The sequence below is a fragment of the Tardiphaga sp. genome (genome assembly GCF_041424195.1).
Classification (GTDB): Bacteria; Pseudomonadota; Alphaproteobacteria; order Rhizobiales; family Xanthobacteraceae; genus Tardiphaga.
In genome coordinates this window covers 1-57,671 of record NZ_JBGMOE010000123.1, presented here as the reverse complement: position 1 = coordinate 57,671, position 57,671 = coordinate 1, and the positions used below count along the sequence as shown (strand labels likewise).

General features: G+C 62.7%; 46 protein-coding genes and 1 tRNA gene (1 of these 47 running past the window's edge). 35 read left to right on the top strand and 12 right to left on the bottom strand.

Features of this window, described 5'->3' with window-relative positions:
- Positions 1-35: the beginning of a DNA-processing protein DprA gene (gene dprA, locus ACEK02_RS17110; RefSeq protein ID WP_371422779.1), read on the bottom strand. Its footprint begins 1,084 nt before the window's first position; 35 of the gene's 1,119 nt are visible here — the first part of the coding sequence; it begins with the start codon at positions 33-35; the stop codon falls past the left edge of the window.
- Between the two features lie 126 nt (positions 36-161).
- On the opposite strand from dprA, the gene ACEK02_RS17105 reads away from it, so the two are divergent.
- Positions 162-608, top strand: a complete 447-nt coding sequence (locus ACEK02_RS17105) for a hypothetical protein (RefSeq protein ID WP_371422778.1) — start codon at positions 162-164, stop codon at positions 606-608.
- Positions 609-614: 6 nt separating this feature from the next.
- Here the strand turns inward: ACEK02_RS17105 and plsY are convergent, their stop codons facing one another.
- The 3 genes from plsY to ACEK02_RS17090 are packed head-to-tail and all read right to left on the bottom strand — an operon-like array spanning position 615 to position 3,521.
- Positions 615-1,202: a glycerol-3-phosphate 1-O-acyltransferase PlsY gene (plsY, locus tag ACEK02_RS17100; RefSeq protein ID WP_371422777.1), complete on the bottom strand. Its 588-nt coding sequence runs from the start codon at positions 1,200-1,202 to the stop codon at positions 615-617.
- A gap of 59 nt (positions 1,203-1,261) precedes the next feature.
- Positions 1,262-2,563 carry a dihydroorotase gene (locus ACEK02_RS17095; protein WP_371422776.1) on the bottom strand — a complete coding sequence of 434 codons (1,302 nt, stop codon included), beginning with the start codon at positions 2,561-2,563 and terminating at the stop codon, positions 1,262-1,264.
- Positions 2,564-2,567: 4 nt separating this feature from the next.
- Positions 2,568-3,521 (bottom strand): aspartate carbamoyltransferase catalytic subunit, encoded by a 954-nt coding sequence (locus ACEK02_RS17090; protein ID WP_371422775.1) that lies wholly within the window; start codon positions 3,519-3,521, stop codon positions 2,568-2,570.
- A 146-nt stretch (positions 3,522-3,667) separates the two neighbouring features.
- Here ACEK02_RS17090 and ACEK02_RS17085 point away from each other — a divergent pair, with 146 nt between their 5' ends.
- The 3 genes from ACEK02_RS17085 to ACEK02_RS17075 all read left to right on the top strand — a co-directional run bounded on the left by ACEK02_RS17085 (position 3,668) and on the right by ACEK02_RS17075 (position 7,056).
- Positions 3,668-4,432, top strand: coding sequence for a M15 family metallopeptidase (locus tag ACEK02_RS17085; RefSeq protein ID WP_371422774.1), 765 nt, complete (start codon positions 3,668-3,670; stop codon positions 4,430-4,432).
- 186 nt (positions 4,433-4,618) lie between these two features.
- Positions 4,619-6,265 carry an isovaleryl-CoA dehydrogenase gene (locus ACEK02_RS17080; protein ID WP_371422773.1) on the top strand — a complete coding sequence of 549 codons (1,647 nt, stop codon included), beginning with the start codon at positions 4,619-4,621 and terminating at the stop codon, positions 6,263-6,265.
- Positions 6,262-7,056 (top strand): lysostaphin resistance A-like protein, encoded by a 795-nt coding sequence (locus tag ACEK02_RS17075; protein WP_371422772.1) that lies wholly within the window; start codon positions 6,262-6,264, stop codon positions 7,054-7,056. Before ACEK02_RS17080 ends, ACEK02_RS17075 begins: the two co-directional genes overlap by 4 nt.
- A 61-nt stretch (positions 7,057-7,117) precedes the next feature.
- Here ACEK02_RS17075 and ACEK02_RS17070 read toward each other — a convergent pair whose 3' ends face one another.
- The 3 genes from ACEK02_RS17070 to ACEK02_RS17060 are packed head-to-tail and all read right to left on the bottom strand — an operon-like array spanning position 7,118 to position 9,143.
- Positions 7,118-8,044 carry an AEC family transporter gene (locus ACEK02_RS17070; protein ID WP_371422771.1) on the bottom strand — a complete coding sequence of 309 codons (927 nt, stop codon included), beginning with the start codon at positions 8,042-8,044 and terminating at the stop codon, positions 7,118-7,120.
- Positions 8,045-8,046: 2 nt separating this feature from the next.
- A complete protein-coding gene (gene ruvX, locus ACEK02_RS17065; RefSeq protein ID WP_371422770.1) occupies positions 8,047-8,538 on the bottom strand; it encodes a Holliday junction resolvase RuvX in 492 nt (163 codons plus the stop codon).
- A 47-nt stretch (positions 8,539-8,585) separates the two neighbouring features.
- Positions 8,586-9,143, bottom strand: a complete 558-nt coding sequence (locus ACEK02_RS17060) for a GNAT family N-acetyltransferase (protein ID WP_371422769.1) — start codon at positions 9,141-9,143, stop codon at positions 8,586-8,588.
- 81 nt (positions 9,144-9,224) lie between these two features.
- Here ACEK02_RS17060 and ACEK02_RS17055 point away from each other — a divergent pair, with 81 nt between their 5' ends.
- The 7 genes from ACEK02_RS17055 (at position 9,225) to ACEK02_RS17025 (ending at position 15,692) form a co-directional block, all read left to right on the top strand.
- On the top strand, positions 9,225-9,449 hold the full coding sequence (locus ACEK02_RS17055) for a hypothetical protein (protein ID WP_371422768.1): 225 nt from the start codon (positions 9,225-9,227) through the stop codon (positions 9,447-9,449).
- Between the two features lie 147 nt (positions 9,450-9,596).
- The gene (locus ACEK02_RS17050; protein WP_371422767.1) at positions 9,597-10,673 is read left to right on the top strand and encodes an NAD(P)H-dependent flavin oxidoreductase; all 1,077 of its coding nucleotides are present in this window, start codon (positions 9,597-9,599) and stop codon (positions 10,671-10,673) included.
- Between the two features lie 90 nt (positions 10,674-10,763).
- Complete coding sequence (gene gatC / locus ACEK02_RS17045) at positions 10,764-11,051, top strand: Asp-tRNA(Asn)/Glu-tRNA(Gln) amidotransferase subunit GatC (protein ID WP_093761362.1); 288 nt, start codon at positions 10,764-10,766, stop codon at positions 11,049-11,051.
- Positions 11,052-11,071: 20 nt separating this feature from the next.
- Positions 11,072-11,305, top strand: a complete 234-nt coding sequence (locus ACEK02_RS17040; RefSeq protein ID WP_371422766.1) for a hypothetical protein — start codon at positions 11,072-11,074, stop codon at positions 11,303-11,305.
- Positions 11,306-12,784: an Asp-tRNA(Asn)/Glu-tRNA(Gln) amidotransferase subunit GatA gene (gene gatA, locus ACEK02_RS17035; RefSeq protein WP_371422765.1), complete on the top strand. Its 1,479-nt coding sequence runs from the start codon at positions 11,306-11,308 to the stop codon at positions 12,782-12,784. It abuts the gene before it with no gap.
- An 87-nt stretch (positions 12,785-12,871) separates the two neighbouring features.
- On the top strand, positions 12,872-13,969 hold the full coding sequence (locus ACEK02_RS17030) for a sensor histidine kinase (RefSeq protein ID WP_371422764.1): 1,098 nt from the start codon (positions 12,872-12,874) through the stop codon (positions 13,967-13,969).
- A gap of 340 nt (positions 13,970-14,309) precedes the next feature.
- Entirely contained in the window at positions 14,310-15,692 is a 1,383-nt protein-coding gene (locus ACEK02_RS17025) for a patatin-like phospholipase family protein (protein WP_371422763.1), read from the top strand.
- Between the two features lie 58 nt (positions 15,693-15,750).
- Here the strand turns inward: ACEK02_RS17025 and ACEK02_RS17020 are convergent, their stop codons facing one another.
- Entirely contained in the window at positions 15,751-16,635 is an 885-nt protein-coding gene (locus tag ACEK02_RS17020; protein WP_371422762.1) for an aliphatic sulfonate ABC transporter substrate-binding protein, read from the bottom strand.
- Positions 16,636-16,762: 127 nt separating this feature from the next.
- Between ACEK02_RS17020 and ACEK02_RS17015 the strand changes: the two genes are divergently transcribed.
- The 11 genes from ACEK02_RS17015 (at position 16,763) to ACEK02_RS16965 (ending at position 40,489) form a co-directional block, all read left to right on the top strand.
- Positions 16,763-17,827 carry an ABC transporter substrate-binding protein gene (locus ACEK02_RS17015; RefSeq protein ID WP_371422761.1) on the top strand — a complete coding sequence of 355 codons (1,065 nt, stop codon included), beginning with the start codon at positions 16,763-16,765 and terminating at the stop codon, positions 17,825-17,827.
- 14 nt (positions 17,828-17,841) lie between these two features.
- Complete coding sequence (locus ACEK02_RS17010) at positions 17,842-18,966, top strand: LLM class flavin-dependent oxidoreductase (protein ID WP_371422760.1); 1,125 nt, start codon at positions 17,842-17,844, stop codon at positions 18,964-18,966.
- A 2-nt stretch (positions 18,967-18,968) separates the two neighbouring features.
- Positions 18,969-19,940, top strand: coding sequence for an aliphatic sulfonate ABC transporter substrate-binding protein (locus tag ACEK02_RS17005; RefSeq protein ID WP_371422759.1), 972 nt, complete (start codon positions 18,969-18,971; stop codon positions 19,938-19,940).
- Between the two features lie 103 nt (positions 19,941-20,043).
- A complete protein-coding gene (gene gatB, locus ACEK02_RS17000) occupies positions 20,044-21,528 on the top strand; it encodes an Asp-tRNA(Asn)/Glu-tRNA(Gln) amidotransferase subunit GatB (RefSeq protein ID WP_371422758.1) in 1,485 nt (494 codons plus the stop codon).
- A 1,395-nt stretch (positions 21,529-22,923) separates the two neighbouring features.
- Positions 22,924-23,193: a hypothetical protein gene (locus tag ACEK02_RS16995; protein WP_371422757.1), complete on the top strand. Its 270-nt coding sequence runs from the start codon at positions 22,924-22,926 to the stop codon at positions 23,191-23,193.
- Positions 23,194-23,490: 297 nt separating this feature from the next.
- On the top strand, positions 23,491-24,135 hold the full coding sequence (locus ACEK02_RS16990; protein ID WP_371422756.1) for an STN domain-containing protein: 645 nt from the start codon (positions 23,491-23,493) through the stop codon (positions 24,133-24,135).
- The gene (locus ACEK02_RS16985) at positions 24,105-24,677 is read left to right on the top strand and encodes an RNA polymerase sigma factor (protein ID WP_371422755.1); all 573 of its coding nucleotides are present in this window, start codon (positions 24,105-24,107) and stop codon (positions 24,675-24,677) included. The genes ACEK02_RS16990 and ACEK02_RS16985 overlap by 31 nt, the downstream gene beginning before the upstream one ends.
- A 29-nt stretch (positions 24,678-24,706) precedes the next feature.
- A complete protein-coding gene (locus ACEK02_RS16980; RefSeq protein WP_371422754.1) occupies positions 24,707-25,675 on the top strand; it encodes a FecR domain-containing protein in 969 nt (322 codons plus the stop codon).
- 237 nt (positions 25,676-25,912) lie between these two features.
- On the top strand, positions 25,913-38,215 hold the full coding sequence (locus tag ACEK02_RS16975) for a filamentous haemagglutinin family protein (RefSeq protein ID WP_371422753.1): 12,303 nt from the start codon (positions 25,913-25,915) through the stop codon (positions 38,213-38,215).
- 900 nt (positions 38,216-39,115) lie between these two features.
- Positions 39,116-39,847 (top strand): iron-containing redox enzyme family protein, encoded by a 732-nt coding sequence (locus tag ACEK02_RS16970; RefSeq protein WP_371422752.1) that lies wholly within the window; start codon positions 39,116-39,118, stop codon positions 39,845-39,847.
- Positions 39,848-40,072: 225 nt separating this feature from the next.
- Positions 40,073-40,489: a hypothetical protein gene (locus tag ACEK02_RS16965; protein WP_371422795.1), complete on the top strand. Its 417-nt coding sequence runs from the start codon at positions 40,073-40,075 to the stop codon at positions 40,487-40,489.
- Between the two features lie 366 nt (positions 40,490-40,855).
- Here the strand turns inward: ACEK02_RS16965 and ACEK02_RS16960 are convergent.
- Positions 40,856-40,946, bottom strand: a tRNA-Ser gene (locus ACEK02_RS16960).
- Between the two features lie 674 nt (positions 40,947-41,620).
- Between ACEK02_RS16960 and ACEK02_RS16955 the strand changes: the two genes are divergently transcribed.
- Positions 41,621-43,147, top strand: coding sequence for a porin (locus ACEK02_RS16955; RefSeq protein ID WP_371422751.1), 1,527 nt, complete (start codon positions 41,621-41,623; stop codon positions 43,145-43,147).
- 148 nt (positions 43,148-43,295) lie between these two features.
- On the opposite strand, the gene ACEK02_RS16950 is transcribed toward ACEK02_RS16955, so the two are convergent.
- On the bottom strand, positions 43,296-45,452 hold the full coding sequence (locus tag ACEK02_RS16950) for a lytic transglycosylase domain-containing protein (RefSeq protein WP_371422794.1): 2,157 nt from the start codon (positions 45,450-45,452) through the stop codon (positions 43,296-43,298).
- Between the two features lie 358 nt (positions 45,453-45,810).
- Between ACEK02_RS16950 and dapA the strand changes: the two genes are divergently transcribed.
- From dapA to ACEK02_RS16930, 4 genes are all read left to right on the top strand, one after another.
- The gene (gene dapA / locus ACEK02_RS16945) at positions 45,811-46,704 is read left to right on the top strand and encodes a 4-hydroxy-tetrahydrodipicolinate synthase (protein ID WP_371422750.1); all 894 of its coding nucleotides are present in this window, start codon (positions 45,811-45,813) and stop codon (positions 46,702-46,704) included.
- A gap of 99 nt (positions 46,705-46,803) precedes the next feature.
- A complete protein-coding gene (gene mscL / locus ACEK02_RS16940) occupies positions 46,804-47,220 on the top strand; it encodes a large conductance mechanosensitive channel protein MscL (protein ID WP_371422749.1) in 417 nt (138 codons plus the stop codon).
- Between the two features lie 66 nt (positions 47,221-47,286).
- A complete protein-coding gene (smpB, locus tag ACEK02_RS16935) occupies positions 47,287-47,760 on the top strand; it encodes an SsrA-binding protein SmpB (protein ID WP_068732465.1) in 474 nt (157 codons plus the stop codon).
- Positions 47,761-47,798: 38 nt separating this feature from the next.
- Positions 47,799-48,374, top strand: a complete 576-nt coding sequence (locus ACEK02_RS16930; RefSeq protein ID WP_371422748.1) for a peroxiredoxin — start codon at positions 47,799-47,801, stop codon at positions 48,372-48,374.
- Here ACEK02_RS16930 and ACEK02_RS16925 read toward each other — a convergent pair.
- On the bottom strand, positions 48,371-49,081 hold the full coding sequence (locus ACEK02_RS16925) for a uracil-DNA glycosylase (RefSeq protein ID WP_371422747.1): 711 nt from the start codon (positions 49,079-49,081) through the stop codon (positions 48,371-48,373). The genes ACEK02_RS16930 and ACEK02_RS16925 overlap by 4 nt on opposite strands.
- Positions 49,062-49,688 carry an NYN domain-containing protein gene (locus ACEK02_RS16920; protein ID WP_371422746.1) on the bottom strand — a complete coding sequence of 209 codons (627 nt, stop codon included), beginning with the start codon at positions 49,686-49,688 and terminating at the stop codon, positions 49,062-49,064. The genes ACEK02_RS16925 and ACEK02_RS16920 overlap by 20 nt, the downstream gene beginning before the upstream one ends.
- Before the next feature lie 368 nt (positions 49,689-50,056).
- Here ACEK02_RS16920 and rpoZ point away from each other — a divergent pair, with 368 nt between their 5' ends.
- The 8 genes from rpoZ to ACEK02_RS16880 all read left to right on the top strand — a co-directional run bounded on the left by rpoZ (position 50,057) and on the right by ACEK02_RS16880 (position 57,390).
- Positions 50,057-50,449: a DNA-directed RNA polymerase subunit omega gene (gene rpoZ, locus ACEK02_RS16915; RefSeq protein ID WP_068732476.1), complete on the top strand. Its 393-nt coding sequence runs from the start codon at positions 50,057-50,059 to the stop codon at positions 50,447-50,449.
- Between the two features lie 153 nt (positions 50,450-50,602).
- Complete coding sequence (locus tag ACEK02_RS16910; RefSeq protein WP_371422745.1) at positions 50,603-52,924, top strand: bifunctional (p)ppGpp synthetase/guanosine-3',5'-bis(diphosphate) 3'-pyrophosphohydrolase; 2,322 nt, start codon at positions 50,603-50,605, stop codon at positions 52,922-52,924.
- A gap of 31 nt (positions 52,925-52,955) precedes the next feature.
- On the top strand, positions 52,956-53,720 hold the full coding sequence (locus tag ACEK02_RS16905; protein ID WP_371422744.1) for a pyridoxine 5'-phosphate synthase: 765 nt from the start codon (positions 52,956-52,958) through the stop codon (positions 53,718-53,720).
- Positions 53,717-54,136 (top strand): holo-ACP synthase, encoded by a 420-nt coding sequence (gene acpS, locus ACEK02_RS16900; protein ID WP_371422743.1) that lies wholly within the window; start codon positions 53,717-53,719, stop codon positions 54,134-54,136. Before ACEK02_RS16905 ends, acpS begins: the two co-directional genes overlap by 4 nt.
- A gap of 308 nt (positions 54,137-54,444) precedes the next feature.
- Positions 54,445-55,203, top strand: a complete 759-nt coding sequence (gene lepB, locus ACEK02_RS16895) for a signal peptidase I (protein WP_371422742.1) — start codon at positions 54,445-54,447, stop codon at positions 55,201-55,203.
- Complete coding sequence (rnc, locus tag ACEK02_RS16890; RefSeq protein WP_371422793.1) at positions 55,200-56,021, top strand: ribonuclease III; 822 nt, start codon at positions 55,200-55,202, stop codon at positions 56,019-56,021. The genes lepB and rnc overlap by 4 nt, the downstream gene beginning before the upstream one ends.
- On the top strand, positions 56,011-56,964 hold the full coding sequence (gene era / locus ACEK02_RS16885) for a GTPase Era (protein ID WP_371422741.1): 954 nt from the start codon (positions 56,011-56,013) through the stop codon (positions 56,962-56,964). Before rnc ends, era begins: the two co-directional genes overlap by 11 nt.
- A 33-nt stretch (positions 56,965-56,997) precedes the next feature.
- Entirely contained in the window at positions 56,998-57,390 is a 393-nt protein-coding gene (locus ACEK02_RS16880; RefSeq protein ID WP_371422740.1) for a hypothetical protein, read from the top strand.
- Positions 57,391-57,671: the final 281 nt, after the last annotated feature.

Below are 57,671 nucleotides of genomic sequence, written 5' to 3'. Positions count from 1 at the left end.
CTGAGGTGTGTATTGCCCTGTGAGATGTTGTCCAAAGCCATGCCCCCCGGAGGAAAGCATCCATCAACTTAAGGATGTATTCAATTGACATTCTCGCCTGAGGTGCGAGAGTAGGGGCGAGCCCGAATGGCTTGTGTTCAGTGATGGCAATGCTTTGGGACGTGAACAACTTTCAGCGGATCGGGGCGTCCAGCAACGCCGCCGTCGGGCGTGAGTTCGAAGAGGCGGCACAGATTTTCTTTCACTCCGAAGGCGTGCAGCTGGCGCGCAATTTCGTCGTCCCCGTCGGCCATCGGCTGCAGAAGAACAAGCGCTTCGATCTCGGCAGTGACAGTCCGCGCATACTGGTGGAGTGCAAGTCCTATACCTGGACCGTGTCGGGCGGTACGCCGAGGGCCAAGATCAGGGGCATGAACGAAGCCATGCTGCTCTTCAGCGCCGCGCCGCGGGACTATCGGAAAATATTGTTCGTGCTCAAACACCTTCACCCGCATTCGAAGGTGAGTCTGATCTCGCACTACATCAAGAACAACGGCTACCTGATCAGCCGCGGTGTCGAGATCTGGGAGTTCGATCTCGACGCGAAGCAGGGCGCGCGGGTGTTCTGATGGCGACTACTTCTGCCCGATCTTGCCTTCGGTGCCGTTCAGCAGCCGCTTGATGTTCTCACGATGCATGAACCACAGCAGCAGCGTCAGCACGGTGGCCAGCACGGCGAGCTGCGGGGCCTTGGCCCACCACAGGAAGATTGGCGTGATGGCACTGGCGGTCAGGGCCGAGAATGACGAGTAGCGCGAGGAGAAGGCGCAGGCGAGCCAGGCGAGGCAGAACACCACGGCGGCCGGCCAGTACAGGCCGAACATGATGCCGATATAGACGGCGACGCCCTTGCCGCCCTTGAAGCCGAGCCAGACCGGGAAGAGATGGCCCAGGAAAGCGAAGAGGCCCGCGATCATGGCCGGGACGGGACCGCCGACGCTGCCTGCGATGATGACCGCGACCGTGCCCTTGAGGGCGTCAAGCAGCAGCGTGGCCGCAGCAAGGCCCTTGCGGCCGGTGCGCAGCACGTTGGTGGCTCCAATATTGCCGGAGCCGATGGTGCGGATGTCCTGCGTGCCGGCGAGCCTGGTCAGCACCAACCCGAACGGGACCGAGCCAAGGAAATAGCCGAGCGCGGCAGCAAATAGGTAGAGAACAATCATCGGACCTCTGCTCTGAGACGCGCTCCGCGCTTTCGGTGCTTTAAGACACGCTTATCGCGTCAGACGTGCTCGTAAACGGTACGCCCGCCGACGATGGTGCGCGCGACCCGGCCTGTGAAACGGGCCTCGTCGAACGGTGTATTCTTGCATTGCGACTTCAGGTCTGCGGGATCCAGCACCCATGGCACGTCGGCGTCAATAACAATGATATCCGCGACGGCGCCCGGACGCAGCGTGCCGCAGGGCAGGCCGAGCAGTTCGGCCGGGCGTGTCGACATCGCACGGATCAACTGGGTGAAAGTGAGCTCGCCATTGTGGATCAGCCGCAATCCCGCCGACAGCATCGTTTCGAGGCCGATGGCGCCCGGCGCGGCTTCGGCAAATGGCAGGCGCTTGGTTTCGACATCCTGCGGGTTGTGATCGGACATGATGACGTCGATCAGCCCGGAGGCAACGGCCGCCACCAGCGCCCGGCGGTCTTCCTCGACACGCAGCGGCGGCGACAGCTTGAGATATGACCGATAGGGCCCGATGTCGTTCTCGTTCAGCGTCAGGTGATTGATCGAGGCTGAGGCGCTCACACGAAGCCCGGCATCGCGCGCCCGCTTGAGGACCTCGATGGATTCGGCGCAAGTCAATGATGCGGCGTGATAGCGACCGCCCGTGAGAGCCACCAGACGCATGTCGCGTTCCAGCATCATGGCTTCGGCCGCCGTGGGAATGCCCATCAGGCCGAGCCGCGAGGCGCGCTCGCCTTCATTCATCACGCCTTCGCCGACGAGATCGGGGTCTTCCGTGTGATGCACGATCAGAACGTCGAAGTCGCGGGCGTAAGTGAGGGCGCGGCGCATCAGCTGCGCATTGGTGATGCTCTTGTCGGCATCGGTGAAGGCGACGGCGCCCGCGGCTTTCAACAGGCCAAGCTCTGTCATCTCCTTGCCCTGGAGACCCTTGGTGAGTGCGGCCATCGGGTGGATGTTGACGATCGCGGTGTCGCGGGCACGGCGCAGCACGAAATCGACGGTGGCGGAATTGTCGATGGTCGGCGAGGTATCCGGCTGGCAGATGATGGTTGTGATGCCGCCGGCTGCGGCGGCGCGGCTTGCGGATGCGAAGGTCTCGCGATGGCTGGCGCCGGGTTCGCCGACGAAAGCGCGCATGTCGACGAGGCCGGGGGCCACGACCTTGCCGGCGCAATTGATGATGTCGGTGCCTTCGGGCACCCCGGCCGCGCCGATGCCACGGCGGGCATCGCGGATTACGCCGTCGGCGATCAAGACGTCACCGACGCCGTCGAGATCGGTGGATGGATCGATCAGGTGCGCATTGGCAAGCAGGATGGGGCGGCGGTCTGTCAGCATGGCGTCACGCGTTCGGGAGGTTGCGCGCGAGCGCTTCGAGCACGGCCATGCGGACCGCAACACCCATCTCGACCTGTTCACGGATCAGGGATTGCGCGCCGTCCGCGACAATGGAGTCGATCTCGACACCGCGATTCATCGGGCCGGGATGCATCACCAGCGCGTCGGGCTTGGCGTAAGCGAGCTTCTTCTGGTCGAGGCCGAAATACTGGAAGTATTCGGCTGACGACGGCACGAAGGAGCCGTTCATGCGCTCGCGCTGCAGCCGCAGCATCATCACGATGTCGGCGCCGTTGAGGCCCTCGCGCATGTCGCGCGCGACCTCGACGCCCATGCGCTCGATGCCCGGCGGCAGCAGCGTGGAGGGTCCAACCACGCGCACCCGTGCGCCCATGGTGTTGAGCAGCAGGATGTTGGACCGCGCGACACGCGAATGTAGCACGTCGCCGCAGATGGCGATGGTGAGGCCTTCGAGCCGGCCCTTGTTTCTGCGAATGGTCAGCGCGTCGAGGAGGGCCTGTGTCGGATGTTCATGGGCGCCGTCGCCGGCATTGATGACGGAGCCGTCGACCTTGCGCGCCAGCAGTTCGACCGCGCCGGAGGCGTGATGGCGCATCACGAGAATGTCCGGATGCATCGCGTTCAGCGTCATCGCGGTGTCGATCAGCGTCTCGCCCTTTTTGATCGAGGACGATGACACCGACATGTTCATGACGTCGGCACCGAGCCGCTTGCCGGCCAGTTCGAACGACGACTGGGTGCGCGTCGAATTCTCGAAAAACAGATTGATCTGGGTGCGACCGCGCAGCGAGGAGCGCTTCTTGTCGACCTGGCGGTTCAGCTCGACATATTCCTCGGACAGGTCGAGGAGGCCGGTGATGTCCGCGGCGGAAAGGCCCTCGATGCCCAGCAAATGCCGGTGTCCGAGGACGAAAGAGGATTTCGTGGCTTGGGTCATTAAAACGAAAGCTATAGGCAGAGTTGAAAAGCGGGGCAAGCGCGATTCGCCCGCTTTTCGGTTATCCCCCGGTCAGTCCGGTGGCAGGGTAAAGATGACCGGTACAAATCGCCGTAAAGTCGTCCGTTTGGATCGCGAGCCCGCTGATGAGACATTTTCCAGATCGGCTGTTGGCGGTGATCTCGGCGGGGCTCTTGCTGGCATCGGGCGCCCTGCCTGCGCGGGCGCAAAACCTGCCTGACGATTTCGTGTTCCTGCGGGATATCGATCCCTCGATCCGGCAGGACATCCGCTATGCCGGCGTCAACAATTTCGTCGGCCGCAAACTGAACGGCTATGACAGCGCGGAATGTGTGGTGAAACGCCCGGTCGGCCTCGCTCTGCAGAAGGTGCAGCGCGAACTGATGGCGCAGAACCTGTCGCTGAAAATGCTGGATTGCTATCGCCCGGCGCGGGCGTCGCGTGACATGGTGGCATGGGCACGCGATGGCAACGAGACGCCGGCGCAGAAGCGCTATAATCCCTCCTTCAGCAAGGCGGATCTGTTCAGGCTCGGCTATATCGCCGAGCGCTCCGGCCATTCCACCGGCGCGGCGCTCGATCTGACGCTGGTCGACCTGCGTGCGCCTGCGTCGCCGGCATTCGATCCCAACAGGGCCTATGCAAGCTGCATTGCGCCGGAAGCGCAGCGCGCGCCCGAGGGCGGCGTCGACATGGGCACGGGTTACGATTGTTCCGATGCCAAGGCGCATACCGGATCGCGTGCGATTTCACCCGCGCAGCGGCGCTGGCGCGATCTCCTGATGGCGGCGATGGGAAGGCAGCGCTTCGTGAATTACGCCAAGGAATGGTGGCACTTCTCGCTGCCGGGTATCGGCACCAAGGCGTATGATTTTCCGATCCGGAGATAAAAGCCCGCAGCCGTAGGATGGGTAGAGCGAAGCGAAACCCATCATTCCGTCCTTGCGGAAAAATCGCCCGATGGGTGGCCCTCCGGCGCTTACGCACCTGCGCTCTACCCATCCTGCGGTGCCTCGTATTGAGGCAAAATCCGGCGTAAAATGATTCGCAATATCGCCTTCAGCCGGAACTGATTCATGACCGACGCCACCTCTGCCATTCATGCGGTGCTCAACCAGTCGCCACCATTCGAGGACGTCAATCTGTTCGAGCTGGACCGGCCGCTCGTGGAAGCGATTGCGATGAATGAGGGCTCGTTCGCCTATGTGGACCATGCCAAATTCGGTCAGCTCTGGGGATCCGCCGAGATGGCGCAGCGCGCGCGGCTGGCCAACGAGAATACGCCGAAGCTGCGGACGTTCGATGCGCGCGGCAACCGGCGTGATGAGGTCGAGTTTCATCCGGCCTATCACGAGCTGATGGCGCAGAGCATTGCAGCGGGAATTCACAATTCGACATGGACGCGTGACGGCAAGTCCGCGCGCGGCGCGTCCGAAGTGGCGCGCGCCGCAAAATTCTTCATGGCCGCGCAGGTCGAGACCGGACATCTGTGCCCGATCACCATGACACGCGCCGCCGTCGGCGCGCTGGCGATGCAGCCGGATGTGCTGGCGCAGGTGATGCCTGTGATTGCCAGCCGCGATTACGATCCGAGCTTTGCGCCATGGTCGGCCAAGCGCGGCATGACGCTGGGCATGGGCATGACCGAGCGGCAGGGCGGCACGGATGTGCGGACCAACATGACGCGCGCGGTGCGCGACGGCGATGCGTATCGGATCAGCGGCCACAAATGGTTCATGTCGGCACCAATGTGCGACGCGTTTCTGGTACTCGCGCAAGCCGATGATGGCCTCAGTTGTTTCTTCATGCCGCGGTTCCGGCCCGACGGCTCGCTCAACGCGCTGAACTTCCAGCGCCTGAAGGACAAGCTCGGCAATCGCTCCAACGCCTCGTCGGAAGTGGAGTTCAACGATGCCTATGCGCTCCGCGTCGGCGACGAGGGCAAGGGCATCCGCACCATCATCCAGATGGTGCAATTGACGCGGCAGGATTGCGCCACGGCGTCCGCCGGATTGATGCGCTCGGGTCTCGCTCATGCGCTGCATCACGCCAGGCATCGCAGCGTGTTCCAGAAACATCTTGCCGATCAGCCGATGATGCAAAGCGTGCTCGCAGACATGGCGCTGCATGTGGAAGCATCCACGGCGCTGGTGATGCGGCTGTGCCGCGCGTTCGATGTGGCACCGGAGGATTCGTCCGAGGCGGCCTATATGCGTTTCCTGACGCCGGTGGTGAAGTACTGGGTCTGCAAATCGGCGCCGGGCTTCCTTTACGAGGCCATGGAATGCATGGGCGGCAATGGCTATGTCGAGGAGGGCATTCTGGCACGGCATTATCGCGAGGCGCCGGTCAATGCGATCTGGGAAGGCTCCGGCAATGTGATGTGCCTCGATGTGCTTCGGGCGCTGTCGCGCGAAGGGGACGCTTCGACCGCGGTGCTGCAGGATCTGATGCTGGAGACGCGCGGACTGCCCGGCGCGGCTGACACTGCGGCCTTCATCATCCGTACCTTGCTGCGGCCCGACAGCGAACGGGTTGCGCGGCAGGCGGTGGAATCGCTGGCGTTGCTGGCGGCCTGCGCCGCGCTGAACATGGTGCATCCGCCCCATGCCGAACTGTTTGCGCGGACACGCCTCGATGGTGCGCGTGGTGCGATCTACGGGACCGCTGAATTGACCGAAGCTCAGGGCCGGGGACTGCTCGAACGGGCGTTGCCGCAGTGAGTGCGCTGGAGACATCGATCGCTCCCGTTGTCCCCTCGGATCTGCCGCCCGCGACGAAGCCGCCGCGGGTCTGGAAATTCTGGGGTACGAGCCTCTGGGGCCTGTTCGCCTTTGCAGCGATGTTCGTCGGTCAGCTGACCGTCGTCGCCTATTACCTCTTGATCAAGGATGCGCCGCTCGATGCGACGCTGCTGATCAGGGCCATGAGCAGCGGTACGACCATCGCCGCGTCCGTTCTCATGGGGCTTCCGGCCGTGTGTCTGGCGCTGTGGCTGGCGACGCGCATAGCGCGGCAATCCTTTGCTGACTATCTGGGACTGCGCGGCACCTCCTGGAAAAACTACGTCATCGGCACAGTGGCGCTGATCGCGCTGGTCGGCGCCTGGGAGCTGGTCGCAAAAGGCATGGGGCGCGATTCTGCGCCGACTTTCATGCTGGAAGTGCTGAAGTCGGCCCGTGCCGACGGCGCGCTGTGGCTGCTCGTCATCGCATTCTGCGTCGGCGCGCCGATGACCGAAGAGTTCTTTGCGCGTGGCTTCCTCTATCGCGGCTGGTCGGAATCGTTCTTGCGGCCATTTGGCGCCATCGTGGCGTCATCGCTGGTCTGGACGGCGATGCACCTGCAATATGACTGGTTCTTCTTCGTCGAGATTTTCACCATCGGCCTGCTGTTCGGCTATATGCGCTATCGCAGCCACTCGACATGGCTGACGATCTATCTGCATGGCCTCAACAATCTGGCGGCGACTGTTCAGACGCTGCTCATCGCGAACGGTGTGATATCGCCCTAGAACATGATCCCGAAAAGTGGGCACCGGTTTTCGGGCAAGATCATGCTCAAAAAAGAAAAACCTATTCCGCCAGCGCAATGAAGACGGGCATGGTCAGGACCGCCAGCATGGTCTGGATGGTGAGGATCTGCGCCAGCAGAGGTGCATCGCCGCCCATCTGCCGCGCCAGAATGTAGCCGTTCGAGGCCGACGGCACCGCGGCGCAGCAGGTGACCACCGCGAGGTTTGTGCCGGACAGGCCGAAGGCGATGCCGAGGCCCATGGCAATCAGCGGCATCACGGCGAGCTTCAGAACGACCGTGAGTGCTGCAGCCATGCCAGGTCTGTGCAGGCCTTCGAGCTGAAGACCGGCGCCGACGATCAACAGACCCATCGCCAGCGAACAGCGCCCAAGCGCATCGAGGAATTCGTGGGCGGGCTTGGGAACCGGCAATCCGGCCAGGTTGATCGCGAGGCCGATCACGCAGGCCCAGATCAGCGGGTTCTTGGCGATGGTCAGCAGCAGCGCTGGCCACGACAGGCGCTGCGGCGAGGCGTAATGCGCCAGCACCCAGACCGCCAGAATATTCAGCAGCGGGATCATCGCGACCATGCCGACGGAGGCCAGCGTGATACCGCGGTCTCCCCACAGATTGCCGGCAACCGATAGCGCCACGAAGGTCTGCCAGCGCGTCGCGCCCTGAAACAGCGAGGTAAAGGCGGGGCCGTCGAGCCCGATGGCCCGCGCCAGCAGCGGGCGTAGCGCCAGACACAGTGCAGACATCAGGATGACGGAGAGCAACAAGGCACCGCCGACACCTGCGATCGGCACCGAGGACAGATTGGCGCGCGCCAGCGTGTCGATGAGCAAAGCGGGGAACAGGACGTAGTAGACCAGCTGTTCCAGCCCGATCCACTCGATGTTCTGTTTCAACAGCAGGCGCCGCAACGCGTAGCCGAGCACGATGAGTAGGAAGACCGGAACGAGGGCACCGAATACCGTGAGCATTGTCAGCGAATATCCGGCGTGCGCAGCAATGCGGCGAGGCGGTCGAGCGCGCCCTGAAGAATGAAGATCGCGGCATGCTCATCGATGACCTTGGCGCGTTTGGCGCGGCTGACATCGTTGGCGATCAGTTCGCGCTCGACCGCCGATGTGGACAGACGTTCGTCCCAGAAGGCGATCGGCAGTTCGGTCAGTTTCGAGAAGTTGCGGGCGAAGGCGCGTGTCGATTGTGCGCGCGGGCCTTCGCTGCCGTCCATATTGATGGGCAGGCCCAGCACGAAGCCGCAGATATTTCGCTCAGCGGCAAGCTTGAGCAGGCGCGCGGCATCGGCCTTGAAGGCAGTTCGCTCGACGGTCTCAATGCCGGTGGCGAGACGGCGATCGGGATCGGACACCGCGACACCAATGGTCTTGGTGCCGAGATCGAGACCGATCAGCGCGCCACGGGCGGGCAGATGTGCGGCGGCTTCAACAAGGGGAAGGATGACTGCGGGCATGGTCCCGCATAACACGCGGAGCCATTAGATCAAACGCTGCGCCGCAACTATTGGGGCGGACGGCGGCTGCGCCATTCCTCAGCGGTCATTTCCCAGATTTCCGAGGGCCATCGGCCCGAGACGTAATCGCGATCCTCGGTGGCGATCACGCGCATGCCGGCGGCTTCGGAAATGCGGCGCGACGCGTTGTTGGCAATGGCCTTGATGACGCGCAGGACGGGGCGCTCCAGCGTATCGAACCAGAAATCGGTCACGGCAATGCTGGCCTCGGTCATCAGCCCTTGACCGTGCCAGACGGGATCGAGCCAGAAGCCGCGGTTGTCGTCGCTGCTGTCCCTGACATTGATCATGCCGATCAGTTGTTCCGGCGCCGTTTTCGGGCGGATCGACCAGTGCCATTCGGTACCGCGCGCCATGCCTGGCAGCACGACGTCGCGCAGGAAGGTGAAAGCCCCGTCGGTCGGGTAGGGCCACGGCACACGGCTGGCCAGAAAGCGCACCACCTCGATCTGCGGGAAAAGTCGCTGCACGGCATCGGCATCGGCTAGTTCGAGCCGGCGCAGGATCAAGCGCGGCGTCGTCAGATCGGGGATGGTAGCGGTCATGCGTCGCGTTTCACCTCGGGAGCAATCTGCGACAATGTGATATCGCCTTCGCCTCCTTGCCCGCAAGTTACGAGCCCGATTATGGATCACCTCAGCCTGTTCGGATTGTTTGCAGTCAGCGCCATGCTGGTTTGTTACGCGCTGGAAGCGCGCAGCCATTGGTTCACGCTGGCCTTTTCCGGCGCCTGCGGGCTCGGATCGCTCTACGGCTTCCTGCAGGGCGCCTGGCCGTTCGGGCTGGTGGAGGCGATCTGGGCCGGCGTGGCGCTGCGCAAGTGGATGCTCATCCCCCGCGCAACCGCATAGCTCGCACGGGTGCGGCCGTGGTAGCCTCGGCATGGCCCGGCAATGATGCGCGTGCCACTTCCTCAAATTGTCTCAAGATCGTCGCTGCTTTGCCGCTGGATTCAGCGGCTTTGCCGTACGATTGTCGCAAGAAACCGGAGATCCCCCATGTGGCCCGACCGCCGACTGATCGACCTTTTCGGCACCGAGTTTCCCATCGTGCAGGCGCCAATGGCCGGCGTGCAGGATGCCGACATCATGATCGGCGCCGCCGAGGGCGGCGCGCTGGCCTCGTTGCCGTGCGCAATGATCTCGCCGGAAAAAGCCCGCGAGCAGATCAACATCGTGCGGCAGCGCGTCTCCGCGCCGGTCAACATGAATTACTTCTGCCACACGGCGGTGGACGCCGATCCTGCACGCGAGGCCAACTGGCGCAAGCGGCTGTCGTCCTATTACACCGAATTCGGGCTCGATCCGAATGCAGACATTAATGCAGCCAATCGTGCGCCGTTCGATGAGGCGATGTGCGCGCTGGTGGAAGAGCTCAAGCCGGAAGTGGTCAGTTTTCATTTCGGGCTGCCGGATGCGGCGCTCCTGAAGCGCGTCAAGGCGGCCGGCTGTCGGGTCATCGCCTCGGCGACCATCGTCAAGGAAGCGCTGTGGCTCGAGGAGCGCGGCGTCGATGCGGTCATCGCGCAGGGCGCGGAAGCCGGCGGTCATCGCGGCATGTTCCTGACCGAGGATATCGCCACGCAGCCCGGCCTGTTTGCGCTGCTGCCGCAGGTGGTGGATGCGGTGAAGGTGCCGGTGATTGCGGCGGGCGGCATCGCCGATGGGCGGGGCATCGCGGCAGCCTTTGCGCTCGGCGCCGCGGGTGTGCAGATCGGCACCGCCTATCTGCGGACGCCGGAATCGAAGGTGAGCGGGCCGGGTCGTGCGGCTCTCGCCGGGGCGTCGGATGCCTCCACCGTCATCACCAATGTCATGACCGGCCGCCCGGCCCGGGGCGTCATCAACCGGGCGATGCGCGAGGTCGGGCCGGTATCGCCCGATGCGCCGGCTTTCCCGCATGCGGCGACCGCGCTGGGGCCGCTGAAAGCCGCCGCCGAGAAGCTCGGCCGGACCGATTTTACCAATCTCTGGGCCGGACAGTCGGTCGGAATGGGCAGCGAACGGCCTGCGGCAGAGCTGACGCGGTCGCTGGCGGCGGCCGCATTGGCCCGGATGGCCGAATTGCGGGGTTAGAACGCTGAAAAGGCGGAGGTGTCCGCCGGTTGCGGCGCGAAACCTCCGTCTGCTATACGGCGGACTGAATTTTGCCCTGAGGCTTCTTATATGTCCGTCGATGCTGCCACCGTTCGCCGTATCGCGCATCTCGCGCGGATCGCGGTCACTGATGCCGAGGTTCCCCATCTGCAGGGCGAGCTGAACGCGATGCTGGCCTTTGTCGAGCAGTTGCAGGAAGTGAATGTCGACGGCGTCGAGCCGATGACCTCGGTGATGCCGATGGAGATGAAGAAGCGCGCCGACGTGGTCAATGACGGCGAGATCGTCGACGCGGTGACGGCCAATGCACCTGAGTCCGAGGATCACTTCTTCCTGGTGCCGAAAGTCGTCGAATAGATTCGAGACGGGATCACGCCATGTGCCTGCTTTGCGACGATGAAAAGTCCTATCAACTCTATATGGATTACCTCGACGAGATGGAACGTCAGGGGAAGGTCAAGGACGTCGACGCGGCCATGGATACCATTCTCGACAAGGTTCAGGCTGCACAGGAAGCCGAGGACAAACTCCGTCGCGCCTCCTTCAAGAACGACGCGCCTGAAAACGACAAGACGCTCTCTCCCTTCTTTTGCAGCCCGGTCAATAAATAGATGACAGATCTGACGTCGCTGACACTCGCCGAGGCGCGTGACGGCCTTGCGACCAAATCCTTCACGTCAGTTGAACTGACCGACGCGCATCTTGCGGCGATGGAAGCCGCGCGCGTGTTGAACGCCTATGTGCTGGAGACGCCGGAGCAGGCGCGCGCCATGGCGCAGGCCGCGGACGCGAAACTCGCCAAGGGTGAGGGTGGCTGGCTCGGTGGCGTGCCGCTGGGCATCAAGGATCTGTTCGCGACCAAGGATGTGCGCACCACTGCGTGCTCGAAGATCCTTGGTAATTTCGTGCCGCCTTATGAGTCCACCGTGACCGCGCAGCTGTGGCGCGATGGCGCCGTCATGCTTGGCAAGCTTAATAACGACGAATTCGCGATGGGATCGGCGAACGAGACCTCGTTCTTCGGTCCGGTGATCAATCCGTGGCGGCGCGACGGCTCCGACGTCAATCTCGTGCCGGGCGGCTCGTCGGGCGGTTCGGCAGCGGCGGTCGCTGCAGGTCTCTGTCTTGGCGCCACCGCGACCGACACCGGCGGCTCGATCCGCCAGCCCGCGGCATTCGCGGGCATCGTCGGCATGAAGCCGACCTATGGCCGCTGCTCGCGCTGGGGCACCGTCGCTTTCGCGTCCTCGCTCGATCAGGCCGGTCCGATCGCGCGCACCGTGCGCGATACCGCGATCCTGATGCGCTCGATGGCCGGCTACGATCCGAAAGATTCCACCTCGGTTGATCGTGAGGTTCCGGATTACGAGGCGGCGATCGGCAAGTCCGTGAAGGGCATGAAGATCGGCATCCCCAAGGAATATCGCATCGAGGGCATGCCGGCCGAGATCGAGAAGCTTTGGTCGGAGGGCGCTGCACAGCTCAAGGCGGCGGGCGCCGAGCTCGTCGATGTGTCGCTACCGCACACCAAATACGCGCTGCCGGCCTATTACATCGTGGCGCCTGCCGAGGCTTCGTCGAATCTCGCGCGTTACGACGGCGTACGTTACGGCCTGCGCGTGCCGGGCCGCAGCATTAACGACATGTATGAGAATACCCGCGCTGAAGGTTTTGGCGCGGAAGTGCGGCGCCGCGTGATGATCGGAACTTACGTTCTCTCCGCCGGCTATTACGATGCCTATTATCTGCGCGCGCAGAAGGTGCGGACGCTCATCAAGCGCGACTTCGAGGAGTGTTTTGCCAAGGGCATCCACGCAATCCTGACGCCGGCGACGCCGTCGGCGGCATTCGGCATCGGCGAGAAGGGCGGCGCCGATCCGATCGAGATGTATCTCAACGACATCTTCACGGTGACGGTGAACATGGCGGGTTTGCCGGGCATCGCGGTTCCCGCCGGCAAGGACGCGCAGGGATTGCCGCTCGGACTGCAACTGATCGGGCGTCCGTTCGACGAGGAGACGCTGTTCTCGCTCGGCGAAACCATCGAGCAGGCCTCGGGGCGTTTCACGCCGCCCAAATGGTGGGCCTGACATGATCGTCCGCGTGAAGTGTTGCGCGTTTGACATTGCGTTTTGCGGTGCGCTTGGTCATGGTTTGTCCATGAGCATGGACCGTGCATGAGCACCGACGACGGGCTTCCGCCTTCCCAACAGGTCGACCAGATTCTGGGTTCCCCGAAGCTTGCAAAGGCGATCGAGAATGATCGCTACAAGCATCTTCTGGATCATGTTCCCGTTGCGCTCGCCATATCGCGCGGATTGGGCAGCGATCAGCAGGTCGTCTATATCAACAAGGCCTTTGAGCAACTGATGGCAATGGCGCCGGCCGATGTCGAAGGCCAGAGCTGGACCTGCCTCGACGGCTTTCTCAACGAAGACAATCAGAGCCAGACGCTGGGCGAAGCGATCCGCGACGGCGAGGATTTTCTCGGCGTTTTCCGGCCATCGGTGCCGATCGATCGGCTGGTGATCGTGCAGGCCTATGCCTCTGTGATCGAGAGCGATGACGGCGTCGAGAATTTCCGGATCGCCGCGCTGGTCGATGTCGGCGGCCGCGAACGCGCGCAGATCGAGCTGTTCGAAAACCAGATTCGCGACCGCGACATGCTGATGCGCGAGCTGCAGCACCGGGTGAAGAACAATCTGCAGCTCATCACCGCGCTGGTGCGGCTCGAAGCCCGCTCGGCAGTAGAAGGCGAGGCGGTTGCGCTCGGTCGGCTCGCCAGCCGCATCGATGCGCTGACGGTTTTGTATCGGACGCTGTCGGCCGAGAACGCCGCGGCCGATATCGATCTCGGACAGTATCTCGCCGATATTGCCCATGCGGTGATGGCTGCCAACGGGACAGCGGATATTACGCTCGACGTGCAGGTCGGCTATTGCCCGATGTCGATCAATATCGCGATGCCTGCGGGACTGTTGGTCAACGAGATGCTGACCAATGCGCTGAAATACGCCTTTGTCGGCCGCGCCGGCGGTCATATCAAAGTGATCTGCAAGCTGGAAGGCGGCCGGGTAACTGTGGTCGTCGCCGATGACGGCGTCGGCCTTGGCGAAGGCCAGGAATGGCCATCGCCGCGCAAGCTGGGCGCGCTGATCCTGCAGACGCTCAAAGAGAACGCGCCGAACGTGAAGTTCAATGCCGAGAGCATTCGCGGGCAGGGCAGCTGGTTCACGCTGGTATTCGACGCCGCGGCGGGCAGTCAGCCGAATTAGGCTGAGGCCTCGCTGTTCGACTGGCCTGCAACAAGTCTCGCGAGAAGATTGCATGTCCACGCGATTCTCGCCGGCATCCTATGTGCGGCTCTCTCGATAGCTCCGTGTGATATCCGCCGCCCAGGCGGATTAAGCTACCGTGTGACGCAGGTGGCTTGCCTTGTATTAACCATGATGCGGGCGCGGATGCTTCTATCTGCGCCGCCCTGCATAAATGCGTAATGATTTGGGCTATGGTTTGTTTTGAGCTTTCGGAATGGGCGGTGTTGCGGGGATTGGCTCCATCCTTCGGTCAAATCCGAGGACAGGAGTCGACTGAAAGCGTGCGAACGGTAGATTTATGACTTGGGTGCGCTCTCTCGGTGTTGTCGTTACGATCTGCACCCTGCTGATTGGTTGTGCGTCGGTCCATAATATTCCGATCAATATGCCGGCGACCGACAGCGGACTGGCAAAGCTCAATGCCGGTTTTGATAATTCCACGGCGACGGACGATGTTCTCGTCGGTCTCGCATTTTCCGGAGGCGGCACGCGGGCGGCGGCATTTTCTTTTGGCGTGCTCTCGGAAATGGAGCGGATCCCGGTTCGCGGCGCTGCGAGCTCGATGCTCGATCACGTTGATTTCGTGTCCGGCGTGTCCGGCGGCTCGGTGCTGGCGGCCTATTACGGATTGAAAAAGCGTGCGGCGTTATCGGATTTTCGCGAGCGCTTCCTGATCCGCAACGCGGAGGAGGGGCTTCAAACCAGCCTGTCGCTTGGCACTATCGGCCGCGCCTTCTCTGGTGGCGTCAATGACTCCGTTGGCTTCACCAAATGGCTCGATGCCAATCTGTTCGAGGGAGCGACGTTCAGTCAGCTCCGCGCAGGCCGGCCGCGGGTCTGGATCAATGCCTCGGATATCTACAACCGGGTCCCGTTCATCTTTGATGCGACGGCGTTCAGCGCGATCTGCAGCGACCTCACCACCTATCCGCTCTCCAACGCCGTAGCCGCTTCGGCCGCTGTGCCGATTGCGTTTGCGCCGGCGGTGGTTCAGGCATTCCCCGGCACTTGCAACGATCCGTTGCCGCCCTGGATCAAGCGTGTCGCCGCCGATCGCACGGCTTCGCCGATGTTGAGTTCCTATGCGAAGGCGATCATCCGCTACCGCGACGGCGCGGTACCATACATCAAGCTGCTCGATGGCGGGCTGGTCGATAATTATGGCGTTTCCGGCCTCACCATCGCGCGCGAGTCATCGGAGACGCCGTATGGGCCGATTTCGCCGCAGCAGGCGGTGAAACTGCGGCGCGCGCTGTTTCTGGTGGTCGATGCCAAAGCCGGCATCACCGGCGACTGGGTACAGACGGTGGAAGGACCAAGTGGCGTCGATCTGATCAAGGCTGCGGTCGATACCACCATGGATGCCAGCGTCGGCGCCAGCTACACCGCTTTCGATCGCACCATGACGGAGTGGCAGAATTCGCTGGTGCGCTGGCGCTGCGGTCTGTCGGCGGCGGAGCGGGCGCGCTATGGCGCTCGCCCTGGCTGGAACTGCCGCGACCTCAAAATCTCCATCGGACGGTTGGGGTTCGATCAGCTCGAACCCGCTCGCGCTGCCGTTCTTGAGGCGGTCCCGACGCGTTTCTCGCTACCGCAAGCGCAGGTCGATGAGGTCATCACTGCGGGCCGCGACGCGCTTCGCGCCAATCCGACCTTCCGGTCCTTCGCCGCGGGCCTGTGACGCGGCGCCATCAGCGGGAAGCGCTGCCTATGCTTCCCGCTCGTCTCGAACTTCGCTGTTACGCGGCGTGATGGAGATTGAGCGGATTGCGATAAACTGCGTCGCGGATTTCGACCTTGCGCGACAGTAATCCGAACCGGAAGAACAGGTCGGCGGACTTCTGCTGATCGGTGACGAATTTGTCGTCGATCTGCCGAATGCCCCACGGCCGTTGCGCAATGTGCGCCTCCCATTCAGCGGCACTCAGTGGACCACCGGCGACACGGGCAAGGATCGCCGCAGCCTCAGCCGGATTTTGCGCGATCCACAGATCGGTGTCCTGCAAGGCTCCGGCGACTGCCGCGATCACGTCAGGATTTGCCTCGGCGAAATCGCGGCGTGCGAAGAACACCGACGGATTGCTGACGAGATCTCCGGTGTTCGCGATCGCCCGGATGTCCTCCGCGCCGTCGCGCAAGCCGCCACCCGAAACCCAGGCATCGATGTCACCCGCCAGCAATGCCTTGCGCGACTCCGGCTCGGTGAGATCCAGAGGAACAATATCTTTCCACGTCAGGCCGGCCTGGTCGAGTGCGGTTGCCAGCAGCGCCTGCAACCATGAGCCAACGCCAAGCGAAACCGTCTTGCCGGCAAGATCGGCCACCGTTTTCACGGGGCTGTCCTTGCGTACGTAGATGCCGCCCACCGCGCGTGCTTCGGACGCCGCGATATAGACGAGGGGGATACCCTTGGCTTGCGCTGCGATAGGGGGCGTCAGGCCTGTGCCGCCGATCTGTATCAGATTTGCGCCGACATATTCGACGGTGCGCGCACCGGCTGCGATCTTCACCCATTCGACGCTGCCGGCAATTTTTGCGAGCCGTTCTTCTAGCAACCTGTTCTGGCTGAGCACGAGAAGAGTGGGATTGTTGGCGTGAACGCCAACGCGAAGAACAAACGTCATTGGGATTCTCCTGACAGCAGCACGTTCATTTCAAACTACACTTCGTCGCGTTTTTTCGGTCGTTCGCGCATCAGTGATGGTCTATCGAAGTTTTTCGATGAGCTTCATTTTCATACAGGAGAGAGCGATGGCTGTAACGACGCTACGTCAGCCGACACGCGAGTTTGAAAAATCATCCTCTGTCGGCGAGCTCTGGTACACACGTTGTCCTGTGCCGACGGCATCCGGCATCGCACTTGATCTCGGGCTGCTGCGCGATGAATTCGCAAAATCCGGAATCGAGCTCAAGTCGATCCGGGATTCGGAAGACCCGCGAGTCAACATCTCGCATTTCGATCACTCGCTTCCAGGATTGTTTCGCGAAGGCGGCAACATTCCTGCGATCTGGGCGCGGTCGGAAGGGCGTGACACGGTCACTGTGGCGCTGACATGGATCGACGAATATCAGGCGATCGTGGTGCGCGGGGATTCAAGCATTCATTCTCTCGCGGACCTTGTCGGCAGAAAGATCGGACTGCCGCGGCAGCACGGCCAGCGTGTCGATTTCGCGCGCGCCATGTCGTTGCGCGGCATCGAGACCGGATTGCGGGTCGCCGGGCTGTCGCTTGAGCAGGTCGAGCTCGTCGATGTGACCAGCGAGCAGCCGGTTTTTGTCACAGGCGCCGGTGTCGCCAACGGCCGTTTTCACGAACTCGAAAGTGCGGCGCTGCTGCGTGGGGATGTCGATGCCATCTATGTGAAGGGTGCGCCGGGGCTAGGCAGTGCGAAGACCCACGGACTACGGAGCCTGATCAATCTCGGGGCACTCGAAGACCCGTTGCTCCGCGTCAACAACGGCAATCCGCGGCCGGTGACGGTGGATCGGCGGACCGCCTTGGAGCGTCCGGACCTCGTGGCCCGCTATCTTGCGGTACTGCTGCAGGCGTCGCACTGGGCCGAGGGGCATGCCTCCGAGGTGTTCGAGATCATCGGCAAGGAGGTCGGGCGGCCGGCTGAGGAGGCGCGGGCGGCCTATGGCAGCGATGTAGCGCATCGCTTCGGTCTCGATCTGTCGGATATCAGGCGGCGCGGGCTGGCCGATCAAAAGGACTTCCTGCTGCGCCATGGCTTCATCACACAGGATTTCGACGTCGGCGGCTGGATCAATCCGGAACCGCTCGCGCTTGCGCATGAACTCTTGAAGCAGGGCTGACCGGGAGAAGGCGGATGTCCATGGAAATCTACTGGTACCTGATCCCGCAGGACGGGCCTTATCCCTGGAGCGAGAAAGGGCGGCGGGTCGTCGATTACGATTACCTCGCCCAAATCGCGCGGGCGGTGGATCATCTCGGCTACACCGGTGCGCTGCTGGCGACGGGCGGCGGAGAGCATGATGCGTGGGTGCTGGGCTCTTCATTGATCCCCGTGACCAAGCGCATGAAATTCATCATTGCTGTTCATCCCGGCATCGTGGCGCCGCTGATGCTGGCGCAGAAAGCCGCGACCTTCGATCAGTTTTCGGACGGCCGGCTGATCCTCAACATGGTCACCGGCGAAAATCGTCAGATGCCGCCTTACGGCATCGAGCTCGACCATGACGAACGCTATGCGCTGACCGACGAGTATTGGGGTGTCTGGCGGCGCCTGATGTCCGGCGAGATTGTCGATTACCACGGCAAGTACATGAACCTGCGCGGCGCGCAGCTCAAACTGCCGGCGGTTCAGAAGCCTTACCCGCCGCTGTTCTTCGGCGGTTCATCGGAACCCGCACTGTCCGTCGCAGCGCGCCACGCCGACACCTATCTGACATGGGGCGAACCGCCGCCACTGGCCGCGGCGAAAATCAAAACGGTTCGCGAACGTGCCGAGGCACTAGGCCGGAAAGTGAAGTTCGGCATTCGCCTTAATCTGATCGTCCGCGAGACGAAACAGGAAGCCTGGGACGCCGCACAGTGGCTACTCGACCGCATGGACGACAGTGTCGTCGCGGGCGCGCAGGAGCGCAATCTAGCATCGGATTCGGTCGGGCAGCGGCGGATGCGCGAGATCGTCGGCGGCCGGAAACCAAAGCACGCGCGCGATCTGGAAATCTATCCGGACCTGTGGGCCGGCTTCGGTCTGGTGCGGAACGGACCCGGGACCGCCATCGTCGGAGATCCCGAAACCGTCGCGGCCCGCATTCTCGAATATCGCGATATCGGTTTCGACACTTTCATCGTGTCCGGCCAGCCTCTGCTCGAGGAAACCTATCGGGTTGCGGACCTGCTGTTGCCGCTCCTCCCGTTCGATCGCGGCAACCGGGGTGAAACCGCGCATGCGATCGGCCCTTACTTCAACGCTGCACGAGGCTGATGATGTCACTGTCCACTGCAATCCGCGCCGCCGCCGTCTCGCTTCTTGTCGGAGTGGGCGCGGTATCGACGAGCTGTGCGGCCGAACCCGGTGCGGCGCCCCTGACGCTTCGGATTGGCTATCTGCGCGGACCTGAGCCGCTGTCGATCAGCCGGTTGCGCGGCACGCTTGAAAAACGTCTTGCCGAGAAGAACGTGAAGGTCGCCTGGGTCGGGCCGTTCATCGCCTATGCACCAGCCGCCGAGGCCCTGAATGCCAATGCGATCGACGTGACGATCGGCAGTTCGAGTGCAGCGATATCCTCCATTGTCGGCACGGCGCCCATCTCGCTCTTCGCCTATCAATGGGACACGGGCGATTCATCCGGAATCCTCGTCAAGAACGGATCCGACATCAAGACCGTCGCGGACCTCGCGGGCAAGACCGTCGCCGTCAACCGTGGCGGAACGGGCGACTATCAGCTGACCAAGGCGCTGGAGAAAGCCGGCATATCGTCGTCGTCGGTCAAGCGCGCCTATCTCACCCCGGTCGACTCGTCCGCCGCCTTCATCAACGGCCATGTCGATGCGTGGTCGGCCTGGAGCACCTTTTTTCCGACGGCGCTGATTGAGCAGGACGCCCGTGTCATTGCGCAGGCCAAGGATTTCGGATCGCAGAATGCCGTCGTCTATGCGGTTCGGACGCCGTTCGCCGAGGCTCATCCTGATCTGCTGAAAGATATCGTCGACGAACTCCAGGCTTCGGCGCGATGGGCGCAGCAGAACCGCGATGAGGCCGCTCAGCTCTGGGTTCGGGAGCTCAAACTGACCCCGGCAGTCGCCACCCGCGTCGCCGGTTATGAAATCAGCGAGCCCGTTCCGGTCGGGGAAAGGGAACTTGGTGCGCTGGAAAGCCTCAACGAGTGGCTGGTGAACAGCAAATTGCTGCCGAAGCCGGCTGCGATCAGGGATCACATCGTTCCGGTCAGTCGCTAGCTTCGGCGACCGGTGCACGGGGCACCGCTGGCGCGCCGCGCGAGGGGCTGGAAAGCGCAGCAGGGGGTTTTCCCGCGCCCGTCATCGCGGTAGAAACCGCCCCATGAACGCACCTGTCAAACCTTCGAAGCTCATCAAGGGCGCCACCGGCGACTGGGAAATGGTCATCGGTCTGGAGATCCACGCCCAGGTCAATTCCCGCGCCAAGCTGTTCTCCGGCTCCTCCACGGAGTTCGGTGGATCGCCGAACAGCCACGTGTCGCTGGTCGACGCGGCCATGCCGGGCATGCTGCCGGTCATCAACGAGGAATGTGTCAAGCAGGCGATCCGCACCGGCCTCGGGCTGAAGGCACAGATCAACCGGCGCTCCACCTTCGATCGGAAGAACTATTTCTATCCGGACCTGCCGCAGGGATACCAGATCAGCCAGTACAAGTCGCCGATCGTCGGCGAGGGTGAGGTGACCGTCGAATTGTCCAACGGTGAAACCATCGCCGTTGGTATAGAGCGGCTGCATCTCGAGCAGGACGCCGGCAAGCTGGTGCACGACCAGAGCCCGACGCAGTCCTTTGTCGATCTCAACCGCTCCGGCGTCGCGCTGATGGAAATCGTCTCCAAGCCCGACATGCGCTCGAGCGAACAGGCGCAGGCCTATGTGTCGAAGCTGCGCACCATCCTGCGCTATCTCGGCACCTGCGATGGCGACATGGAGAAGGGCAACCTGCGCGCCGACTGCAACGTCTCGGTCCGCAAGCCCGGCGATCCCTATGGCACCCGCTGCGAGATCAAGAACGTCAATTCGATCCGCTTCATCGGCCAGGCCATCGACTATGAAGCCCGGCGCCAGATTGGAATCCTCGAAGACGGCGGTTCGATTGATCAGGAGACGCGGCTTTACGACCCCAACAAGGGCGAGACCCGGTCGATGCGCTCGAAGGAAGAGGCGCATGACTACCGCTATTTCCCCGATCCCGACCTGCTGCCGCTGGAATTCAGCGAGGACTATGTCGCAGCGCTGAAAGCCGAGCTGCCGGAACTGCCGGATGAGAAGAAGGCGCGTTTCATCAGCGCGTTCGGCCTGTCGGCCTATGACGCCAGCGTGCTGGTCAGCGAGCGGGAGAGCGCGGAATTCTTCGAAACGACGCTCGATGGGCTCAAGGACAAGGCGCGCGACGGCAAGCTGGCCGCCAATTGGGTGATCAACGAGCTGTTCGGCCGTCTCAACAAGGAAGGGCAGGACATCGCGTCGTCGCCGGTATCGGCGGCGCAGATGGCCGCCATCGTCGATCTGATCGGGGAGGGAGTGATCTCCGGCAAGATCGCCAAGGACCTGTTCGAGATCGTCTGGCTTGAGGGCGGTGACCCGCGCGCACTGGTCGAAGAGCGCGGCATGAAGCAGGTGACGGACACCGGCGCCATCGAGAAGGTGGTCGACGACATCATCGCAGCCAATCCCGACAAGGTCGCGCAGGCGCAGGCCAAGCCGGCACTGATGGGCTGGTTCGTCGGCCAGGTGATGAAGTCGTCGGGCGGCAAGGCCAATCCGCAGGTCGTCAACGACCTCCTCAAGAGCAAGCTCGGCATCTGACGATTGCCTTTCGATGACGACCGCGGCGCCGCCTCGAGCGGCGCCGTTTTCGTTTTGGCGGAGCTCGTTGACGCGTTGTAATGAGCGCGATGAACGGCGTGCGGAGACGGAATCAGATCCCGAATCGGCGCACTGTCAGCCGACAAAAAGTGCGGTTGTGGCCAGCACCGATAAGTCGCGAACGCGTTTTCTGAAAAAATATTTTCATTGCCAAAAATCCCGACTCAGAGTCCCCGGCGCCTGTTTTCGGCGCCCGACTCACGTTCGGGGACGGCAGAAGTTTGTGTAGTTGTTTGATAGTACGAATTGCGGGCGCTCGGAAAAAATAAGTACTTTCTGCAATCTTGACATTTGTGGACGCAGCGTTTCCGGGCGTTTTTCGCATCGCCGCGCGAGCCGGATTTCAAGTTGTGACTGGGGCCGTGGGGGAAGTGGCGCGTTGCGCCCATCAACACTTCCTTAAGCGAGAGACTGTTCTTTTGAAATCGTTGGTGTATTCGGGATGAAGTGCATCTCGATTCCCGAGTGCACGCAGCGATCAAGTCATCTCTTTATTGGAGGGCAACATGGCCAAGAAAGCTACGAAGAAGGCAGTCAAGAAGACCGTCAAGAAGGCAGCAAAGAGCGCTGTGAAGAAGACCGCGAAGAAGACCAAGAAGGTCGCCAAGAAGAAGTAACTTCTTCCGCCACGATTGACGCCGGTGGCAACGCCGGCGACGTCGCAGGGGCCTCGACGGCAATTTGCTTTTCGAAGCGGATATTCATCGCAGCTCTGGTCGACGAAAGAGGGTGTCGGCGAGACATCAGGTCAAACGGCTGGACCGTCACTCCGGGGCAGGGCTTGCTCTTCCCGCGAACCGGTCCGGCAAGAAAGCCGGTCATTCAGTGATTGGCGTTCTTTATTCGGTGCGGATCATTGGTCCGCAGTTTCATCGGTGGCTTCGGCCACATGAGATATGATCCTGACGTGTTGCCGACGCCCTCGTTTTTGCCGGTGCGGTTCATCCCCGGCGCGTTGAATTTCCCAATCCCGAATATCTTTGTTTCCTCGCTTGGATGCGTCCTGCGTTGGAATCGCCGCGCGCGCTGGCCAGGCGTTTAACGTCCGCGGTCGCTCACGCTGCCGCGATGGTTACGGTATCCCAAAGCGGCAAGGTAAACCGAATTCGGCGAAAACGCAGAAAACCCGCATAAATGCTGGGTTTTTGGCGGCGCACGAGCCGGTTTTGGCGCCAGCTCTTCAGATTTCGTTCATCGCGATGCTTAAACTGCTCTTCAAATTTGATCGGTCATATTGATCCCAACAAGCCGGCAAACGGTGGTTGGGATTGCATCAAATAATGGACAGGGGCCGCGCTCGGAGCAGGGCGGCAAAACCAAAAAAAGGAATGACCGATGTTTCAGGGACAGATTGATTTCGAAGCTGCGACGCCGATCGCAGAAACCGCCATCCAGGACGTGCTGTTCGAACGTGGTCTGTACTGGGCATCGGGCCGCTCGGGGATCGTTGACCTCGTCGCAGCGCACAAGTGGTTCAACCTCGCGGCCCTCAAGGGGCGGGTCGATGCGATCCCGATGCGCCGCGAAGTCGCCGAGATGATGTCGGATACCGAGATCGCCGCCGCGCAGCGCGATGCCCGCGCCTGGTTGTCGACGATCCACTAATTCGACGGCGTGCCCGTCCTGACGATCGCCGTAGAGGCGATCGACGTCCCGGCTGCCATGCGACTCGCTCAGGCTTGGGAACGAGCCGTCATGGAGAGCGCAGCGATATCGGATACCGCGATCCGCCGAAATTCGTGTGCACCTGCACTGTCAAATCTGCAGACGCTACTTCCTGACAACGCCCACCGACATCTCACTGTCATGCTTGTCACATAGGTACGTGTCTCGGCGTTAGTGTACCCCCAGAAGCAAAGCGAGAATCTGATGCCCGCGCCATATTTTGCGCATTGGGGCGTTGTGTTCCGCTTTACGATAGGGGGAGCGTTGTTGCTTTCTTCAGCTGATGCGCAGGCCAGCGACGCCCGACGCTTTGACATTGCAGCGCAGCCGCTCGCCAGCGCCTTGGTCGAATTTGCCGACAAAACGGGTATGGCTGCGTTGGTCGATGCCGAGCTTGCCAGCGGAAAGCGATCAACTTCTGTCACGGGGCGCCTGATTCCGCAGGATGCTCTGCGTATTCTTCTCGCAGGGACGGGACTTTCATTTCGTCGTGCGGGGGATACTGCCTTCACGGTCGGTCCGAATGCGGCGGATTCGGTCATGGGCGATGGCCATGCCGGAAAGCATCGTCGTGTGGAGTTTGAGACCTATTTCTCGCTTATGCAGAGCGTGATCGAACACGCGCTTTGCGACAATGCAGATGTTCGTCCGGGTCCTTACCGGTTGGTCGTTCAGGTGTGGATCGGTGAGGCCGGAGCGGTCGATGCGGTTCATACGGTCGGTTCGAGCGGCGACGAGACCCGCGATGCGCGCATAACGGACACGATCAAGGGCGCAAGAGTTGCGCGGCCTCCGGCGGATATGCCGCAGCCGGTCACCGTCGTTCTGCACCGGCGCAACACCGATACGATATGCGTAGCCCGATCCGCGGTCCCACGATGACCGAGACGGCGACGATCCGGATGCGGACCATTTTCGAGGCCAAGTATCAGCGGTTTCGCGAACGGCTGCGGCGTCGGCTGGGCTCCGATGCCCTTGCCGTCGAAGTGCTGCACGAGACCTGGCTGCGGCTGGAGCGGATCGGCGAGATCAGTACGATTCAGAAGCCGGAGTCATATCTGTTTCGGATGGCGCTGAACGAGGCTGCGGATCTGCGGCAAGCCGACAGCCGCAAGCTCTCGCCGTCCGAGATCGAGGTCGTGCGCCATATGATGGACGAGACGCTCGATCCCGAACGCATTGCCGACGCACGGCGCGAGCTCGAGGAGCTTGCCGCTGCGCTGAACGAACTGACACCCCGTCGCAAAGCGATCTTCCTGCTCGCGCGGGTCCATGAAATGAAACATGCCGACATCGCGGCGGAATTCGGTATTTCTCCACGGATGGTCGAAAAGGAGCTTGTGCAGGCCTTGCAGCACTGCTCGCAACGCCTGGGAAGAAAAGTCATTCGCCGGTTCGGTCCCGGCCTGCCAAAAGAGTCATAGGGGCAGGCATGGGCAAGGACATCACTCCAATGACAGATGTGAGCGGACATCAGGCGCTTGAGCGCGAGGCCCAGGAGTGGCTCGTGCGCCTGACGTCCGGGGAGGCCACCGCCGGAGATCTCCGCGCTTTGAAGCAATGGTGTGCCCGCAGTCCGGTTCATGCGCGGGCGTTCGCCGAGGCCAATCTGCTGTGGGACAGCCTGGGAACGGCGGCGCGTCTTCCAGCCGCGTCGCGGTCGCCCGGACAGATGCCGTCACGCCATGCGGGACATTCACGGCGCTGGTTCCTGGGGGGAGCGATCGCAGCCTCGGTTGCGGGGGCCGGCTATGTGATCGCGCATCCGCCGCTGGAGCTATGGCCGTCGCCCCAGGAACTGGCCGCCGATTATCGCACGCGCACCGCAGAGCGCCGTGAAATCGCGATGGGCGACGGAGTGACGATCGAACTCAATACCCGCAGCAGTCTGAATGTCGTTCAGAAGCCGAACGAGCGGCAGATCGAGTTGGTATTGGGCGAGGCGACGATTTCCGTCCCGCACCAGCTGCCGACGATGTTGACGGTCCTGGCCGGCGGCGGAGCGGTTCATGCCTCCGATGCGCAATTCAATATACGCTGCGATGCCGGCCGCTCGGTGGTGACCTGTCATCGCGGCATGGTTGCCGTCGATTATGCCGGGACGTCCACAAGTCTTCGCGCAGGCCAGCAGGCTTCCTATGCCGACGGGACGGTGGGCGCGCCCGTTGTTGTCGATCCTGCCGTGGTGACGGCATGGCGCGTCGGTCAACTGGTGTTCCGGCAGACGCCGCTCGTCGAGGTTATCGAGGAGGTCAATCGATATCGGACTGGCCGCATCATTCTCATGAATGAGACGCTCGGCCGCCGTCCCGTCGAGGCGCGCATCCCGATCGATCGGGTCGACGACCTGATCGCGCTCGTCAGGGAAGCCTATGGCGCCAGGGTGACATCGCTTCCCGGCGCCATTGTCGTGCTGTCCTGATGATCCCGCCCGCATTGGTATTTGCGAAATTTTTGTGACGCGGTTCAGTCCCGCGCTGCCTCGGACCGTCTTAGGGGCAATCAGAAGAGATCAGGTACAGGGCGTTGAAGTCATTTGCGATTGGCATTGCGGCGATAGGACTGCCGGTGCTGGGCGTGGATATTGATGTTCCTCTCTTTGGTCCCTTCCATCGAACGGTCTCGGTTCGACTTCGGTCGCGCCGTATGAGGGGCAATCATGGCGTCGAACATCAATAAACTTCAGGCTCTCTCGCGCTATGGCGCATTGCTGACCACGGTCAGTGCCGCTGCGCTCCTGATGTCGATGCCATTGGTTCATGCCCGTTCGCTGAACGGCAGCGGCGGCGGTGTGGTGTCGGCGCCGAACATCGCCTCCGATGCTACCGCGCTGGCGGCGCAGCAGGCTGCGGCTGCAGGGCGGCAGTCGCAGGATTCGCTGGCGCGCGCCGCGCGCGCGGTGCAGGACATACAGGCGCTGCAGGCGGCGGCACGTGCTGCGGCGGCGACGCGGCAAACGTCCATGACGGCGCCGGTCAATGTGCCGAACGGCCTCGGCGCCGGCGGCCTGCTGCCGAATATGCCGGCGGGCTGGAGCGGCGCGGATGCGCCGACCCAGGGCGTCGATGCGAGCGGCCAGACCCAGGTCGGCATCCGGCAGACCACGCAACAGGCGATCCTGAACTGGCAGTCGTTCAATGTCGGCGCGCGCACCACGCTGAGTTTCGACCAGCAGGGCAATGCCAATTGGGTCGCGCTCAACCGCGTCAACAGCGCCACGGCGCCGAGCCAGATCCTCGGCACCATCAAGGCCGATGGCCATGTCTATGTCATCAATCCAAGCGGTATCATTTTCGGCGGCAGCAGCCAGGTCAATGTGGGGTCGCTGATCGCATCGACCGCGGGCATCACCGACAGTCAGTTTCTCAGCAACGGCATCTACAGCACCCAGACCGGCAACATCTATGCGCCGAGCTTCACCGCCGCGGGCGGCAAGGTGGTGGTCGAGGCCGGCGCGTCGATCAGCACCCGTGCACCCTCGTCGGTGACGTCGGGCGGCGGCACCGTGCTGCTGATCGGATCGCAGGTCGAGAATGCCGGCAGCATCGCCACCCCGAAGGGGCAGACGCTGCTCGCCGCCGGCGACAGCTTCATCCTGCGCCGCGGCTTCGGCACCGAGGGCAATGCCACATCGACGACGCGCGGCATCGAACTATCGCCGGTGATCGGCGTCGGCAGCCAGAGCGGCGGTGTCAGCAACAGCGGCCTGATCTTCGCCCAGCAGGGCGACATCACGCTGGCCGGCCGGACGCTGGCGCAGGACGGCGTGCTGCTGGCCTCCACCTCGGTCAATACCCGCGGCACCATCCATCTGCTCAACGCGGCGGCGGACCGCCAGGGCAGCGTGACGCTGGGCGCCGGCAGCGTCACCGCGATCCTGCCCGAACTCGACAGCAGCGAGACCGCGCTGGACAGCCAGCGCGACGCGCTGGTCGCATCGTCGGCGGCGGCCAATCTGCTGCGCGCCGGCAGCGCCACAGGCGCGTTCGACAATCTGTCGCTGCTGGCGGACCGCCAGGACCAGTCCCGCATCGAGATCGTCACCGGCGGCGTGGTCAATTTCCGCAACCAGTCGCAGACCATGGCACAGGGCGGTCAGGTCGCCGTCAGCGCCGGCACGCGGGTGTTCACCGAGACCGGCGCCAGCATCGACGTCTCCGGCGTGCGGGGCGCCGTGCGGCCGATGGCGGCCAATCAGGTGCTGGTCAATATCCAGGGCAACGAACTCCGGGACTCGCCGGTCAACCGCGACAGCGGCGCGCTGCTCAACAAGAATGTCTGGATCGACATCCGCGATCTCGTGCTGGTGCCCGCCGGCACCGGCGGCTATGCCGGCGACCGCTACTACACCAAAGGCGGTCTGCTCGAACTCGGCGGCTATCTCGCCAACACCGCCCACACCATCGGCGAATGGGCGGCGCTCGGCGGCAGCATCACGCTGGCGGCGCCGGAAGTCATCGCGCAGCAGGGCGCCAGGTTCGATATTTCCGGCGGATCGGTCAGCTATGACGGCGGCCGAATCTATTCGACGCGGCTGATCGGCACCGACGGCCGCCTCTACAGTTTCGACAACGCGCCCGCCGACATGAAGTTCGTGGCCGCGGCCGGCGGCTTCGTGCGCACGCATAACATCCAGGGCAAGGTCTCGGATCAGCTCACCGAGGTCTGGACCTCGCCATTATCCCGGTCCTCAACCTGGCGCTATGAGGCCGGCTATACCGTCGGCCGCGATGCCGGCCGGCTCAACCTGTCAACGCCGACCGCGGTGTTCGAGGCCGATATCATTGCTGACACGGTTGCCGGGGAACGGCAGACGACGAAGCGTGCCAATGGCGTCAGCGATGGATACAAGCTCACCCAGTCCACCGTGGCGCAGAACGGCACGCTGGCGCTCGGCAAATACGACGCCACGGGCCGCGTCGATCTGTACGCCAGCGATGTGCGCATTTCCACTGTTGCGAATGTGTCCGCGGGTCTTGCGAATGGCGCGACAGCAGCATTGCCGGCGGAGCGCGGCAACACCGTCTGGCTCGATGCCGATCATCTCAACGCGCAGAAGCTCGGCGGCCTCGATCTCGGTACCCGCGGCGCCATCACCGTCGATGCATCGCTCGAACTCGCCAATGGCGGCAAAGTCAATCTGATCGCGCCGGTGATCGATATCAAGGCCGACATCATCGCGCGATCGGGCAGCGTCAACGCGACCAATGTTTTCGTGGCATCGAATGCCGGCGGCCTCGCGGCCCCGCTGACGCTCGCAGGGGCCTCCACACTAACCATTCATGGTGGCGCGACCATCGATCTGCGTGGTGGCTGGACCAACCAGCTGCAGGGCGGAGCGGCCAGTGAGCTCGCTTATCTGGACGGTGGCGCGCTGTCGCTGATCTCCACGCACGATATCGCGGTGGAAGCTGGCAGCCTGATCGACGTGTCCTCGGGTGCGGCGTTGCTGGGTAACGGATCGATCAAGGGAGGTCGCGGCGGCGACGTGACCCTGTCGGCGGATATCGACGGATTTAGCGTCGCCGGCGGCGGATCGCTCAGGTTGGCAGGTGCCGTCTCGGGCTATGGTTTCAGCGGCGGCGGTACGCTCAAGCTTGAATCAGGATCAGCCGTGATGATCGGCAGTCCGGCTGCACCCGGCTTGGCGCTCGTGCTCGATGTCGAGCGCTTCAAGTCTGGCTTCTCCAGTTACGACATCAACGGCCATGCCGGCCTTTCGGTCGTTGCAGGAACGGTGCTTGATGTCACGGTTCCGGTCTACGCGCTGGTCGCTCCCGGACAGGAAGGCGTCGCCGGCGCTGGTGGCCGCGAAGTGTGGACGCCGCCGCTCTATCTGGCACCGTTCCCGTCGAACAAGATTGTCCAGCGCGCCGGCGCCGATCTCGTTCTGCGTTCGCAGCGTCAGTTCGAGGGCGGTGACATTGCGATCGGCGCCGATGCGCAGATCACGGTGGATGCCGGACGCAGCATCAGCCTGATCGGCGGCGGCACCAGCCAGATCACCGTCGATGGCGCGCTGCATGCCAAATCCGGCAAGATTGCCATCGATATCGTGACGGCGCTGACCTCTGCGGCGACGTCGCCGTCAGCAAGGGAGAATAATCGCTCGATCTGGATCGGCGAACGGGCGGTGCTCGATGTCGCCGGCATTGCGGTAACGGCGATCGACGGTCGTGGCCGTGGTTCCGAGAAAGTACTCGACGGCGGCGCCATCACCATGGGCGGGAACATCGACTGGGAGACGACGGGAGCATCGACGACGGCGCCTGATATCGCGGTGATCATCAGATCGGGTGCATTGCTCGATGCGTCCGGCACCCATGCGGTGATCGACGTGCTGGGACCGAACGGTTTCGTGGCAACCGATGTGGCCAGCAATGGCGGCACTATCGTGCTCAAATCGTCGCGCAGCCTGTATCTCGACGGCATGATGCGGGCGCAAGCCGGCGGTGCCGGTGCGGCGGGCGGCACGTTGGCGATCGCGCTGGAAACCCCCGCGCTTAGCATGAACGCGGCGGCGGATGATGCCGTGCGCGTGCCGCGCGAATTTATCGTCTCGCAGATCCATCGCGGCAGCGGTCTGTCTGCCGATCTCGTGCCCAACGTGGCCGATCCGGCGCTGCGCTACGGTACCGGCCGGCTCGGCGCCAACCAGGTGGCCGATGGCGGCTTCGGCACGCTGTCGCTGCTGGTCAACGGCATTCTCAGTTTCGACGGCGACGTCACTTTGTCGGCGGCGCAGAGCCTGCGGATCTATGCCGGCAGCTATGCGCTGACCGAGACCGCGGCGAGCAATTCAAACGTGTCGTTGAACACGTCCTATCTGCGCCTGGCGGGCGCCACCCGAATACCGGGCGACTTCCAGATCATGCCAACGGTGACCTGGCGCAAGGGTTCCTCAAGCCGCAGCAGCGATGCGCGGTTCTCCGTCACGGCCGATCTTGTCGAGATCCGCGACCGCGTCGGCTTCGGCGCGCGCGGCACCGTCGCGACGAAGTCGGGCGCACTGGTGACGATGGATCGCCGTGGCTTCGGCCATGTGGACGTCACCAGCCGCGGCGACGTGCGGTTGCTGGGCGGCAAGTCCGGCATGGGGCTCAGCGGCGGCGCCACCACCGAACTGGCGTCGCCCGGCGACCTGACGCTGACGGCAGCGCAAATCTATCCGGCCAGCGACGTCAACGCGCAGTTGCTAGCGGGCGCGACCAGCGGCGCTTATGCGGCAGGCAGCGTATTGACGATCAGCGGCTACGGTACCGCCGTTGCAGCTCCGCAATCGGTGTTCGGAACGCTCGCGCTCGGCGGCGATACTATCCTGCAGGGCGGCGTTGTCCGCGCCCCCATGGGCAATTTGATCCTCGGTTCGGATAACCGCGGCAACAATACCGGACGCGCGAGTCTGCTGTCCCTGCTGCCAGGCAGCGTGACCTCGGTCAGCGGTGCCGGCGTGATGATGCCCTATGGCGGCACCACTGATGGCGTGTCCTACAGCTACAACGGCACGGCGATCAAACCGCGTGCGCTCGGCACCAGCGGCATCAGCCTGAACGGTGACAGCGTGATTGGCGAAGCCGGCGCACTGCTCGACCTGTCCGGTGGTGGCATGCTGACTGGGGCCGGCTTCATCAGCGGCCGTGGCGGTTCCGTGGACGTGCTGCGCACACCGTTCGTCAATGCCAATCCGACGTTCCCGCTCAGTGCTGCGGGCAACAGCGTCTATGCGATCGTGCCGTCTTTCGGCGACGCCTATGCGCCGGTTACTGCCGATGCCGGAGCGGGCAATCCGCTGGTCGGCCAGCAGATCACGCTGACGCAGGATGCTGGCGGCCTCAAGGCCGGCACCTATACGCTGCTGCCATCCACCTATGCCTTGATGCCCGGCGCGTTCCGCGTCGAGATCGGCAAGGCCGGTGCGGTGGCCGGCAATACGGCGACGCTGGGCAATGGCAGCACGATCAGCGCCGGCTATCTCGGCATTGCCAATACGGTGATCCGCAATACGCTGCCAAGCCAGTTGATCGTCACTTCGGCGGCCACGGTGCGCGGCCATTCGACCTATAACGAGACGGGCTACGACGCCTACACCGTCGCCAACGCGGCGAGGCTCGGCGGCATGCGCGGGCAGATCGACGCCGATGCCGGCTCGCTGACGCTCGAATACTCATATTCGAGACCGAAGCCCGGAGTGTCGATGTTCAAGTTCGACGGCACGGCGCTTTTCAATCCGGAAGCCGGCAGTGCCGGCTTCGGCGGCACGACCTCGGTGGTGGCGCAATATATCGAGATCCTTGGCACTGGCGCGGCGCCGACGGCCGGCTATACCGGCCTGTCGATTCATGCCGACGACCTCAATGCGCTCGGCGCGCCGCGGCTGCTGGTCGGCGGTGCTCTTCAACTCGATTATGCCGATAATTTCGCAAGCTTCAAAGCGCAAGCCAACGTCATCGACGTGCGGAGTGGCGCGCATCTGACCGGCGCCGAAGTCTTCCTGATGTCCTACGCAACATGGGGCGGCATCACGATCGAGCAGGGCGCGTCCATCGACACGATCGGACGCGGCCGGGCGGTCTATGACTCCACCAACGGCATTGTGTTCAATGCGACCACGGCTGGCGTGGTGGCCGTTTCCAACGGACTGATCAATCTGCTGCCGCCGGTGGCAGAGGGATTTTCCTCTCCAGGTCCGATCCGCATCGGCGAATGCGCCGGCGGCGGCTGCAGCGGGATCACCTCGATCCTCACCGAGGGCACGCTGGCGATCGCCACCGACAAGGCCTTCAGGCTGACGCCGCAGACGGTCTATGGCGCCAAGAATCTGGCGCTGGCGGTGTCGTCGGTCAATCTCGGCAGCGACGCGGCCTTGCAGCAGGCGACCGCCAACGGACAATTGCCGGCGGGTCTGTCGCTCAATCAGGGCATTCTCGACACCTTGCTGGCGGGCAACGCAGCTGCCAACGTGCCGAAGGTCGAAACGCTGACGATCACGGCGCGGGATTCCGTCAACATCTTTGGTTCGGTGGTGCTCGATACCTTCGATCCCGCGACCGGAAAATCCTCGATTGCCCAGCTGGTGATAGGCACGCCAGCGATCTATGGCTATGGCAGCGCGGGGGATCGCGCCGTCATCACGACCGAACAATTCGTCTGGACGGGGCTTGCGCAGAAGCCGTCGCGATATCTGTCGGAAGGTTATGCGCCGAATACACCCGGCGCTGTCATCGGCGGCCTGCTGGGGAGCAGCACGCTCGATATCAACGCGAAGAATATCATTCTCGGATATGCCAGTGGCACCCAGCCGATCGCGATCATGCCGGCGGAGCGTCTGGCGCTCGGCTTCGGCATGGTCAACCTGATTGCATCCGATAGCGTCACGTCGAATGCCAAGGGAACGCTCAAGGTCTATCAGCAGCAGGGCAGCTACGATGCCGCGACCGGCTACCAGTATTCCGGCGGCAACCTGAGCATCACTGCGCCGGTGCTGACCGGCGTCTCGGGATCGGACAATGCGATCACCGCCGGCGGCACCATCGCCGTGCTGGCGCCGGCCGGCGCGACCGGAACGTCCACGAGCCTCGGCGCGCAGCTCAGCCTGTCCGCGCAGAATATCCGCATTGACGGCGCCATCGCGCTTTCCTCCGGCAAACTGACGCTGAACGCAACCGGCGACATCCTGCTGGACGATCGCTCGCGTATCGATCTGGCCGGCCGCAAGCTCTCCTACTTCGAGGTCAATCGCTACAGCGCCGGCGGCCGCTTGGTGATGGCCAGCACCGGCGGCAACATCACGCAGACTGCCGGTTCGGTGATCGACGTTTCGGCGGTGCTGAACAATGGCGGTTCCATCGAGGCCGTGGCGCTCGGCGCGGGAGCCGGGCAGGTGGCACTCGGCGGAACGGTTCTCGGCAGCAGCAGCGGCTGGTATGATGCAGGAGGCACCTTCGTCCCCGCCGCGGGATCGGAGATCACGATCCGTGCGCAGGCGGTAAACGATTTTGCCGGGCTGAATACCCGTCTCACCTATGGCCAGGTCTTCGGCGCGCGGCGTTTCCAGATCAAGCAGGGCGACATCGTCATCGGCGACGAAGTGCGTGCCCGCGATGTGGAGATCACGGCCGACGGCGGCAGCCTGATCGTCAATGGCACCATCGATGCGAGCGGCTTCGAAGTCGGTACGATCCGGCTTGCGGCGCGCGACAACCTGACCGTCAATGGTACGCTCGATGCGCATGCCACCGGCATCCGCCGCGACAGCTATGGCAAGATCATCGACAGTCCGAACCGGGCCATCGTCGATCTCACCACGCGCGACGGAACGCTGACCCTTGGCAGCACCGCGCGTATCGATCTGCGCTTCGGCACATCCGATGCGGCTCACCACGACGGCGTTGCGCGCGGGACGCTGACGCTGAACGCGCCCCGTATCGGCGGCAACGATGTGGCGGTCGATGTCGTGGGCACGCCGACGATCCTCGGCGTCAAGACGATCGCGGTGCACGGCTTCAGGACCTACGACGATGCCCCGATGGCGCCCACGCCGGATGCTGCGGGACAAACCACGCAGCTGATCACGCAAGACTATCTCAACACGATTGACGGTCACAGCCGAACCTATATCGACGCGGCGCTCGCCAACGGAGCGCTGGCGGCGCGCCTGGCCGGTCTCGGCAACTATCATCTGCGTCCGGGCGTCGAGATCGTCAGCAACAGTGCCGTCAATCCAGACGGCAATCTGACCGTGCTCGGCGATATCGATCTGTCGAACTGGCGCTATGGGCCGGATTCCGCGCCTCTCAACGCCGCGCGGCGCGGCTTCGGCGAACCGGGCGCGCTGGTGCTGCGCGCGGCCGGCAACCTCCATGTCTATGGCAGCATCACCGACGGCTTCGCGCCGCCGGCTGCCACGCCAGCGGACAAGGGCTGGTATCTCTCGGAAACGAGCCTGCCGCAATTCGACAAACACAATGCCTATGGCGCCGACATCACGATTCCCATCGACGGTGTGGTGCTGGACATCGGAACTGTGTTTCCGATGAAGGCCGCTTTGAACTTCGATATCTCGGTTGCCGCGATGACCTTGCCGGTCGGCACGACGCTGCCGGTGGATGCGGTGCTGACGGGAAGCTACACATTCGGAGCCGGCACCGTGCTGTCGGCGAATGTCTATAACGCCGATGGCAGCATCCGGGCTGCGGCCGGCACCGTGCTGACGGCAGATCTCGTGGCCGATGCCGGCATGAAGCTGGGCGCAGGCACGCCGCTTCGCGTCGCTGCCGAGGTCGCGGCGCTGGTCTGGCCGAAGAACGTCGTGCTGCCCATCGCCATGAAGACGGTGGTGCAGACCACGCTGGCGCGCGGCTCTGTCATTCCGTCGGGAACGAATGTCCAGTTGCCGGGCGATTCTGCTGTCGATTTGCGGCCGGGCGCCGCGCGCAGCGATAACTGGGCAGTTGCGCCGATGCTGCCCGAAGGCACGACGAGCTGGAGCATCCAGCTCACGGCCGGTGCGGACCTCGCCTCGGCGGATCGCCGCGCCACCAATCCATCGTCGCGTGGTTCGATCATTCTCGCCGACACCCATTCCAACTTGACCACTGAGATCAAGCAGGTTGGCGGGACGATTTTCGTGTGGACGCCATATGCAGTCGAGAACGGTTGGGGAACTGAGGGAGACCCCATAGGAAACGACGATCTCTGGATATGCGATGTTTTGCCAGATTTCTGCTCAGCGTCCACGGTTCCGATCCGCGATGTGACCACCGTGAACTATCTGTCGCCAGCCTTCAGCGTGGTCCGGACCGGAAGCGGCGATCTCGGCATGGTCGCTGCGAGAGACCTGCGGATGAACTCTGCGTTCGGCGTTTACACCGCCGGCATGCAATCTGCCGCGATCCTGGACGGGACCGGCAACAACCCGTTCAACCTGCCGCGGGGCCAGAGCGTCAACGGCGCGTTGCCGCCGATCTATGATGCTGCGGCAAGTACCTATCAGGCCTGGTATCCTGAGCACGGCGGCAATCTGGATATCCGCGTCGGCCGCGATCTCGTCGGCGACGTCTGGGGCCAGATGCCGCACGACAACGTGAATAGCTCTGGCGTGGGCAACTGGTTGTGGCGGCAGGGGACCGGTAGTGCAGTCACCGATGCATCCGGCATCGCGACCTCGTGGTGGATCAATTTTGGCACCTATACATCGGCGCCGATCAGCAATCAGCCGGCGTCGCCATATATGGCCGGCTTTACCGGCTTCGGCACACTCGGCGGCGGTAACGTCACCATCACTGCCGCGGGCGATGCCGGCATCATCACGCCGCGCGGGGATATTGTTTTGGCCGCTTCGCCGCGCAGCCAGGCGCTGGTTGTTGCGGTGGGCAGCACCGGACGCGTCGATGCATCGGGCAATCTGACATTGACCGGCGGCGGCGATCTGCAGATCAAGATCGGCGGCGTGCTGAACCCCAATCTCGACGCGGTTCAATTTGCGAGCGGCCGGTTGTCCAACAGCCAGAATACGGGCCTCAACGGTACGCTGACCAATCTGCGCGGTCTGACGACGCTGTCGGCGTCGGCGGTCGGCGGTATCAATACGCTGTATCGCGCCAACCAGAAGACGCTACGCGGTTTCGACGGCGACCGCACGGATGTGCGTCCCGTCGATCCGTTCACCTCGACCGTCGCCAACAGCCAGGGCGGCATCGAATTGTTGCCGGGCGATTCCGCGATCTATCTGAACACGTCGGGTGATCTGGTGCTCGGCACCGCGTCCGACCCCGGCCGGGTGTTCACCAGCAATCTCTCGAAGCTTACGGCCAGCGGCACGGCGACCATCGGCCAGAGCTGGTTCTCGCTCTGGACCGATCATACGGCCATCAATCTGATGTCCGCAGGCGGCAACCTGACGCCCGGCACCGATGCGGTCATCAAGCCGGACATCGCTGCGGGAAGCAAGTTGGGCAACGCCGATACCGGCGATACGGCGATCGTCTATCCGTCGATCCTGCGCGCAGTCGCCGGCGCTGGCAGTATCTATTTCGGTAACTCGGCCGGTGGCGGTCTTTCTTCCACGAGTTCAACCCTGCTGGCACCGTCTCCCAAGGGTGCGCTGGAATTGCTCGCGGGCACCTCGATCTATGGCGGCGGCTACACGATCGGCATGTCGGGTTCGGACACGCCGCTTCCGACGCCGTTCCGTGCGGCCTTTGTCGGCTATTCGGCCGATGGCCGCGCCGCGTTCTCCAATACCAGTCCGCAGGGATCACTGGTCGATTCCCAAGAGAGATCGGTCATCGGTGTACCCGACACATATCCGCTGTTCGCCTTCGGCCCCGACACCATCGGCAGGACCATGCTGCACGCCGGCGATCCGTCATCGGCATTGTTCTATGCGGCCAATGGCGACATCGTCGGATTGTCGAGCGGCGCGATCCGGACCTTCGATTCGGTCTCGTCTGCAGGCCGCACACAATTGACCTGGTATCGCAGCGGCATCGCGACGCGGGTGCGCGCCAGCGGCGACATCATCAATCCCAATCTGGTGATTGTGAACAACAACAGTGACGACGTCTCGCTGCTGCAGGCGGGCCGCGACATCACTTATGCCAATGTGCAGGTCGCAGGCCCGGGCACATTGGAGGTGACGGCCGGGCGCAATCTCGACCAGGCCGACAAGGCTTCGGTGACCTCGATCGGACCACTGGTCGCCGGCGACAACCGGCCCGGCGCCTCCATCGCGATGATGGCCGGTGTCGGCGTCAATGGACCCGACTACGCCATGCTCGCGGCGCTCTATCTCGATCCCGCCAATCTGGCGGCGGCCGGCGTGCCGCTTGCCCACCAGATCGGCAAGGTTGCCAAGACATATGAAGGGGAATTGATCGCCTGGCTCAAGGAGCGGGGCAACGTCGCTGGATCGGTGGAGGAGGCGCGCGCGACTTTTGCCGCACTGCCGCCGGAGCAGCAACGCATCTTCCTGCGCCAGGTGTATTTCGCCGAGCTCACCGCAGGTGGCCGCGAATACAACGACGCGGCCAGTTCGCGCTACGGGTCATACCTGCGCGGTCGCCAGATGATCGCAACGCTGTTCCCGGACCAGGATGCCCAGGGCAATCCAATCGCGCGCCGCGGCGATATCACGATGTTTGGCGATGCTGGTGTGCACACCAATTTCGGTGGCGATATCCAGATGCTGGCACCGTCCGGCAAGGTCGTGGTCGGTGTCGAAGGCACGTTGCCGGCGGGCACGTCGGGCGTCGTCACGCAAGGTCGGGGCGACATCCAGATCTACAGCCAGGGCAGCGTGCTGCTCGGCCTGTCGCGCATCATGACGACCTTCGGCGGCAACATTCTCGCATGGTCGGCATCGGGTGACATCAACGCCGGCCGTGGCGCCAAGACTACCGTCCTCTACACACCGCCGAAACGCGTCTACGACAACTACGGCAACGTGACACTGTCGCCGCAGGTGCCATCGGCCGGCGCCGGCATCGCCACGCTCAATCCGATCCCGGAAGTGAAAGCGGGCGATATCGACCTGATCGCGCCGCTTGGCACGATCGATGCGGGCGAGGCGGGCATCCGCGTGTCGGGCAATATCAACCTCGCCGCCTTGCAGATCGTCAACGCGGCCAACATCCAGGTGCAAGGTGCATCGTCTGGCATTCCGACCGTACAGGGACCCAGCATCACCGCAGCCCTCTCCACCAGCAATGCAACGGCGGCAACGCAGCAGACGGCTACGCCGCAGCAGGCCGCCAATAGCAATCCTTCGGTGATCATCGTCGAAGTGCTGGGCTATGGCGGGGGAGGCGATCAGAAAGGCGATGAGGAAAGAAAGCACGACCAGCGCGATGAACGCCGCACGCAAAATCCGGGCAGCCCCGTCCAGGTGATCGGCGCGGGCGCGCTCGAGCAGGCTGCCATCGATCAACTGACGCCGGACGAACGCCGTCGCCTGGTTCGGTAAGAGGGAGAGATCTCGCAATGTGGCCGGCGAGCGTCAGGCACGATGCTCGTCGCGACATTCTCGTCCCGGCTGCACACTGTCGCCACTGCACGGCGTTCGCCCAGCTATATCCGGCGTGGAAATGCAGGCCAACGGTCCGGGGCATATGTCTCAGCGAAGAACGGGCGCCCGCTGACACCTGCTGCCCCAGCGTATAGCGAGGAAGCACGGCGACAATTGTGGGAAAGGACGAGCGAAACCCTTTCTCGCTTCCGCTGATACCTTGTCCGCGCCGGCGAAGCCGCTCGCTGAGGGTAACCCAATTGGGGGATGCGACCCCCACATTCCCCAAGTACGACAGGAGGAATTGAGGGCTACCGATTGCTATCTGATTGTCCAGCTTTCCCAGTGAGTCCGCCAAGGCGGCTGAACGTTCCTTCACGGCTCGCAGAGCATAGTAGTCCCGTGTCAGTGGCCTCTACTTTGTCGGACATCGTGCAGATTGGCAGCGTTCGCAGATCCCTTGCATCCGATGCGCTCCATGACGCCCACTTATCGCCACTCGTAGAAGCTGCCAATCCGGGCCGCCTGCACGAAGCGGTCATCAGCTCCCGATGTGCGATGCGGCCAAAAACTGCGCGCCCGATGATAAATGATCTTTTCAAAGAGGTTTATCATACGGGGGTAACCATCGGCGCAGAACAATGCCTCGTTAGTACACGCGACGAATTGGTATCATTGTTTGAGCGATTTGGATTTTCGGTCGATTGGAAAGAAATTCATTGATCCGGTTGCAGGCGTTTTGAACGTCTTGGTCCACGAGATGGAAGATTTCGAGCATATGCGAAACATCAGCTCGCCGCTCTGGTCGGTTGCCGAGGCCGGCCGGTCATCGTCACCCACGTCCAAGGGGGCCTTCAAGTGAACGTAGCCAACAAGCCGAGCGATCATTATTCGCCGCTTGCGCACGATACGTTCATGGAGCTTGAATGGCGCGTGAATAATATCTTCGCTGATGTAAAGCACTGGCGTGGATGGCAGCTCATCTCTGATCCAGCGACTCCGCGAGAGGAAATCCTGGCCTTGGTCCGAGAGATATTCCGGTCAGTCGCCTGGTATCAGAAGCACACGACAGAGGCCGGTTTCCATATGTTCGGTCGACTTCCGAAATCGGAAGTTAAGCTTATTCAGGCGCTCTGCGGCCACAAGGCTGAAGAGGCTGAGCACGGAATTTGGGCTGTAGAAGATTTTGGAAAGCTTGGCGGGAAGCTGTCGGATGCCGTCGAAGCGCATCCCTCGCCAGCTACATTCGTGGTCGCAGCGGTTTGGTGGCGAATGGCTCAAGTGGAGGACCCGCTGGGCTACTTGGGGGCTGAGTATCTATTCGAGCAACTGACTGCCCTTGTCACTCAGGCGGCTCTGCCTGTCATTGAGGCGCGGGAACTTCCTCGCGATGGCCTGCGGTTCGTTATCGAGCATGCCACAGAGGACGCCAAACACGCGACCTTCATCAAACATCAAGTACTGGACGTTGCGACGCGCTACCCTGATAGCGCAGCCTCAATGCTTCGGACGTTCGACTATTTCCATGCGGTATATCCGCTTCCCGTCTGGGATGAGGCATTTGAACGAGCCAGGCGCGGCAGAGTGTGACGGGCGATTCACTGGTGCAGTTTCGCTTCCGATACAGGGACGCATTCCGGGTCCGTCATGCGACGGGAAACGCTTCGGCCGATGATCGTTACGCTGCTGCCTCAGATCAGCGGAAAGTGCGCTCGCTTCGGAAGCTACGCCGGCAGTTTTTTTGCATGGCGCTGCAACCAACCCGGTCCAAAAATGTTGCGCATTTGCTGGGTGGCCATCCATAGGAGCGCATCCATGTGTGATTACAGCCTGCACGCGGTCGCTACCCGTCCCGCGGAGGTGGCGGATAGGTTGGTGTCGACCAGATTTCCTTCCACGACAACCCGGGGGTTCGCAAGCTGCGACGATCTTCACGTCGCAGTGTGCCTTCGTCCCGGTACCGAACTCGCCTTTGAACACGATGTCCGGGTCGATGGGTGGGTGTTTCGCCGTAATGTGGGCGATCGGCTGGCCCGTTTTCGCCAAATCGACGTAGGCCAATCTCACCATCATCATGACGCGCTCGAATTCTCGAACGGCAAGATCGTTCTCGTCACAGATCTCAAGCCCGGGCAAAGGGCGATCGTGCTGCAACTGCCTGTTAGTCAGGCAACCGAAAAGCCCGGCAGGGCAGAGCCTGCCGCGCCGCAAGAAGTCGCCCGGATTCCCTGACGCGCAACATTGCGGGCCCGCCGGAGCGACCCGGCGGGTTTTTCAATGGTTCTCGTGCTGACTCTGGCTACCCGGACGCACTGCTCGTAGCCCCCATTTTTCCGAGGAGTTTCGCGAAAGTCGCAACGCTCCCTTTTCACTGCCAATCCTTGTAAGCCGGCCGGCGGGCTTCAAGCTGGAGGTCGCAATTCTTCAAAAGCTGGGCGAGCGATCTGCGGCATCGCCTTTGCTGCCCAATCTTCATTGAAGGCAGCAATCGCGATCTTCCGTCAGTCTGGCGCTCGCTCGGCCTCCCCAGTCCGCGCGTCGAGCGCGAGAGCGTCGATTTTAAGAATATCGAACAATATCAATAGAATATAGGAAAAATGGCGGAGCCGGAGGGATTCGAACCCTCGATACCCTTGAGAGGTATGCCGCTTTAGCAAAGCGGTGCCTTCAGCCACTCGGCCACAGCTCCATCGTTGCTGCATATGCCCGACACCGTCGCGAGCCGCAAGCGCCAGATCGCGGTCTGCAGCCTATGTTCGCAAAAATCGGACAGGTCTGGTGTGGATGACTCTTTATAATCGTGCGATGCCGCTCCCGCCGATGGTGCATTTGCCACGGGAATAGTGGGCCCGGAGGCCATTTATTGATTGCCTTCCGGCGTTGCGCGTTTGCCGGGGAATTTATCGCTGGGCAGATGCGAGACGATTCGGCCCATGGACCGGGGAAGTCGGCCCGTTACGTGGCATGCGGGTGTGAAGGTGTTTCTGCTCGTTACGGGCGTGACCGCCGACCGGAAATGTGGCGTCCGAAATTCCCATGTTGAAGCAATGGCTTGCCAGGAATGCCTATTCACGAGTCCGTGTGATTTAAGCAACACAGGCTGGGAAACGGCCGAATGGAGGCGGCTTTGAGGCGTTCCATTGTTGCGAAGCGAGACACCTTGGGAGATGGTCTCGGTGCGACGGAGGGGGGCATCCCGAGGTCGTCCCGTAAAGTGGTTCGTCCTGAACCTCGTCGTCACGTTTTGTGCGACGGGTTTTGCGATTCGGAGCGTTTGCGGGTTGTCAGGGATTAAGGGGACTTGTCTTCAGGGTGGCCTCCACCCCGTTGCAGAACCTTCCCTAAAGCAACTTGGAGGTTTACATGAAGACGATTAAGGGCCTTATCCTCGGCTCGACGGCAGCTCTGCTCGCCGTTGGCGGAGCTCAGGCAGCCGATCTTCCCGTCAAGGCCAAAGCGGTCGAATACGTGAAGATCTGCTCGCTCTACGGCGCGGGTTTCTACTACATCCCGGGCACCGATACCTGCATCAAGATCGGCGGCGCGATCCGTTTGGACACCTCGTTCAACGCCGCAGCTTACGACACCCCGTTCTGGCAGGGTGGCGCTGGTGGCAATAATCTTTGGACCAAGGATTATTTCATCACCCGCGAACGTATCAACCTGACCACCGATACCCGCACTGCCACCGAATATGGTGTCGTTCGTACCTACGCGAACATCCAGTTCGACTTCTCGCAGAACCGTGAATCGATCGCTGGCGGCTTCACCGAAGTCGACTACGCCTTCATCCAGTTCGCCGGCTTCACCTTCGGTAAGGCCGTCTCGCAGTTCGACCCGCAGTGGGCCCTCAACAAGCCTTACATCTCGTCGGGCTTCATGGCCGGTTCGAACAACACGACCGGTATCCCGCAGATCGCCTACACCGCTTCGTTCGGTAACGGCGTGTCGGCGACGATCTCGCTCGAAAACGCTTCGCCCTACCGCAATGCCGGTCTCTGGAACACCAACGCGTTCATCACCGGACCGGGCGCGAGCACGTTCACGGGTGCGTTCTACGGCACGAACTCGAACACCTTCCTGGGCAACGCTTACGGCGGCAACCACATTCCTGACGTCGTCGGCAACCTCCGCCTCGACCAGGCTTGGGGCACCCTGCACTTCGGCGCTGCGATGCACGCTGCTACCCCGGGCTTCTACGGTTCGACCGAGAACACCGGTCACGCTGACGACAAGTACGGTTTCGCAGTCAACGGCGCGGTTGAATTCAAGAACCTGCCCACCGGCGCTGGCGACACTCTGAAGCTCGAAGCAACCTACGCCAAGGGCGCAGCGAAGTACGCAATCGCCGGCGGCACCACCGACACCTCGGGCGGCGGTCGTTTCGCGAAGGTTGATGGCAACTCCATCGGCTTCGGTTACGTTCTCGACGGCGTGTACACCACCAATGGCCAGATCATCCAGAGCGAAGCCTGGTCGGTCGCCGGCTTCTACGAGCACTACTGGAACCCGGCATGGCGCACGTCGCTGTTCGGCAGCTACAGCAGCATCTCGTATGGTGACGGCAATGCTCTGATGATGGCAGCTTTCCAGGGCCTCACCACGGGTGGCCCGGGCAACAGCAGCTCGTCGGCTTCAGCCACTCGCGCTGGCACCTTCGCCGGCACGGGCAACTTCGACTTCGCCATTGCCCAGATCGGTACCCGTACCGCCTGGACCCCCGTCAAGAACCTGACCCTGTCGGCTGAATTCACCTACAGCCGCCTCGAGCAGAACCTGAACGGCACCTACACCGTGAACAGCATGTCCGGCAAGCCGGCCGGCACGATCCTGAACACGAGCAACCAGAACCTCTACAACGGTTCGGTGCAGATCCTGCGCTCGTTCTAATATCGACTGCCTCACGGCATTCGCTATCTGAAACAAAGACCCCCGGCAGGAAACTGCCGGGGGTTTTTGCTTGCGTGGATGACGTTTGACCACGACGCTGCGAGCTCTCCTCGCAATGACGGTGGTGAGTTCGGGCTGTTATCGCGTGCTATTCGACGCTCGTGCTGCCGCGATGTAGGTCGGCCTCGATCTGCAGCCGTGAGCCACCGCCGAAGCGGGCGCGATAGACCTGCAGGTTTTCCATGATGCGCTGGACGTAGTTGCGCGTTTCCGAGAACGGAATCGACTCGACCCAGTCGACCGGATCGACCCTGGGGTCACGTGGATCACCGTAGCGTTCGATCCACTTGCGCACGCTACCGCGCCCGGCGTTATAGCCGGCGAAGGTCATGATATAGGAGCCGCGATAGTCCTCGAGCAGGCCACCGAGTTCCGCTGCGCCGAGTGCCGCATTATAGGTCGAGTCGCTCTTCAGGCGCGCGAGGTCATAGGTGGCGCCGTGTCGCTTGGCGACATATTGCGCCGCGCTCGGCGTCACCTGCATCAGGCCATAGGCCTGGGCCGGCGACACGACGGCCGGATTGAAGGCGCTTTCCTGCCGCGCGATCGCATAAACGACGGCAGGTTCGACTTCGGGTCCGACCGGACGATAGCTCGGAATGCCGTTGGTGGGATAGGCATAGTGATCGAAGGGCAGGCCGCGATTGAGCGCTGCCTTGCCGACCAGCAGCATGCCGCGCGCGTCCTTGTTCTGTTGCGCGAGTTCGCTGAGGCCGAGCACTGCTTCCGGATCGCCGTTCTCGCCCACGTCTGCGAAAATCGGTACCGCGATCTCGCGCTCGTCGAGCGCATATAGCAGTTGCACTGCGCGGACGATTTCCAGTCGATCGAGCCCGCGCGCGCGGGCGGTCAACGCGCCGCTGATGTCGAGCTGCTGCAGGCCGAGCTTCGCGCGCGCGAGCTGGCCGTAATAGCTGGTGGACTGCTCAGCCGCGCGCGTATAGGCGGCACGCGCTTCCTGGCTGCGGCCTGCGGCCTCTGCGGCGCGGCCCTGCCAGTAACCGGCGCGGGCGAGGGCTGTCGGATTGACGCTGCCGACGCCGATCCGCGCGAAATGCTGCGCGGCGGTTGCGGGATCTTTCAGGAAGCGTAGCGCGATCCAGCCGGCGGTGAATTCCTGTTCGGTCTTGTAGATATCGCGCGCGGGCAGGGCGGCATCGCGGGCCACGAGATAGGCCGAGCGATGTTCGCCGACGTCGAGCAACTTGCGCGCCGTGAGCCGTCGCTCGATCCACCATTCGTCGAGATTGTGCAGGCGCTGCGGCTCGCGCGGCGCTGCGATCATCAGGCGCGCCGCTTCGCCGAATTTCTCCTCGCGGCGCAACTGCTGAATACGGCTGAAGATGTAGCCGGGGTCGCTATGCAGCTCGGACGGCACTGCGGCGAGCAAGGCGTTGGCGTTCGATGCCTTCCTGGAGACGCCGATGCGCGCACGGGCCAGCGCCATCTGTGCGCCGCCGAGGCGCTTGGCGGAGCGCAGCGCCGCATCGGAATCGCTGCCATAGAGCAGCATATCCATGCGCGCCTTGTGATCGCCGGGCGTGATGAGCGGGCCGAACATGTCGATGGCCAGGTTCTCGGTATCGCCCGATATCGGATCGCTGCGCCATGCGTCGCGGATCAGCCGCTCCGCGCCGGCGCGGTCGCCGCGCGCGAGCAGCGACTTGGCGAGCGCGAATTTGCCCTTGGCGGAAATCGGCTTCTCGCTTTCGAAATAGGACTGGATCGCGGAGTCCTCGCGCTTGTCGTCCCACAGCGCCGCTTCGATGCGGCGACGCAGGAAGGTTTGCGACGGCCAGCTCGGATTGGCGGCGACGAAAGCGCGGTAGCGCTCGACCGAAGCGCCATTGTCATCGCTGCGCAGATAGATCCATTCGCCGAGCTTGCGCGCCACCGGATCGCCAATCGTCTGCACCAACTGCGCGGCTTCCGAACCCTTGCGCTTGCGGATCAGCTCGATGACGTTTTCGAGCGTTTCGGCATCCGCCTGCGGGGTCGATGTCGTCGCAGCGACGGCGGCACGGGCGACCGGCCTCTTGATGACAGGAGGAATGACAGCGTGCTGGCGGGTGGCGGGCTGGATCGCAGGAGCCGGGCTCGCGGCATCCGGCGCCAGCGGCTTCGCGGGGGCAGCTACGGCCGTTGAGGCCTGTGTGGCACTGCGCGCGATCGGACGCGCTTTCGGCAATGGAACCTTGGCGGCCGCCCAGGCCTCGACGGCCAGCACCGATACCCCGACCGCCAGCGCCAGGCCGGAGCCCAAGGCTGTCCGTTGCAAGGCTGTCCGCCGCGCAGTCGTGGTGAGGAGCAGGTGCTTCACGGCATTCCCTCGCGGCGAATCAGACAATCGCACGCATTCCCATGATGTATTTGATTGAAACGGTGACCAAATCGTCAATTTCTGTGACCGCACGCTCCTCTCTGCCCGACCACCGCGGCGAAATCACGGCTGAATAGCCGGCAAACCGCGCTGAAACCGGCCGGAAACCGACCTGAAACCGCCCTGGGCGGTCTTTCGCCGCAGCCGCAGACTCGATAAGACTTGCAGTTCAATCAATCGGTTCAAGCAGACGGCTAAAGCCGCATCGCGTTCGGAGCAGACCATGGCAGCCACCAAGACGAATTTCCGGGGGTCTTACACAGCTCTGGTCACGCCGTTCAAAGACGGTGCGCTGGACGAGGCAGGCTTTCGCGCGCTCGTCAGCTGGCAGATCGCGGAAGGCAGCAACGGTCTTGTTCCGGTCGGTACCACGGGCGAGAGCCCGACGCTGAGCCACGAAGAGCATTACAAGGTCGTCGAATGGTGCATCGACGAAGCCAAGGGCCGCGTGCCGGTGATCGCCGGCGCCGGGTCCAACTCCACCAAGGAAGCGGTGGCACTGGCAAAGCACGCCGAGAAGGCTGGCGCGGATGCCGTGCTGGTGGTGACGCCGTATTACAACAAGCCCACGCAAGAGGGCATGTATCAGCACTTCAAGGCGGTGAACGATGCGATCGGCATTCCGATCATCATCTACAATATTCCGCCGCGGTCGGTCGTCGATATGTCCGTCGACACAATGGCGCGCCTGTATGAGCTGAAGAACATCGCCGGCGTGAAGGATGCCACTGCCGATCTCGCGCGCGTGTCCAAGCAGCGTCACGCCATGGGATCGGATTTCATCCAGATGTCCGGCGAAGACATGACCGCGCTGGCCTATATGGCGGCGGGTGGCCATGGCTGCATTTCGGTGACGGCGAATGTTGCGCCGAAGCTGTGTGCCGAACTGATGTCGTTGGTGCTCAAGGGCGACTATGCCGGGGCGCTCAAGATCCAGGATCGCCTGACGCCGCTGCATGACGCGATCTTCAAGGAGCCTGGTCTTGCCGGCGCCAAGCATGGGCTCGGATTGCTGGGCCGCATCACGGAGGAGGTGCGTCTGCCGCTGCTGACGGTGACGCCGCCGACCGGCAAGGTGATCCGCGACGCCATGGTCTTTGCCGGCCTCATCAACTAGGCATCTGCATCAGTCAGATATCGAGTGACTTTGGCTGCGTCATCGTTCCTTATTTGTAAGTGCGTCCCCGTTACTCGTTGAAAACAAGAGGAATTGCAGATGCTGAAGGAATTTCGCGATTTTGCAATGAAGGGCAACGTGGTCGATCTCGCCGTCGGCGTGATCATCGGCGCAGCCTTCGGTGCCATCGTCTCGTCGATGGTCGCCGACATCATCATGCCGGTCATCGGCGCCATCACCGGCGGTCTCGATTTCTCGAATTACTTCACGGGTCTTTCCAAAACCGTCACGGCAACCAATCTGGCCGATGCCAAGAAGCAGGGCGCCGTGCTGGCCTGGGGCAACTTCCTGACCCTCACGCTGAACTTCATTATCGTCGCCTTCGTCCTGTTCATCGTCATCCGCTTCATGAACCAGCTGAAGCGCAACGATGCCGCCAAGCCGGCTGAACCGCCGAAGCCGACCCGCCAAGAAGAATTGCTGACCGAGATCCGCGATCTGCTCAAGAAGGCCTAAGCCCGGAGCTTGGGCCGGGCGTTTGCGGTACTTATATTCGGTCAGGTACGCTGAAAGTATTGGACGATGGCCGAGAAGAACGAACGCCCGATCAAGGTGATCGCAGAAAACCGCAAGGCGCGGTTCAACTACGCCGTCGAGGACACGGTCGAGGCGGGCATCGCCTTGACCGGTACCGAGGTGAAGTCGATCCGCAATGGCAAAAGCACGATTGCGGAATCCTATGCTGATCCAAAGGACGGCGAGATCTGGCTGATCAACTGCAACATCCCTGAATATCTGCAGGCAAATCGCTTCAATCACGAGCCGAAGCGGCCGCGCAAGCTGCTGCTGCATCGCAAGCAGATCAACAAGCTGATGGGTGCGGTAGAACGTCAGGGCATGACCCTTGTGCCGTTGAAGATGTACTTCAACGAACGCGGCCGGGTTAAGCTGCAGCTGGCGCTGGCCAAGGGCAAGCAGCTCCACGACAAGCGTGCGAGCGAGAAGGACCGCGACTGGGGCCGCGAGAAGGGCCGTCTGCTCCGCGCGAGAGGCTGAGGCTGGGCGTCGCCCATCCCCGCAGACAAGAGGATGAGATGACGCAAGGTAACCTGCTCGAAGTCGACTGGAGCAAGATCCCGGCACCGGAAGACGATGGCGCCGCCAATCATCTGATCGGTATGACGATCCCGCCGGTCAGCCTGCGTGCCACCAACGACACGGCCGTGATACTGTCCGAACTCAAGGGCCGCACCGTGGTGTTCGGCTATCCGCGCACGGGCGAGCCCGGCAAGATTGCTCTCGTGGACGACTGGGACATGATCCCCGGCGCGCGCGGCTGTACGCCGCAGACCTGTTCGTTCCGCGATCTGTTTGCGGAGTTGAAGGCTGCAGGCGCAAAGCATGTGTTCGGCCTGTCGACACAGAGCAACGAATATCAAACTGAAATGGCCGGGCGGCTGCATCTGCCGTTTCCGGTGCTCTCGGACGAGCAGCTTGAACTGAGCGATGCGCTCAGGCTGCCGACCATGGTGGTCGCCGATCTCACGATGATCAAGCGCATGGCCATGATCATCGACGACGGCAAGATCACCCATGTGTTCTATCCGGTGTTTCCACCGGACCGGAACGCAGGCGACGTGCTGGAGTGGCTGAAGGCCAACCCGGTCTAAGCCTGCGCCAGATCCGCCTTCACCCGCGCGAACACCGCCCGGAACATCTCGGGTGTCAGCACGCGCGTGTTCGTGTTGTAGCGTGAGCAGTGATAGCTATCGTAGAGCTTGAAGCGGCCGACATCGTGGACGGCGCCGTGCGCAAAAGGCGCTGTCACGGCGCGAATGCCAAGCGTCCTCAGCATCGTGTCATGGGCGACGCGGCCGAGGAGGACGATGGCCCGCAATCGTGGCATCGTGTCCATGGTCGCGATCAGGAACGGCCGGCATGTCGTGATCTCGACGGGCAAGGGCTTGTTCTGCGGTGGTACGCAGCGCACCGCATTGGTGATCCGGCAATCCTGCAGCGTCAGCCCGTCATCGGGGCGGGCTCCGTAGGTGCCCGCAGCGAATCCGAAATCGAGCAGGGTCTCGTAGAGGAGGTCGCCGGCATAGTCGCCGGTAAAGGGGCGCCCGGTGCGGTTGGCGCCCTGCACGCCGGGGGCGAGGCCCACGATCAGGAGGGCAGCATCGGATGTGCCGAAAGACGGCACGGGTCCGTTGTAGCCGTCAGGGTCGCGCGCGCGCACCTCTAGCCGATACTCGACGAGGCGGGGGCACAGTGGACAATCGCGCCCGGGATCGGTGGAAGTACCAGCGGAAATCGTGGTTGCGACCACCGCCGGCTGTTGTCGGCTGAGTTGCGTCTTAGTCTTCGAAATCTTCATCGCCTCGTGGCGCCATGGTGGTCGCGCGCTGCAGGAATTGCGGCGTCTGGTGACGCGGTTCGCGCGGAGCAGGGCGCTCTGCCGGGTCGCGGCCAAGCTTGCTCTGCAGCTCCATGAGATCGGTAAACACGTCTGCCTGCCGGCGCAACTCGTCGGCGATCATGGGCGGCTGGCTCGAGATCGTGGATACGACAGTCACGCGGACGCCGCGGCGCTGCACGGCCTCGACCAGGGAGCGGAAGTCGCCGTCGCCCGAGAACAGCACGATCTGGTCGACATGTTCGGCCAGTTCCATGGCATCGACAGCCAGCTCGATGTCCATATTGCCCTTCACCTTGCGCCGGCCCGACGCATCGATGAATTCCTTCGTGGCCTTGGTCACCACCGTATACCCGTTGTAGTCGAGCCAATCGATCAGCGGGCGAATCGAGGAGTATTCCTGATCTTCGATGATGGCGGTGTAATAGAAGGCCCGGACGAGGGTGCCGCGGCTCTGAAATTCCTTGAGGAGGCGCTTGTAGTCGATGTCGAAGCCAAGCGTCTTGGCGGTCGCATACAGGTTGGCGCCGTCAATGAAGAGAGCGATCTTGTTAGACGTGAGGGGCATCAAGTTTTCTCATGTGGTGTGTTGTTGTTAGCGTTTTTGGCGCGACTTCGTCGTTGCGCATTTGAATCACATTTGTCGTCCGCTCTGCGTCGGATCGAGCTTATTGACGCCACGCAATCAGCTGGTCTGGAACTGCTCGAATATGCCGATCCATCTGCCCTTGCAATGAAGCCTTTTGGTGTCGAGATATTTGCTTCTGGCCAGATGGATGCCGCCGCTTCTGCGGCTTTCAGAGGGTACCATAGTGAGGCAGAAAACCAAGCCAAGCGGGCGCAATTCCAAATTGGTCCTTGCGGATGCCGCAAAGCCCCTATACCTACGGCACTTAATCATCATATTCGGTCCCACAACAAACGGAGCGACATTTTATGGCGCGCGTAACCGTCGAAGATTGCATCGATAAGGTCGACAACCGGTTCGACCTGGTGCTGCTGGCAGCACACCGGGCACGAATGATTTCGTCCGGTTCACAACTTACGATTGATCGCGACAACGACAAGAATCCCGTTGTTTCGCTGCGCGAAATCGCCGATCAGACCATCTCCCCGGAAGATCTCCGCGAAGAACTGGTCCATTCGCTGCAGAAGTTCGTCGAGGTCGATGAGCCCGAGCCGGATACGATTCCGCTGATCGGCTCCGCCGGCGCCAGCGTCGATGCCGACGATACCGAAGTGGCTGTCGAGCGCATGACCGAAGAAGAGCTGCTCAAGGGCCTCGAAGGCCTGGCTCCGCCGGAAGAGCAGCCCGAGGAAGACGAGTAAAACGAGACACACGGTTATTTGCTTAACCGTCTTGATCATCGGCTATCACAAAGGCCCGGACATGCGTCCGGGCCTTTGCTTTTGCAGTCCGTTTCAGGGCAAACTTGAGATGAAGAATCCAGGTCGCTGCTGACCGGATCGAACGAGGCTAGGATGGCGACTTCGCGCCGTAATAGACGGCAGATGCAGGCTGCGAACGACACGGTCGCCGCGGTCCCGCCAGTTTCGCCTGAAGCACAGTCCGCAGAGACGCCAGTTCCGGCCAAGGTGCCGCGCACGTCCCGTGTCCGGATGATGCGGCAATATGACCTGGTGGACCGCGTCCGGGCCTATAATCCGAATACCGACGAGGACCTGCTCAACCGCGCCTATGTCTATGCCATGGTCGCCCATGGCGAGCAGACGCGGGCCTCGGGCGACCCGTATTTCTCCCATCCGCTGGAAGTGGCGGCGATCCTCACCGACCTCAAGCTCGACGACGCCACCATCGTGGCGGCGCTGCTGCACGACACGATCGAGGACACCGAGGCGACCCGGACTGAAATCGACAAGCTGTTCGGCGCCGAGATCGGCGCGCTGGTCGAGGGGCTGACCAAGCTGAAGCGGCTCGAACTGGTGTCGCGCGAAGCCAAGCAGGCCGAGAACCTGCGCAAGCTGCTGCTGGCGATCGCCGACGACGTCCGCGTCCTGCTGATCAAGCTTGCGGATCGTCTGCACAATATGCGGACGATGGAGTTCATGCCGCCGGCCTCGCGCCGCCGCATCGCCGAGGAAACCCTCGACATCTATGCGCCGCTCGCCGGCCGCATGGGTATGCAGGCGATGCGCGAGGAGCTCGAGGAGCTGTCGTTCAAGGTGCTCGATCCCGACGCCTATCTGGTGGTGATGCAGCGCCTGGACTCGCTGACCGAGCGCAATCAGAACCTCATCGACATGATCGAAAGCCATCTCTCCACGAAGCTGGAGAAGAACGGCATCACGGCGCGGGTCACCGGCCGGCGCAAGAAGCCGTTTTCGATCTGGACCAAGATGAAGCGCAAGTCGGTGGGCTTCGAGCAGTTGTCGGACATTTACGGCTTCCGCGTCGTGTTGAAGGACATGGAGGCGTGTTACCGCGCACTCGGGGTGGTGCATACCACCTGGCCCGTGGTGCCCGGCCGCTTCAAGGACTACATCTCGACGCCGAAGCAGAATGATTATCGCTCGATCCACACCACCGTGATCGGCCCCGGCAACCAGCGCGTCGAATTGCAGATCCGCACCGAGGACATGAACAGCATCGCCGAATACGGCATCGCGGCGCATGCGTTCTACAAGGACGGGATCGGCTCGCCGACCGAAATGCTCAAGCGCGAATCCAACGCGTTTTCGTGGCTGCGCCACACCATCGGCATTCTCTCGGAGAGCACCAATCCGGAAGAATTCCTGGAGCACACCAAGCTCGAACTGTTCCACGACCAGGTGTTCTGCTTCACCCCGAAGGGCAAGCTGATCGCGCTGCCGCGCAATGCCAATGTGGTCGACTTCGCCTATGCCGTGCATACCGACGTCGGCAACAGCGCGGTGGGTTGCAAGATCAACGGTAAATTCGCGCCGTTGTCATCCGAATTGCAGAACGGCGACGAGGTCGAAGTGCTGACCTCGGCCGCACAGCAGGCGCCGCCGTCTGCATGGGAAGGTCTTGCGGTCACCGGCAAGGCGCGCGCCGCGATCCGCCGCGCGACGCGAACGGCGGTGCGTGATCAATATGCCAGCCTTGGCCGGCGTATCGTCGAGCGCCTGTTCGTGCGCGCCAAGATGGAATATTCGGACGACCAGCTGAAGGGCGCGCTGCCGCGTCTGGCGCGCACCTCCATCGACGACGTGATGGCCTCGGTGGGGCGCGGCGAATTGCGCGCCGCAGACGTCGCGCGTGCGATGTATCCCGACTACAAGGAAGAGCGCATCGGCCGCTTTTCGGCCAACAACAAGAAGTCCACGGCGGACAAGGTGAGGACGCCCGATGGCGCGGCGCGCTTCACCTCGATCATCTCGATCGGCGGCGTCAATTCCGACCTGCCGGTGAAGTTTGCGCCGAACGGTGGCGCCGTACCGGGCGACCGCATTGTCGGCATCGTCACGCCGGGCGAGGGCATCACGATCTATCCGATCCAGTCACCGGCGTTGAAAGACTTCGAGGAAGAGCCGGAGCGCTGGGTCGATGTGCGCTGGGATATCGATGAATCCTCGCCGCAGCGTTTTCCGGCGCGATTGTTCCTGCAGAATGTCAACGAGCCCGGCAGTCTCGCGCAGATCGCTCAGGTCATCGCCGACCATGACGGCAATATCGACAATATCAGCATGCACCGCCGCTCGCCCGATTTCACCGAACAGACCATCGATCTCGGCGTCTACGACCTCAAGCATCTCAGCGCGATCATCAACCAGTTGCGCGCCAAGGCCGTTGTGGCGAAGGTCGAGCGGGTCAATGGTTAGCGTCTCACCCTAGGTCTTCTGGAATTCCGTCATGTCCTCTTCCTCGCTGCGCCTCGGCGTCAACATCGATCACGTCGCGACCCTGCGCAATGCGCGGGGCGGCAAGCATCCCGATCCCGTCCGCGCGGCGCTGGAAGCCATCTCCGCAGGGGCCGACGGCATCACGGCGCATCTGCGCGAGGATCGTCGCCATATCCGCGACGCCGACATGGAGCGGTTGAAGGCGGAGATCTCCAAGCCGTTGAATTTCGAGATGGCGGCGACGCCGGACATGGTGCGGATTGCGTTGTCGGTGAAGCCCCATGCGGTCTGTCTGGTGCCGGAGCGGCGCGAAGAACTGACCACCGAAGGCGGGCTCGATGTGGTCGGCCAGCGGGAATCGCTGGAGCCGTCGATTGCGCGTTTCACCGAAGCCGGCGTGCGGGTGTCGCTGTTCATCGCGGCGGACCCGAAGCAGATCGAGATGGCGGCGCAGCTCAAGGCGCCGGTTATCGAATTGCACACGGGCGCCTGGTGCGATGCCATCACCGATGGCGATACGGCCAAGGCCGCCCACGAGTGGCAGCGCATTGTTGCTGGCGCGAAGCTGGCGAAATCCGCAGGCCTCGAAGTCCATGCCGGCCATGGCCTCGATTATGCCACCGCGGAGACGATCTCGGCGCTGCCCGAGATCATGGAGCTGAACATCGGCTACTATATGATCGGCGAGGCACTGTTTATCGGTCTGTCCGATACCGTGCGTCTGATGCGCGCGGCGATGGATCGCGGGCGGATGCAGTCCAAGAGCGCGTCATGATCATCGGCATCGGCTCCGATCTGATCGACATCACGCGCGTCGCCAAGGTGATCGAACGCCATGGCGATCGCTTCCTCGATCGCATCTTCACCGAAGCCGAGCGGGCGAGGGCGCAGCGCCGCGCCAAGAGCGAGAAGATGGTGGTCGCGACCTATGCCAAGCGTTTTGCCGCCAAGGAGGCCATGTCCAAGGCCCTTGGCACCGGCATCCGGCAGGGGGTCTGGTGGCGGGATATGGGCGTCGTCAATTTGCCCGGGGGGAAGCCCTCCATGAAGCTCACCGGCGGGGCGCTGGCCCGTCTGCAGGCCCTGATACCGCCCGGCCACGAGGCCCAGATCGATCTGTCGATCACGGACGATTGGCCGCTGGCGCAGGCTTTCGTCATAATTTCGGCCGTCCCTTCGCCCAAATCCTGAGCCAAGTGTTGGGCCAAGTCCTGATGGCAGGCCGAGAGGCCGCCGGAAGCGGCGAGACGACCGACCGGCACGCCGGACCGACGGGACATGGCGGCTTTTCGGGGCGGTTCATTGCACCGTTACCAACAACCGTTTAAACCAGCGACGACACCGAACAGACGCCAATTCTCGTTGATGCCGCTCGAGGCTTTTGCAAGACCTTGCCGTAACTGTATGAATTCAATGCATTTTGAGCGCCGGGCGTGACGCCGCGCGGTTCCGAAATGCGCTACCAGCCGCGCGGTGACGCTGCGGGAATCGGGAAAGCGATGAGCGTGACATCCGGGACTAAGACTGAAAGCGGCGTCGGCGAGACTATCCGTGTTGTCATCAACGCATTGCTGATCGCGCTGGTGATCCGGACCTTCCTGTTCCAGCCCTTCAACATCCCGTCTGGCTCCATGAAGGCCACGCTTCTGGTCGGCGATTACCTGTTCGTCTCGAAATATTCCTACGGCTACAGCCACTATTCGATCCCGCTGTCGCCGAATATCTTCTCCGGCCGCATCTTGGGTTCCGAGCCGTCGCGCGGTGACGTCGTGGTATTCCGTCTGCCGAAGGACGATAGCACCGACTACATCAAGCGCGTGATCGGGCTGCCCGGCGACCGTGTCCAGATGAAAGAGGGGCTGCTCTACATCAACGAGAAGCCGGTGCAGCGCGAACGCATGAGCGATTTCGTCGGCGAGGATCCGTGCGGCTCCGACGCCACGGCGCGGGTGAAACGCTGGAAGGAAACGCTGCCGAACGGCGTCACCTATGAAACGCTCGATTGCGTCGACAATGGATTCTACGACAACACCAATGTCTACACCGTGCCGCCCGGCAACTTCTTCATGATGGGCGACAACCGCGACAATTCGACGGACAGCCGCGTGCTGTCGGCCGTCGGCTATGTGCCGTTCGAGAATCTCGTCGGTCGCGCGCAAATGATCTTCTTCTCGATCGCCGAGGGCGAACACGCATGGCAGATCTGGCGCTGGCCGACCGCCGTACGCTGGAATCGAATTTTTTCTATCGTGCGATGACCGACGACTCCAGAAATCCCATCGAGACCGCGCCGAAGACCGACGAACCTAGCTCGACGACCGAGGCTGCGCCGGAGACGGCTGCTGCCCGGAAGAAGAAGGCACGCGCAGCGGCAAAGGTCGCCGCAGCCGAGATCGAAACGCGTATCGGCCACAGCTTCAAGGATCCGCTGCTGCTGGCGACAGCCTTCACCCATGTGTCGGCCCTGAAGTCGCAACGCAGCCGGACCGAGAGCTATCAGCGCCTCGAATTTCTCGGCGACCACGTGCTCGGGCTCGTGGTCTCCGACATGCTGTTTCGCGCCTTCCCGAATGCGGATGAAGGCGAGTTGTCGAAGCGGCTTGCCGACCTCGTGCGCAAGGAAGCCTGCGCCGATGTTGCGCGGTTGCTTGGCCTTCTCGAGGGCATCAAGCTTGGCACGGTCGGCGCGGGTGCCGGTCAGCGGTTGCGCAAGTCTGTGCTCGGCGATATCTGCGAAGCCGTGATCGGCGCGATCTTTCTCGATGGTGGCTATCCGGCGGCGGAAAGCTTCGTGCAGCGTAACTGGACCGAGCGCATGCGCAAGCCGGTGCGTCCGCTGCGCGATCCCAAGACGGTGCTGCAGGAATGGGCCCAGGGCCGTGGCCTGCCGACACCGGCCTATCGCGAGGTCGAGCGCTCCGGTCCGCACCACGATCCGCATTTCAGGATCGAGGTGGATGTGAAAGGTTTTGCGCCTGCCGAGGGCGAGGGCGGCAGCAAGCGCGCCGCCGAAAAAGCCGCAGCGCAGGCGATGATTGCGCGTGAAGGCGTCAGCAGTGGCGGCAATGAAGGATGATGTCGTGAACGATGCTGAACCAGACCATGAGTCCGAAGGGACACCTGCCGAGACCCGCTGCGGCTTCGTCGCGCTGATCGGCGCGCCCAATGTCGGCAAGTCGACGCTGGTCAATGCGCTGGTCGGGTCCAAGGTCACCATCGTCTCGCGCAAGGTGCAGACCACCCGCGCGCTGATCCGCGGCATCGTGATCGAGAACCACGCCCAGATCATTCTGGTCGATACGCCGGGCATCTTCCTGCCCAAACGACGACTCGACCGCGCGATGGTCAAGACGGCGTGGAGCGGCGCGCATGATGCCGACGTCGTCTGCGTGCTGCTCGATGCCAAGGCAGGCATCAACGAAGAGGCCGACGCGATCTTCAACCAGCTTGCATCAGTCAATCACCCGAAGATCCTCGTGATCAACAAGGTCGATATCGTCTCGAAGGAGAAGCTGCTCAAGCTGGCGCAGATGGCCAACGAGCGCATGAAGTTCGAAGAGACCTTCATGATCTCGGCGATGACCGGCGACGGCGTCGATGACCTGCGCCGCAGGCTCGCGGCCGACGTGCCCGCCGGGCCGTATCATTATCCCGAAGACCAGATGTCGGATGCGCCGATGCGGCATCTCGCAGCGGAAATCACCCGCGAGAAGATCTTCCGCCAGTTGCATCAGGAATTGCCGTATCAGTCGACGGTGGAGACCGACAGCTGGACCGAGCGCAAGGACCATTCCGTGCGCATCGAGCAGACGATTTTCGTCGAGCGCGACAGCCAGCGCAAGATCGTGCTCGGCAAGGGGGGCGCCACCATCAAATCGATCGGCGCTGATGCGCGCAGGGAAATCACCGAGATCGTCGGGCACCCCGTGCATCTGTTCCTGTTCGTGAAGGTGCGCGAGAACTGGGGCGACGATCCCAATCGTTATCGCGAAATGGGCCTCGAATTTCCTCACGAGTAGTCGAGGAGCGATGATGGAAGTGCAGCCGACACGATGACCGCTCCCGCCGACCTTCCGAAGAACGTCTTCTATTTCGAGGTGCTGCTCTACACGTCGCTGATCCTCGACGCGCTGTCGATCGCGTTCCAGGATCGCACGCCGGACCTCACAATGTCCGACAGCACCATCATGGCAGCGAACCTCGTCGCCGCCGGCATGTTGTTGTTCTTCGTCTGGCTGGTCTGGTTCGCAGCCTATCGCCGCAAGAGCTGGCCGCGCTGGGTGCTGACCGTGTCGCTGGCCTTCTCGGTATTGTCGCTGTTCCAGGTGCTCGGCGTCTACGGGCTGCAGTTCGACAGCGCGATCGAGATCGTGTCCTGCATCCTGACCGGGCTCGGACTATATTGCGCCTTCACCGGTGACGCGCAGGACTGGTTCAAGGCATAGGCGACCACAGGCGTCTCGCAAGATGATCGCGTAGCTTCTTGCGCAGCTTGCTTATGTGGCTTCGATGACATTTCAAACATTTTTTCCTATATCTATTGACAAAATCCCCATCTTGATTATTTTCCGCTTCGTCCTGCCCCACCGAGAGGGGCGATCGCGATCGTCACGATTGCGGGGCGGGATGCGGTGGACGCCGGAGATGCGGCGTCACGGGATGTGTGGGTACCGGCTGTCTGCGGGCAGGCCGCATCGTCTGTGGTCAGGATACCACTGGGACAGGC

Coding starts and splice junctions, on each gene's coding strand:
- ACEK02_RS17055 (WP_371422768.1), top strand. CDS start 9,225: ATGGATCACCTCAGCCTGTTCGGATTGTTTGCAGTCAGCGCCATGCTG.
- ACEK02_RS16980 (WP_371422754.1), top strand. CDS start 24,707: ATGACAGATGTGAGCGGACATCAGGCGCTTGAGCGCGAGGCCCAGGAG.
- ACEK02_RS16955 (WP_371422751.1), top strand. CDS start 41,621: ATGAAGACGATTAAGGGCCTTATCCTCGGCTCGACGGCAGCTCTGCTC.
- lepB (WP_371422742.1), top strand. CDS start 54,445: ATGAGCGTGACATCCGGGACTAAGACTGAAAGCGGCGTCGGCGAGACT.
- ACEK02_RS16905 (WP_371422744.1), top strand. CDS start 52,956: ATGTCCTCTTCCTCGCTGCGCCTCGGCGTCAACATCGATCACGTCGCG.
- rpoZ (WP_068732476.1), top strand. CDS start 50,057: ATGGCGCGCGTAACCGTCGAAGATTGCATCGATAAGGTCGACAACCGG.
- ACEK02_RS16965 (WP_371422795.1), top strand. CDS start 40,073: ATGTGTGATTACAGCCTGCACGCGGTCGCTACCCGTCCCGCGGAGGTG.
- gatC (WP_093761362.1), top strand. CDS start 10,764: ATGTCCGTCGATGCTGCCACCGTTCGCCGTATCGCGCATCTCGCGCGG.
- ACEK02_RS16920 (WP_371422746.1), bottom strand. CDS start 49,688: ATGCCCCTCACGTCTAACAAGATCGCTCTCTTCATTGACGGCGCCAAC.
- mscL (WP_371422749.1), top strand. CDS start 46,804: ATGCTGAAGGAATTTCGCGATTTTGCAATGAAGGGCAACGTGGTCGAT.
- ACEK02_RS16975 (WP_371422753.1), top strand. CDS start 25,913: ATGGCGTCGAACATCAATAAACTTCAGGCTCTCTCGCGCTATGGCGCA.
- ACEK02_RS17095 (WP_371422776.1), bottom strand. CDS start 2,563: ATGCTGACAGACCGCCGCCCCATCCTGCTTGCCAATGCGCACCTGATC.
- ACEK02_RS16930 (WP_371422748.1), top strand. CDS start 47,799: ATGACGCAAGGTAACCTGCTCGAAGTCGACTGGAGCAAGATCCCGGCA.
- ACEK02_RS17030 (WP_371422764.1), top strand. CDS start 12,872: ATGAGCACCGACGACGGGCTTCCGCCTTCCCAACAGGTCGACCAGATT.
- rnc (WP_371422793.1), top strand. CDS start 55,200: ATGACCGACGACTCCAGAAATCCCATCGAGACCGCGCCGAAGACCGAC.
- ACEK02_RS17015 (WP_371422761.1), top strand. CDS start 16,763: ATGGCTGTAACGACGCTACGTCAGCCGACACGCGAGTTTGAAAAATCA.
- ACEK02_RS16880 (WP_371422740.1), top strand. CDS start 56,998: ATGACCGCTCCCGCCGACCTTCCGAAGAACGTCTTCTATTTCGAGGTG.
- ACEK02_RS17040 (WP_371422766.1), top strand. CDS start 11,072: ATGTGCCTGCTTTGCGACGATGAAAAGTCCTATCAACTCTATATGGAT.
- ACEK02_RS16995 (WP_371422757.1), top strand. CDS start 22,924: ATGTTTCAGGGACAGATTGATTTCGAAGCTGCGACGCCGATCGCAGAA.
- ruvX (WP_371422770.1), bottom strand. CDS start 8,538: ATGCCCGCAGTCATCCTTCCCCTTGTTGAAGCCGCCGCACATCTGCCC.
- ACEK02_RS17005 (WP_371422759.1), top strand. CDS start 18,969: ATGTCACTGTCCACTGCAATCCGCGCCGCCGCCGTCTCGCTTCTTGTC.
- smpB (WP_068732465.1), top strand. CDS start 47,287: ATGGCCGAGAAGAACGAACGCCCGATCAAGGTGATCGCAGAAAACCGC.
- ACEK02_RS16985 (WP_371422755.1), top strand. CDS start 24,105: ATGCGTAGCCCGATCCGCGGTCCCACGATGACCGAGACGGCGACGATC.
- acpS (WP_371422743.1), top strand. CDS start 53,717: ATGATCATCGGCATCGGCTCCGATCTGATCGACATCACGCGCGTCGCC.
- ACEK02_RS16925 (WP_371422747.1), bottom strand. CDS start 49,081: ATGAAGATTTCGAAGACTAAGACGCAACTCAGCCGACAACAGCCGGCG.
- ACEK02_RS16910 (WP_371422745.1), top strand. CDS start 50,603: ATGGCGACTTCGCGCCGTAATAGACGGCAGATGCAGGCTGCGAACGAC.
- ACEK02_RS17025 (WP_371422763.1), top strand. CDS start 14,310: ATGACTTGGGTGCGCTCTCTCGGTGTTGTCGTTACGATCTGCACCCTG.
- gatA (WP_371422765.1), top strand. CDS start 11,306: ATGACAGATCTGACGTCGCTGACACTCGCCGAGGCGCGTGACGGCCTT.
- ACEK02_RS17085 (WP_371422774.1), top strand. CDS start 3,668: ATGAGACATTTTCCAGATCGGCTGTTGGCGGTGATCTCGGCGGGGCTC.
- gatB (WP_371422758.1), top strand. CDS start 20,044: ATGAACGCACCTGTCAAACCTTCGAAGCTCATCAAGGGCGCCACCGGC.
- era (WP_371422741.1), top strand. CDS start 56,011: ATGAAGGATGATGTCGTGAACGATGCTGAACCAGACCATGAGTCCGAA.
- ACEK02_RS17010 (WP_371422760.1), top strand. CDS start 17,842: ATGTCCATGGAAATCTACTGGTACCTGATCCCGCAGGACGGGCCTTAT.
- ACEK02_RS17080 (WP_371422773.1), top strand. CDS start 4,619: ATGACCGACGCCACCTCTGCCATTCATGCGGTGCTCAACCAGTCGCCA.
- ACEK02_RS17090 (WP_371422775.1), bottom strand. CDS start 3,521: ATGACCCAAGCCACGAAATCCTCTTTCGTCCTCGGACACCGGCATTTG.
- ACEK02_RS17070 (WP_371422771.1), bottom strand. CDS start 8,044: ATGCTCACGGTATTCGGTGCCCTCGTTCCGGTCTTCCTACTCATCGTG.
- dapA (WP_371422750.1), top strand. CDS start 45,811: ATGGCAGCCACCAAGACGAATTTCCGGGGGTCTTACACAGCTCTGGTC.
- ACEK02_RS17060 (WP_371422769.1), bottom strand. CDS start 9,143: ATGACCGCTACCATCCCCGATCTGACGACGCCGCGCTTGATCCTGCGC.
- ACEK02_RS17020 (WP_371422762.1), bottom strand. CDS start 16,635: ATGACGTTTGTTCTTCGCGTTGGCGTTCACGCCAACAATCCCACTCTT.
- ACEK02_RS17050 (WP_371422767.1), top strand. CDS start 9,597: ATGTGGCCCGACCGCCGACTGATCGACCTTTTCGGCACCGAGTTTCCC.
- plsY (WP_371422777.1), bottom strand. CDS start 1,202: ATGATTGTTCTCTACCTATTTGCTGCCGCGCTCGGCTATTTCCTTGGC.